This is a genomic window from Streptomyces vulcanius (assembly GCF_042653945.1).
Classification (GTDB): Bacteria; Actinomycetota; Actinomycetes; order Streptomycetales; family Streptomycetaceae; genus Streptomyces; species Streptomyces mangrovi.
This window is the reverse complement of the sequence record NZ_JBHSFK010000028.1, coordinates 110,527-159,216: the sequence shown is the minus strand read 5'-3', so window position 1 is coordinate 159,216 and position 48,690 is coordinate 110,527. Positions and strand designations below refer to the sequence as shown.

Sequence of the window (48,690 nt, the reverse complement as noted above, 5' to 3'; positions counted from 1 at the left end):
CTGCCCGCCGCGGAGATCCACCTGCTCGATGGCGGCCACTTCGTCATGGACACCTGCGCCGACGAGACCGCCCAGCGGGTCCGGGCCTTCCTGACGACCGAGGCGAATGGTGTTTGAACCCATACGTCCTGACAGCGTTCAGGAACGGGTTGCAGGGCGTGGCGCACGATGTGGCGACCTGGGTCTTTACCCGGTGAAGACTCAAGCCGCTATTTTGCCGTTGTAGCGTGACGTATGACCGCAGTCTAGACGGGTCGACCGCGACGAGAGCGGGCAGCCGTGGCGCATCCGGAGCAGAGCTCGGGACAGGGGAAGAGGGTCGGGCTGCTCGGGCGCGGATCGGAGCGTGCTCTCCTCGATCGGATGATCGCGGCCGTCCGCACGGGTGAGAGCCATGCTCTTGTGGTGCACGGCGCGCCGGGAGTCGGAAAGTCGGCGCTGCTCGAGTACGCGGAGACCGCGGCGGCGGGCATACGGGTGCTGCGTGCGGCAGGTGTCGAATCCGAGAGGGAGTTGGCTTTCGCCACCCTGCATCAGTTGTGTGTGCCGCTGCTGGATCGGCTGACGGATCTTCCCGCGCCGCAGCGCGACGCGCTCGAGACGGTGTTCGGGATGCAGGCGGGAACCCCGCCGGAGCGCTTCCTGGTCGGGCTGGCGGTGCTGAGCCTGTTGTCGGACACCTCCGAGGGGCGTCCCCTGCTCTGTATGGTCGACGACGCGCAGTGGATGGACCGGGCCTCTGCGCAGGTCCTCGGATTCGTCGCCCGGCGGCTGCTGGCGGAGTCGGTCGCCTTCCTCTTCGGCACCCGCCGGCCGGGCCCGGAACTGCACGGGCTCCCCGAGCTGGAGGTCACCGGGCTCGGTGATGCCGACGCGCACGCCCTGCTGAACTCGGTCACGCATGCCCGGCTCGACCAGCACATCCGCGACCGGATCGTCGCGGAGACCAAAGGCAACCCCCTCGCCCTGCTGGAACTGCCCCGCGGGCTGACCGTCACCCAGATGGCCGGCGGGTTCGGCCTCCTGCACGCCGACACCGACACACTGCCGGGCCGGATCGAGCAGAGCTTCCTGACCCGGATCGAGAACCTTCCCGAGCAGACCCGGCTGCTCCTGCTGATCGCCTCCGCCGAGCCGACCGGCGATCCCGGCTTGGTATGGCGTGCTGCCGGACAGCTCGGCGTCACGCCGGCGACGGCCCTCGCCAAGGGGACGGACGGACTGCTGTCGTTCGACGTACGCGTGATCTTCCGCCACCCGCTGGTGCGGTCGGCCGTGTACCGGTCGGCGACGGAAGAGAACCGCCGGGCGGCGCATCTGGCGTTGGCGGAGGTAACCGACCCCCAGGTCGACCCGGACCGTCGTGCCTGGCACCTCGCGTCCGCGGCGACCGCACCCGATGAGGCGGTCGCCGCGGAACTCGAGCGGTCCGCCGACCGCGCGCAGGCACGCGGTGGACCAGCCGCCGCAGCCGCGTTCCTGCAACGGTCCCTGGCACTGACCGGCGACACCTCACGGCGGTCCGAACGCGCCCTCGCGGCCGCGGACGCCAGTTTCCGGGCAGGTGACCTCGATGCCGCGCGGGAACTCGCCGGCATAGCCTCCCGGGACGCCCGGAGCGAGTTCCAGCGCGTGCGTGCCCAACTGGTGAGCAGTCACGTCACGTTGGCGGCCGGCTTCAACGACGAGGCCCCGCCCAGGCTGCTGACGGCCGCGCAGCGCCTGGAGCCCTTCGACACGCAACTCGCGCGGGAAACCTACCTCGTCGCCTGGGCTGCGGCGACATTCGCCGCAGCCGACGCCGACAGCCTCATGGAGATCTCCCGGGCGATAAGGAAACTTCCCCCTCCGGAAGACGGTCCACGTACCCTCGACCTCGTACTCGAGGGCTACGCACTCCTCGTCACCGACGGCAGGAGCGCCGCGGCCCCCACGCTGCGAAGGGTGACTGCCGCGCTCGCCGACTATCCCGCGCAGGACCTGCTGAAATGGGGCTGGGCGGCATGTGGCGTGAGCTGTGCCGTGTGGGACGACCGAGCCATGTGCGAGACGTATGCCAGGGCGGTCGAGGTGGTGCGCACGGCCGGCGCCCTGACCGAACTCCCGATCTACCTCGCTTCCTTGGGGATAGCGACCTGCCTCACTGGCGCGTTCTCAGCCGCGTCCGCGATCGTGGCCGAATCCGAGACGGTCGCCGCTGCGACGGGCATGCCCATCGTGCAGCACACCAGGCTTCTTCTGACGGCGATGCAGGGCAAGGAGGCCGAGGCCTCGACGCTGATCGCCGACACGATCGAATGGGCCGGGACACACGGCCAGTTGAATGGCGTCACGTGTGCCCACTGGGCAGCCGCGGTCCTCTGTAACGGTCTCGCCCGTCACGAGGAGGCGCTGGTGGCGGCCCAGGCCAGCACCCGGATCGCCCAGGTGTTCGTCTCCGTATGGGTGCTGCCCGAACTCGTCGAATCAGCGGTGCGCATCGGCCGGGACGCGGTCGCCCATCGTGCGATGGAAGATCTGGCGGACGCGGCGGAGCCGTACGACACCGACTGGGCGCAGGGGATCCTGGCTCGTTGCCGGGCACTGCTCAGCGACGGCACTACCGCGGACGACCTCTACCGTGAGGCGGTCGAGCGGTTGGGCCGGACGCGGCTGCGTCCCGAACTCGCGCGTGCCCACCTGCTGTACGGCGAGTGGCTGCGCCGGGAGGGTGACCGGGTCGAGGCGCGTGACCAGCTGCGCAGGGCGTACGAGATCTTCGTGTCGATCGGGATGGGAGCGTTCGCCGAGCGGGCCCGTCGTGAGCTTCTCACCACAGGCGAGGCCCTCCGCAAGCGCAAGTCCGAGGCATCGTCGAGTGACGAGTTGACGCCGCAGGAGAAGCAGATCGCGCTGCTCGTGCGGGACGGCCTTTCCAACCCGGAGGTCGGAGCCCGGCTCTTCCTGAGTCCCCGGACGGTCGAATGGCACCTGCGCAAGATCTTCACCAAGCTCGGGATCGGCTCCCGAAAGCAACTCCGAGACTCCCTGACCCGCACCGAGCAGGCGACGGTACCGGAATGACCGGGCTCGACCGGCAAATCAACCGCATCAAAGGCTTGGAACCATGGATCAACAGCATCATGGCCCAGGGCCAGGGGAGTGTGCCGGGCTGCTCGGGCGGGGAACGGAGTGCGCCCGCATCGACGAGGCGATCGCCGCGGCACGAGCCGGTGAAAGCCGCGTGCTCGTGGTGTGGGGCCCTCCCGGTGCCGGGAAGTCGGCACTCCTGGAGTACGCGGAGGCCTCGATGGCGAGCATGCGCGTGCTGCGTGCGACGGGGGTCGAGTCCGAGATGGAGCTGCCGTATGCCACGCTGCACCAGCTCTGTTCTCCCTTGTTCGAACGGCTGAGAAGGCTCCCTGCGCCGCAGCGCGACGTGCTTGAGACGGTGTTCGGGATGCAGGCGGGGACCCGGCCGGACCGTTTCCTGGTGGGGCTGGCGGTGCTGAGCCTGTTGTCGGACGCTTCCGAGGGGCGTCCCCTGCTCTGTGTGGTCGATGACGCGCAGTGGATGGACCTGGCCTCTGCGCAGGTCCTCGGATTCGTCGCCCGGCGGCTGCTGGCGGAGTCGATCGTTCTCCTTTTCGGCACCCGCCGGCCGGGCCCGGAACTGCTCGGGCTCCCGGAGCTGGAGGTCACCGGGCTCGGTGAGGCCGACGCGCACGCCCTGCTGAACTCGGTCACGCATGCCCGGCTCGACCAGCACATCCGCGATCGGATCGTCGCGGAGAGCAGGGGCAACCCCCTCGCCCTGCTCGAGTTGCCCCGAGGGCTCACCGTCACCCGAATGGCCGGCGGGCTCGGCCTCCTGCATGCGGAGGCGCTGCCCGGTCAGATCGAGCAGAGCTTCCTGAACCGGATCCAGGAGCTGCCGGAGCAGACCCGGCTGTTGCTGCTGATCGCCGCCGCGGAACCGGTCGGCGATCCGGATGTGGTGCGCCGTGCCGGCGAACGGCTCGGTGTCCCGCTCGCGACGGCCCTCGCAGGCGGCACGGACGGACTGCTGGCGATCGGCGGGCGCGTGACCTTCCGGCACCCGCTGGTACGGTCGGCCGTGTACCGGTCGGCGACGGAAGAGGACCGCCGGGCGGTACATCTGGCACTCGCGGAGGTCACCGACCCTCTGGGCGCACCGGATCGTCGTGCCTGGCACCTCGCGTCCGCCGCCGCCGGCCCGGACGAGGCCGTCGCCGCCGAGCTCGAGCGGTCCGCCGACCGTGCGCAGGCACGCGGCGGGGTGGCCGCTGCAGCCGCGTTCCTCCAGCGGTCCGCCACGCTGACCGACGATCCTTTGCGCCGGGCCGACCGGATGCTGGCGGCCGCGGAGGCCGGCCTTCAGACCGGCGAGCTGGACGACGTACGCAGGTTGCTGAGCGCTGTCAGCGCCGGATCGCTCGATGGCTTCCAGCAGGGCCGGGCCGGTGTGCTGCGAGGGCACGTCGCTTTCGCCTCCGGAGGCGGCAGCGACGCGGTCGTACTGCTGGTGGACGCCGCCGGGCGGCTCCAGTCCGCGGACCCGCGGCTCTCGCGCGAGACCTACCTGACCGCATGGGGTATGGCCGTCAGCGTCGCCGACCAGGACACCCTCATGGCGGTCTCGCGGGCCGTCCGGAACCTCCCGTCGCCGAGCAGTCCAGGCCCTCTGGATCTCCTTCTCGACGGTTTCGCCCTCCTCGTCACGGACGGTCGTGCGGCCGCGGCCCCGACGCTGCGGCGGGCCGCGAAGGTCCTCATCGACATCCCCGCGCCGGATGTGCTGAGGTGGGGATGGGTCGCGACAGGCGTGAGCTCCGCCGTCTGGGACGACGAGGACATGCGGGCGATCTACGCACGGCAGGTCCAGGTGGTGCGCGATGCCGGCGCGCTCCGGGAACTGCCGTACCACCTGTCCTCGTTGAGTTACGCCCTCTCCTGGGCCGGCGACTTCGAGGGTGCGGCCGCCGCCATCGCGGAGAGCGACACCGTCGCAACCGCGACCGGAAACCCGCTGCCGCCCTATCCCGCATTGCGGCTCCTGTCCCTTCAGGGCCGGGAGACCGAGACCGCCGAACTCATCGCCGCCACACTCCAGGGCGCGGCTGCCAGCGGTTTCGGCATGGGCACGTCGGCCGCGCAATGGGCTGCCGCAGTCCTGTACAACGGCCTTGGCCGGTATACGGAAGTGACGCAAGCGGCCCGATCCGCGGCGCGCGTCTCGGAGCCGTGGATCTCCACCTGGCTGCTGCCCGAACTCGTCGAGGCGGCCACCCGCTCCAACGAGCCCGACCTCGCGCGCGACGCCCTCGATCGGCTGGTCGAGGCGACACAGCCGTTCAGCACGGACTTCGCCGGGGGCATCGAGGCGCGCACCCGCGCACTGGTCGCCGACGGTACGGGTGCAGACGACCTCTACCGTGAGGCGGTCGAGCGGTTGGGCCGGACGCGGCTGCGTCCCGAACTCGCGCGTGCCCACCTGCTGTACGGCGAGTGGCTGCGCCGGAAGCGCAAGCGGGGCGAGGCGCGTAATCACCTGCGCAGGGCGTACGAGATGTTCGAGTCGATCGGAATGGAGGCGTTCGCCGAGCGGGCCCGTCGTGAGCTTCTGGCCACGGGTGAAACCGTCCGCAAGCGCAAGTCCGAGGCGTCGTCGAGTGACGAGTTGACGCCGCAGGAGAAGCAGATCGCGCTGCTCGTGCGGGACGGCCTTTCCAACCCGGAGGTCGGGGCCCGGCTCTTCCTGAGTCCCCGGACGGTCGAATGGCACCTGCGCAAGATCTTCACCAAGCTGTCGATCACCTCCCGCCGGCAGTTGAGGGATGGGCTGCCCGGCGACGAGTCCAGGTCGACGCCGGGGTAGCCGGGGTAAGAGTTCAGGTTCCTGGTCGACAAGACGAGCGACCCTGGCACCTGGCACCTGGCACCGCGACAGAGGGCCACGCGGGGTCAGTGGCCCGCGCTCTGGCCCCCGTCGACGTGGAGGACTTCGCCGGTGACGAAGGGGGCGTTCTCGAGGTAGAGGACCGCGTCGACGACGTCACTGACCTCGCCCATCCGCCCGAGCGGGTGGAGGCCGGCGAGCGACTCGTGGTGCGCCTCCGGGTGCATCGGGGTCTTGATGATGCCCAGGGAGACCGCGTTGCTGCGTACGCCGCGCGCGGCGTACTCGATCGCCAGGGCCTTGGTGGCGGACTGCAGGCCGCCCTTGGTCAGGGAGGCGAGCACCGAGGTGACCGTGGAGCTGGCATGGTCGACCAGGCTGGTGGTGATCTGGACGACGTGGCCGTCGCCCTGGCGGAGCATCTGTTCCACGGCAAGCTGGGAGATGCGGAAGAAGCCGCTCAGGTTGACTCCGACGGCCGCGTCGTACTCCTCCCGCGTGTAGTCGGTGAACGGCTTGGCGATGAAGATGCCGGCGTTGTTGACGAGTGCGTCGATGCGGCCGAACCGCTCGATCGCGGCAGCGGCGACGCGTTCGGCGGTGGCGGGGTCGGCGATGTCTCCGGGGACGGTGAGGACGTCCGGGTCCTGAGAGGGGGCGATAGCGCGCGAGGTCGCGACGACGGCGTAGCCGAGCTTGCGGTACCCCTCGACCAAGCCGGCGCCGATGCCCTGCGACGCACCGGTGATCACGGCGACCTTCTGACCAGTAGTGTTCATGACGACCTTCTTCGGGGTGGTTGTTCGAACAGGGTTTTGATGGCCGGTCACTGACGACCTGCCGTCTGCGCGTCAAGCTCACGCCTGTGGTGCAAGCCCCCGCCCACCGGGCGGGAGGACAAGTCATGGCGAGGCCTCTCGGAGCGGCGCTGACGCGGGGCCGTGACGTCCGGGCCCGGGCGTCACCGTGCTCCTGGGCGAGGCAGGGCCGGGAGGGGCGGTCGCCGTCTGCCGGCCGCCCTGCGGGCCGAGCGGACACGGGCGGGATCAGGGGGCCGGCGCCTCGGTACCGGGTACGGCGAGGACTTCCTCGGCCTGGTTTCCGGCCGCCTGTGAGACGACGGCCGCGCCGCAACTACCATGTCTGGTCGGCGGCGCGGACCAGCATTTCGTTGACGGCGACCCGTCGTTCTCGCGTGACGATGTAGCCGATCGCGTCGGCGATGTCCTCGGGCCGCAGCGCTTCGATCCGGTCGGCCTGCCGGCGAGCCGCCTGACGGGTGGTGTCACTGAGGCGGCTCAGCAATTCGGTGTCGACGGTGCCGGGCTCGACCACGCTGACGCGGACGTGCTCGGCGAGCAGTTCCTGTCGCAGCGACTCGGTGAATCCGTTCAGGCCGAACTTGGTCAGGCTGTAGACGCTGCTTCCCGGCCGGGCGATCCGGCCGGCGGTCGAGCTGACGTTCACCAGGTCGGCTACCTTCCGCGGGGACGTCGACGCCGCGTAGATCAGGTGCGGTACGGCGGCGTGGGTCATGTGCAGCAGCGCCGCCACGTTGAGTGAGACCATCCGGTCCCACTCCTCGATGGTGGTGTGCAAGGCCGAGTTCAGCAGCATGATCCCGGCGTTGTTGACCAGGATGTCGAGCCGCCCGAGGCGGTCCAGCGTGCCCTGCACCGCTTCCTCGGCGCGTTCGGGCTCGGTGATGTCGGCCTCGATGGCGACCGCGAGGCCGCCCGTACTCGCGATGTCGTCCGCGACGCGATCCAGACGGTCGCGCCGGCGGGCGACCAGGACGACCGCCGCGCCCTCGCGGGCGAGACAGCGCGCGGTCGCGGCACCGATGCCGCTGCTGGCACCGGTGACGAGCGCCACGCTTCCGTGAAGCGGCTGGTCGGACATGACTACCTCGATTCGCCGGGTCGATGACGACGCTGAAGCGGGCGTCACCGGAGATCATGCGCTGGTGCGCTGTGAGGCGCCTCGCCGAGTGGGAACACCGCGTCGCAGGAGCGGGCGCCGCGTGGGTTGTTGTCGTACCCGGGGATGCCGGCGGAGGAGTTGGCCGACCTGGCGGTCCGGGGCCTCCACGCTCGTGCGGGTTTCACGCTCGCCGTGCGCGGACGGCGCGGGCGATCCCAAGGCCGGAGGCCGGGGCGAACACGGTGACCGATGTCTCGGCTCTCCCGGAAGCCGGGCGGTGACCTCGCTGCTCCGGTCAGCGGCAATGACTGGTACCACGGTGATGGTCGGCTTCATGTCCATGACTCAAGCCTCCGGCCCTCGCACGAAAATGCCGATGTCACCACATTGGCCGGGGTGGCCGCCGGATCGCACCGGGGAAGCGCACTGGTCCGCCGTGGCCAGGGACGGCCACGGCCCCGACCGGCCGCCCGTCAGTCTGATCGTGGGGACCGACGACTGCGGAGCTGAACAGCGGGGCTGCTTGCGATGGTCCCGTTCGCCTCCTTCACCTGGTGAATGGCGGGGGCGCTCCAAGCTGATGCGGCTGGCGCCCAGTTTGGGCGAGTCCACTGCCGGCCGCCTCAGGTGGTGGGCCACAGCGGCGCTGAGTCCGACCGGCCCACCGTCCTCGGCGTCTGCTGTTCCGCGTTCCCGGGCATCCGTGCGCAGGCAGCCGACACCTGAGAGTTTTGCTCGTGAAGGCGGGCTCTGTCACGAAGGAGGGCCGCTTCGCGTTCCCGCTCGGTCAGCCCGCCCCACACTCCGTACGCTTCGCCGGCGCGCAGTGCGGTACGGGCGCAGTCCTCATGGACCGGGCAGCGCGCGCAGATGGCCAGCGCCTTCTCTTCCCTGGCTCGTCGGGCCTGACCTCGCTCACCCTGAGGGGAGAAGAACACCGAGCTGTCCATGCCGCGGCAGAGTGCGTGCCGTTGCCAGTCCCAGTGATCGACGAGCGGACGGTGTCTGGCGATCATGTCTCGTTCTCCTTTCACTGCTGGGCCGGGACCGAGGCTCTGGACTCGTGTCGGCCCGCTGCTCGCTCCTTCGCGGTCTCTGCGCCTCGGCAAGTCACCGGACGGCACTACGACGGGCGCGGTGTTGTCGTCCGGGACGCGTGCGGTGGGCAGCCCCGCGCGGATGAGCAGGTCGCGTGTCTCCTCGGTCAGTCCGCCCCAGATGCCAAGGTGTTCCCCGTGTCTCAGATCATGCCGCCGGCAGGGAAGCCGCACAGGGCACTGCCGAGAAGGGCACGGAGGAGCAGAGCGCGCTGATCGCGAAGAGCAAGGCGGCGAGGTGCATCACCCGCGGACGGCCGATGCGGTCGGCGAGACGCCCCGCGACGGCTGCTCCGAACGCGGAACCGAGCAGGGCGGAGGCGACGATGGTGCCGGTCTCGCTGGAGGTGACATCGAATCGGTGCTGGATCCCGGTGAGGGCCCCGTTGATGACGGCGCTGTCGTAGCCGAACAGGAAACCGCCGATCGACGCGGCCGCCGCGATGTAGGTGATGCGCCGGAGGTTGGTTGGGCGGAGTGCGGCAGTGGACTGGGCCGGCCCCGCTGGAGTGGTGTTCGCGGTCATGGACAAGGACTCCTTCACAAGACCGGGTTCGTGGACGTGCAGGCGGGGATTCCCGGCAGGCGGGCCACCGGTCGTCGAGGGCGCGGAGCGGGATGACGGCGGCCTGGTGCCTTGGGGCTGTCTGCCGGACACGGCCGAAGCAGGGGTCGTCGGCGATTGACAGCGCGAGGACCGCTGTCAGCGGACGACCACCGGGGAGAAGATCAGTTCGTGGAGACGGGCGAGGTTCGCCGCGCCGATGAGACCGGCGTCCGGTCCGACGGTGGCGGTGCGGACCTCGGCGTAGACCCGGTGCCTGCCGCCGCCGAGGGCCCGGCGGTAGGCGACCTCCGCCGGACGCCGGATCAGCTCGCCGGTGTCGCCGAGGCCCCCGCCGATGACCAGGAGGGATGGGTCGAGGACGGAGCCGAGGTCGGCCAGGGCCTGGCCCAGCCAGCGGCCTGATCGTGCGAACACCTCGAGACAGAAGGGGTCGCCGCCCAGAGCGGCCTCGGTCACATGACGTCCTTGCAGGCCGGAGGGGGTGCCGTCGCCCAGCGCGAGCACCGTCGCGGCCCGCCGCGGATCGCCGGCCGCCATCTCGCGCGCGCGGCGGGTGTGGGCCGCTCCGCTCGCGTACTGCTCCATGCAGCCATGCTGGCCGCATGGGCACCCGAGCCCATCGGGGACCGCCCGGTAGTGACCGATCTCGCCCGCCATGCCGAACCGGCCGCGGAAGAGCCGGCCCCTGCTGATGACGCCGCCGCCCAGGCCGGCGCCCGCCATGACCATCAGCATGTCCTCGTGTCCGGCACCGGCCCCGTGGATGAACTCGCCCCAGGCCGCGGCGTTCGCGTCGTTCTCGACGACGACCGGCAGCCGGGTCGCTTCCTGGACGATGTCCCCGATCGCCTTGTCGCGCCAGCCCGGGTTGGGCGCGAAACGCACCGTCGAGCGGTCCGCGTCCACGTATCCGGCGGCTCCGACACCGACCGCCCGGACATCGTCCCAGCTCTTACGGACCCGCTGGACCGCCTCGGCGATCGTGTCGGCGATCCGGTCCGGGTCGTGCGGCGTCGGTATGCGCACACGGGAGACGACCTTCCCGGCGGGGTCGACCGTTGCGGCGGTGATCTTCGTGCCACCGAGGTCGACGCCGACGGTCAGACCGCCGGTCTCTACGCTCATCGGGCCCCACTCACGCTCTCGAAGGAAGGTACGGATGCTCGTACGTTCGTGACGGAGCGCGCCGTATCCGGCAGCTCCCGGCCCTCGGCGCGGGTCGACGGGTTCGCGTGCTCGATGCCGGTGCGGACCATCGTCGCGCGGTGGACGCCCGCGCCGAACTCTCCTGCGGCTACCGAGCCCGCACCGACCGCGGGCCTGAGCGCGTAGGGACCGCAGTAGTTGCACCGCGGCACCGTCACCGCTTCCGCCTGCTCGTCGTTTCTCGGCAGCACGTCCTGGAGGCCGAGGAGCATGATGAGACGCCAGGCCTGCGCGGACGGACGGATCACCCACATCCGCCCACCCTCGAGCCGTGCCCTGCGCGCGGTCGCGAGGAGCATGCTGACACCCGAGCGGTCCAGGAACGTCACTCCCCGGAGATCCGCGCCGATCGCGGGTCCGTGACGCCGGATGGCCACCACGAGCATCTCGCGGAGCCATGCGGCGGACGCGAGGTCGATCTCCTCGCTGATCTCGGCAACGGCCGGGACTCCCGGGTGGATTTCCACGTGCAGAACGGGTGCGTCGCCGCTGGTGGAGGCGGGCGGCCGTGCCAGCGGGCGGGTCGGTGTCATGGTCGGGTTCCTTTCCGTCGGGGTCGGGCGCTCCGCCGGCCCGGGGCTGTGCCTCGGGCTTGGCGGCGGACGCCTCCTCGCACCCCAGGTCCTGGGCACGATCGGCCGCCTGGAGTGCGTGTCGTCATGGGGTTTGCCGCCTGCACGTCCGGTGACGATGTCGGTGGCGGTCCGGTGTCGGCAGATAAGGCCTGCCTGCCTGTTGGGAGTCCGCGAGGCTTCGGTGGCGGGTGATGTCCCCGGACGGCAACGGAGGGACGCAGGCGTGGCAGACGCCGGTGCGGCAGCCGCAGGGATGGGCACGGCAGCCGTCGGCGAGGTCGAGCACACTGCGGCGGCAGTTGGTCAGGGGTGCGGTGATGCTGTCGCGGGTGGAGGTGCCGAGCGGCGCCGGGCCCGCAGGCCTGGAGAGTGGCAGGGCTGCCGGTCCCGGTGGTCCCTTGGCGGACGGGGCAGTGACCCGAACGACCCGTGTGGATCGCCGCCTGGCCGAGGCTGATCGCGGTCAAGGCCTTCCGCATCGGCCATCATCGGCCATGAGGAGTCCGGGGGCGACTTGTGCCCCGCGGCGCTCGGCGGAGGAGGACGCGCCGCGGAACTTGCGCTCGTGGGCACGGGGCAGCGAGGCCGGCAGAGCATACGCATCGGCCGCGAAAAGGCCCTCGCACGGCCCGCGTCGCCCTGCGGCCACCAGACGTCTCGCCGGCTGCGCCGCGCCGTACGCTGGTGCGCCGTGGACAGGATCGGCGTAACGCCGATGTCGGCGGAGGTGAGTGGGACCTGGCCGATCACTCCATCCAGACACACGTCGCCGACCGCGCCTGACGACTCGTTCATATGCACGCTCGCTCCTCGGGGATGACGGCCAGGGACCAGGCGCAACCAGCGTCCTGCCCGGCCTTGCCCCACCGCACCAGTGAAGGTCCCTGGGGGGCGTCCCTGGCGTGACTGGTCAGACTGCTCGCGCGGCTCCTCGTTCAGGCGGCAGCGGACATCTCGGACGCACAGTGTCGCGCTCGTCGCCGCCGCGCCCGTCTTCGGTGCGCCGCCGACGACGACAAGGGTGACCGCGACGTGTTCCTGGTGGCTCAGCGCACGGACCGGTGGGGAACGCGCTCGGCCTTACCGCCTGGTCGACGCGTCAGTGTGCGGCGCCGACGGCCCGGTCCTGAACGTGGATCAAGGCCGGCACAGCGTCGATGTCGGCTCTGTTCCACGAGAAAGGTGTCACCAGGCCGCCCACGGTGGTGAACACGACCGTGGCCCCGGCAGCGCGCCGGCGGCCTTCACCGCGCGTCTCTCATGGGCCCGGATTTCGAGACGGCCGTGGTCCTCGGCGAATCAGGTGCCGATGGACTTGGTGGCGGGGCTCCGGACTGCGCCCTCCGCCACCCGTTCTCAGCGTCCGGGGCGGTACCGTCGCCCCTGTAGCGGTTGGTGTGGTCCACGAGTTGGTGCCTGTTCACGACCTCCACTCCACCTGACGACGCCACCTGATCTGCTGCTGAAACCGCAGTACCGCCCAGCACCCGGATACGGCTGACGTGATGTGCGAACCGGCCGCGGAGCCCCCATGTCTCCTGACCGTGTGACGCACGCCATGGGAACCTGCCCCGCCGCTTGGACAAGGCTTGACGTGGACTACTCAATGCACACCCGTATACGGGAAGGCGACCCCGAGGCGTTCCGCGAGCTCTTCCGTGACCACGCCCGGCTGGTCCACCGGCACGCGGTGCGCGTGACCGGGGACTGGACCGGCGCCGAGGACATCGTCTCGCTGACCTTCCTGGAGGCGTGGCGGTTGCGCGCCAAGCTGCGGGACGAGGGCGACAGCCCGCGCCCCTGGCTGATGGGCATCGCCGTGAACGTACTGCGCAACACCACCCGCGCCGCGCGCCGCCACCAGCGGGCCTTGCAGCGCCTGCCCGCCGAGGAAAAGGTCCCGGACTTCGCAGACGAACTCGTCGGCCGCATAGCCGATGCCGACGAACTGGCCGCCGCCCAGCGGGCGCTGAAGAAGCTGCGCCGGAGTGAGCGCGAGGTCTTCACGCTCTGCGTGTGGTCCGGGCTCGGCTACGCGGAGGCGGCGGCCGTGCTCGGCGTCCCGGTCGGCACCGTGCGCTCCCGCCTGTCCCGCGCCCGCACACGGCTGAGCAAACTGGCAGAGGAAGAACTGAGAAAACGCAGGGAACCGCTGCCGCGCAACGGACAAGAACAGGGCGGCCGCACTTCTGCGGCCCGGTCACACGAGTCGTACGAGGAGAGGTCCGAATGATCCGCAAGAAGTCACGGCGTGAGGAGTCGCTGGACCACGCGGAGCTGGCCCGTCTGCTGCCGGCGCCCGGAGACCCGCACCTGTCGCTCGACCGTCACCTGCTTCTCGAGGAACACCTGATGAACGAGATCCAGCCCACCGCGCCCGCGCCGTCCCGCCGCCCGGCGCGCCGCGTCCTGCTGATCGGTGTCCCGGTGACCGCCGCCGCCCTGGCCGGCGTGTTCGCCTTCGCCGCGCTGACCAATTCCGGGGGCATCGACCCGGCCGCGGCCACCCCGCCCCCGGTCGAAGCACCGGTCGTCCGCATCGAGCCCGGCAGCACCGTCCAACTCGCCTCCACCGTCGAGCACATCGCCGCCGCCGCGGCGGCCAGCAAGACGCCCGAACCCGGCCCGGGCCAGTACATCTACATCAAGAGCAAGGTCTCCTACCTCGCCGTCTCGCACACCGACGCAGACGAGTCCAAGACCTGGGTCGAGCCCTTGCACCTCCGTGAGGTCTGGAGTTCCCCCGACGGCAAGCAGGGCTGGCTGAACGAGCCCGGCTACCGGCCCAAGGGCGGTGTCACCCTCGACAGCGACGTCGAGCCCAGCTTGGGCGCCCCCTCCTATGACTACCTCAAGACGCTGCCCACCGACCCGGACGCCCTGCTGAAGAAGATCTACAAGGAGACCAAGGGCCAGGGAAACTCCCCGGACCAGCAGGCATTCACCACGGTCGGCGACCTGCTCCTCGAGGAACTCGTGCCGGCGAAGCTGAGCGCGGCGCTGTACCGGACCGCGGCCAAGATCCCCGGGGTCGTGGTGGTGGAGCAGGCCGAGGATGCCGCAGGCCGCGAGGGCATCGCCCTGGCCCACGTCGATCAGCAGAGCGGCGATCGCACCGAGTGGATCTTCGACTCCAAGACGTACGCCTACCTCGGCAGCCGCGTTGTCCAGATCAAGTCGGCCGACGGTATCAAGCCCGGCACGGTCATCAACTTGACCGCCGTGCTGGAGCGGGCCGTCGTCGACTCCCAGAAGCAGCGCCCCGGCGCACAAGGCACCCGTGCCTGAGAACGCGATCGCCCCGCCTGGCAGTGCGCCTGCTGCCAGGCGGTCAGGAGCGGCGCGTCGGGCGGCACTCCCGTCGTCGAGGGTGAGCTGCGAGTCTCATAGAGTCTGGGGGTAGTCGAGTGTGCTGGTGGAGACGTTCTTCGCTGCACCAGGTTATTCACTGGAAGACCGCCCGCTCGACATGCTCGGCATCCTTCCAGGGTCCCCCACCATCTCGATCAGCTCGGCTTTGACGGTGGCGAGAACTGGTGGTCAGGTGTTGGCGCCTCGCGCCGCAACAGGCCAGTGATCGATCACTTCACCGCCACGCACGACCACCAGTTCGTCGGCGAGATTCACCGGAGTGCAGACGTGGTTGGGGACGACAGCGATCACCGACCCGAGCCGGGGCCCCCGCACTCCGTCCGGAAGGCCGACCACGGCATGGTGCTCCCACAACCCACTGACCATCGCCTGGGGGAAGCCGGGCAGATAGCCGTGGCCCGTCACCCATGGCGATCGATCGGACCCCAGGGTTTTGCTGCCGACATCCAGCACGAAGCGGTCGGCGGCGGGTGTACTGATCACGGTTGCCGCTGCGGCCAGGGCGAGATCGTCCGGGCTGCAGACTCCCATGGCCAGCTGGGTGGCGTCGTTGAAGACGTAGACGCCGGGCCGCAGCTCATTGACCGCGCCCTGCCGCCACTGACCGACCGTCGGAGTCGACCCACCGCTGATGACGCGCATGTTGAATCCGAGACTCCGCAGCTCTTGGGCGGCTTCCGCCAGCACGCGCTCCTCATCACGCGCCGCGCGTTCACGCGCCTGCGTGTCGTGCCCGTATCCGTGCCCGGGGAACGTGAACACACCGACAACGTCCAGTCCGGCATCGGCAACAGTCTTCCCCACCAGGGCGGCGGCGTGAGGTCGCACCCCCGTCCGGTGGGCTCCACTGTCTATCTCGATGAGCACCTCGACCGGCCGTGCGCTGCCCCGCAGGGCCTCCCCCAGCCGTTGGGCGCCCTCGATGGACTCGACACCCACTCGCAGGGAGACCTCGTCCGCCAGCCGGCGTATCCGTTGCACCTTCCCGGCGTCCAGCCACAACGGATATGCGATGAATAGATCGTCCACCCCATTCCGGGCAAATACCTCTGCCTCGCCGATCGTGGCGACCGAAAGCCCGAACGCACCCACTTGCAGTTGGCGGTCTGCGATCTGTATGCATTTGTGCGTCTTGGCGTGCGGGCGCAAGGCGAAACCGCCTGATCGCGACCGCTCCGCCATCCGCGATATATTCCTGTCCAAGACGTCTGAATCGACCACGAGCGCCGGCGTGTCCAATCCGCCTGGCAGCTGTATCGCCATTTCTTGCCTCCCGCCATGAATGCCTCAAGAGGATATGGCAGGGGCGCGGCGGGGCTGACTGTCCGGTCATGGCCGGATGTCCTGGCCCGTTGGTCCGCCTCATTGGATCTCACATGGACGGGGCCGTTGACCTGCGGGGGGACAGGTTGGGGTGGGGCACGGAAGGGTCTCTTGGCCGGTTATTGCGATGTAGATCACGGCTTGAGGTCGAGCGTGAATCAGCGGACCAAATGCCCATTAAGGCCAGGAACACGACTTCATATGTCGGCTCGGAGGCGCAGAGGGCCAGATGGGACTCATGAGAGGAACGTCGACCATGGCTGCAGCAGAGCCGGGGGCTGTCCTCACCGGCCGCGGGCCCGTCCTCTGTACCGAGGACCGTGTTCACCGCGGTCATCAGCCGGGCTTCGGCCTTGCTCGCCGTGAGGTTCGGGCCGCGTGTGCCTGTCGTCACGGGCTGCCTGTGGCCACTGGTGGCGCCGATGGTCCCGGTCGCCGGGGGCTCGCTCGCGCTGCCCGGGGTGACCGCTCCGCTCCTGGACCGGGTTCCGGCCGAGCGGGCGGGCACCGCCGGTGGCGCACTGAACGACTCCCGGCGACTCGGCAGTGCCCTGGCCGTCGCCGCCTTGGCCACGGACACCCGCAGCTTCCACGACGGCCTGCGGACCAGCCTCCTGACGGCGGCCTTCCTCGTCCTGCCGGCGGCCCGCCGTACGGAACTGGCGCCCCGTTGAGCTACTCGGTTGCGCGTTGACCGAGAAACAGGAATCGTCACTTGAAGTGATGATCCGTGTGAGTGTCGGTGTGAACCCCGGACGCCGTCGAAGCGCACGCCGGATGGTGCGGCATCAGCCGGGATCGGCCGGGCCGTGCCGGTACCGCGGCCCGTGCGACCGCACGTGGCGCAGGCCATCGAATCCGGAGCCCTCACGCCGCCGACCGGCCCGCCCAGGCATGGTCCAGCACTTGGGTGAACCTTTCCTGCGACTGCACGCCGCTCGCCCCGTAACGCCGGTTCAGCACGAAGAAGGGCACGCCGGTGGTGCCCAGGTCGGCCGCCAGCCTCTCATCGGCCCGCACCTCCGCGGCGAACGCGTCCGGGGCGGCGAGCACCGCTCGAGCCTCCGCCTCATCAGCCCCGCTTCGACAGCGAGACCGACCTGAGTCTCCCGGTCGTAGACGATCGCGAACAGTCGGCACGAGCCGTTCAGCCGCCGGATCACAAGATCGTCGGCAGAACCCGAGTTCGCGATAGAGGGCGTCGCCGGTTCGCTGGCCCAGGAAGTCGCCGGATTCGGCATCCACGTGACCTCGCCGGCACTCGGCTCGTTCCGCACGGACTGGGCGGGCCGCTCCATGTTCCAGGTCCCGCGCTCCGTAGCCGACTACGACGACCGTGTTCGGCCCGATCCACGCCACCCGGCAGGCGAAGGACAGCAACCAGACGGGCAGCGCGATGCCCACGGCCTGGACGCCGAGCGCGGGGAGCAGGAGGTCCGGCCGGGACCAGCGGCTCCCCAGGCCGGCCCGGAAGGCGGCGGAGGGGATGGCCGCCGGCCCCACCAGCACCCGCGCGCCGCTGCCGATCCAGCCGGGCGACGTCTGGTTGATGGCCGCCACGAGGAAGGTGCCGGCGATGACGTAGCCGGCTCCCTCCAGCGTGCAGGACGCGAACAGGGCACCGAACCAGCAGTGGGTCCGCGGCCCGGTCGCCCCGGCCCGAGGTGCCGGTGCCGGGGTCGCCGACCGGGGAGGCGGCTCGGGACGCAGGCCCCAGGCGCCGCGTGGTGAGCACCGCGGCCCGCGCCGCCGGCGCCCACCACGCGGCCTGCCAGTTGCCGACCGTCCGCATGACGAGGACGAGCACGCCGGACAGCGTGATGCCCGCCCCGACTCCACCGAAGGCCCAGCCGGGCAGGTAGGCCGGGGGCTCGCGCGGATGGCTGAGCAGTGAACTCGCGGCGATCACGAAGATCATCGCGCTGAAGGCGCCCGCGCTGAGGCGCAGGAGCAGCCATCCGGTGGTGCTGTACGTGGAGGGCATTCCGGCCAGCGTGGCGACCAGTGCCGACAGAGAACCGCGCAGTACCGCCGGGAGCGCACCAGACGGGGACGAAGGTGCCGGCCAGGGCTCCGACCAGACAGCCCACGTAGTTCGCGGTCGCCAGGTTCGCTCCGGTTCCGGCCGACATCCCGGCCTGGGCGTGCATCAGCGGAAGGATGCGGGTGTGGACGAAGCGGCCGACACCCGTTCCCGTAGCCGGCGCGGGCCGCGCCCTTCAGGACGTGGACCCACGGTGACCGGGGCACGCCTCGTGTGGCGAAGGATGTGTCCGGCAGGGGTACGGTGGCCGGTTCGCTGTCGCCGCCGGGAACCGTGGAGCCGATGTTTCGCCTACTTGCCATGGAGCCAGGTCGCGCACGGCGGCCCGGCGGAATCCACGCCCCGGTTTCGCTGCCGCGAACCCCGGCCTCCCATCGGACACGGCCGCTGCCGAAAGGCCCGCGCAAAATAGTCGATCGGTCGTATACTTTGTGCATGGGACGGACCAGTGATGCCAAGAACAAGATCCTTACCGCTGCTCACTCACTGATCGAGCAGCGGGGTTACTCGGCTCTGGGTGTCGCCGAGATCTGCAAGACGGCCAACGTGCCCAAGGGCAGTTTCTACCACTTCTTCGAGTCGAAGGAGACCCTTGCGCTCGCCGTGCTCGACCAGCACTGGGCCGACGAGCGGCGCGAGTGGGAGTGCGTGCTGAACGGCGGCGCCGAGCCCTTGCAGCGGCTGCGGCGGCTCTTCGAGTCCATGGAGACGGAACAGCGGGCCGGCCAGGACGGCTGCGGATCGGTCCTCGGGTGCATGTTCGGGAATCTGTCCCTGGAGATGAGCAATCAGGTCGACACCGTGCGTCGGCGTCTGCAGGAGATCTTCGAGACCCAGGTGGAACTGGTCAGCGTGGTCGTCGCCGAGGCCCAGCAGCGGGGCGAGGTGACCGTGGCCGACGCCCGCGCTGTCGCCCGGACCATGGTCGCGCTGACCCAGGGACAGGTACTCTTCGCCAAACTGCACAACGACCCCGCTCGGCTCGGCACGCTCTGGCCGAACTGCCGCGCCCTGCTGGGCGTGCAGGATCAGCAGGTTCCGGCTCACGCCTGACTCGGCCACCGCAGCGGCCGGACACGGCGGTGAGCGCGCGGCGGTGACTTCGTCAGCCCCGTCAGTGAGGTGCCCGGGCTGTGTCATGCCGTCCCGGCGCTCCCGACGATCAGCGAGGTTCTGCCGCGCCCGCTCAGTCCCGGCCGGCCGCACACCCCGCGGTTCAGTCTGCCGCGGCGGCTGTGTGGACATGTGGTCAGCCTGCGCAGGTCCGCACGGAAGTCAGCGGAGAGCACCCCGGCAGGAGCGGGACCGGCAGGAAGTTGCCCGACCCCTGTGGACGGTGGCCACGAGGCGGCGGCGACCGACCAGTTCGGCCGGCGGTCCGAAGTAGAGGCAGGCCGCGGCGCCGCCAGACACAGCAGCCCGAGCCGGCCGGTCGCCCGGTGGACCAGCCCTTCCGCCGGGCTGAACCAGCGGACCCGACCGGATGGCTCAGCCCGGTCCATCGCTCCGGTCGGCACCACCGAGCCAGCCGTCGACCGCATAACCGCGCTCCTCCCGGAAACCGGGGATGACCTTGTCGGTCACCGTGGTACCGGACAGCCACTTGTCCGACTCGTAGAAGCGCATGGGCACCACGAAGAAGGGCACCGGTCCCCCGTGCTCGTGGGTGATGGGCTTGTCCTGCATGGTGAGTGCCACCAGGACGTCCGAGCGGCGCGCCTGTCCGGGAGTGAGGCTCTCGGTGCAGGCGCCGTCGAAACAGGTGAACCGGAGGGCCGCGCCCTCGGAACGTCCGGCACCGACGTCGAGGAGGTCCGCCAGCCGCATGCCTTCGGAGGGCGTGTCGTCCACCCGCCGACGCATGGCGCCGGTGACGGTCTCGCACGGCAGCCGAGGACGGTGGCCCCTGGTCACTGGGACGTCGCCGCCGGCGACGGGCTGTCGCGGCACGCGGGGCCCGGACGTCCGCGCCGGGAGTGTGCCGTCCGGCACCGGCCCGGCCGGCCGGGCCCCCCGATCCGAACCGTTCAATCAGTCGCCTGTCCAAGAGGTGCCGATGGCGGCATGGCTTCGCGAAGGGTGTCGACGTGCCGACCGTACGCACCGACGACGGAACGAGGGCGGTCCGGCCATGCCGGGCCACGTATGAACTGAACTGCGGCACATGCCGCCGCCGAGAATCACCCGCCGAAACGGTGACGTGAGTTGCGGGCATGCTGTCGTCTGCGGCAATCCGGCCCTCGACTTCGCCGCAGCTCTGCGTGCCCGGCGCACGGTGAGCTTCGAGATGCTCGCCACACCGGACCGGCTGGACGCCTGGTTCATCGAGTCCGGGCTCGTCGACACGATCGCGCCCGCCGACGAGGCCGACGTCGAACAGGCCAGGCGGGGGCGGGAGGCGATCTGCACACTGGTGACCGCACGCCGTCGCGGGCAGGAGTACGACGAGGAAGCGCTGAGCCGGCTGAACGGGGCCGCAGGCAGGCCTCCGGTGACGCCGCAGCTCACCCGGACCGGGCGCCGGACCAGGGCGACCGCGGAACAGACGCTGTTCCACCGTCGCCCGGCACGCCGTCGAGGTGCTCAGCGGCCCGGACGCACCCGTGATGAAGGAGTGCGGCACCCAGGGTGCACCCGCATCTACATCGACCGCTCCCGGGGGACGCACCGTCAGCGGTGCGGCATGGAGTCCTGCGGCAACAAGTTCAAGGCCACCTGCCGCGCCCGCAAGAGGAGCACGCTCCGGGCCGCCGCCGGCTGAACGGCGGCAGCACCGAGGGGCAGCGCGAACCACGCCGGTGGACCGGGCACGCAGCCGGGCAGCAACACACCTTGTACGTCAGCGAGTTGGTGAGATCAGGCAGGACCCCTCCGGGTCGCCACACAGGCGATGCCACATGCGCATGCCGACTCAAGGAAGTACACCGGAGTGCGGATACGTATCGCAAACGGCCGGCCCTGACAGTCCGCCACAACAGAACAAATGAGACGAGCGAGAGATCGCGACCGCGCATTCGGAAAATCGGACCCGGTGTGCGCACGAGAAACACACCGGGTCAGCCGTTCACATGTCTCCCGTAGCGATCGCGTCAGTCGCGCCGGGACACTTGGTAGTGAGCGATGTACCACTCACCGTCCACTCGCCGGAGAACCACCGTGAGGGTGACCGGAATGGCGGGCCGGTCGGAGAAGGAGAAGTCGACGCTCAGATATCCGAGCAGGGTCTCCTCGGCGAGTGACCGGACCTCGAGCACCTCGTAGTCCGCCACCAGCCCGAGCGGCTGGGAGTCGTAGTACTGCTCGACCCCGGGACGCCCGACGCTGTAGGGGCGCAGTCCCTGGAAGATCGCGTCCTCGGTGAAACACGCGGCCACCTGCTGCGGTTCGTGCGCATCGACCGCGGCCTTCCACCGACCCATGACCTCGTACAGGACGGTCCGGTGCGCTTCCGTGCTCTCGGTCAACTGTTCCTCCCCTTTGGTATCAACGCCGCGACTCAGCTCGCGCGGCCCGGGTCGTTGGGGTGCGACTGCAGGGGGGTGACCACCGCGGTCATCCAGGGCCACAGGGGCAGGCTCCCAAGAACCTTCTCACGCAGTTCCGTCTCGTCGTCCGCACACCACACCCCGATGCTCCGCAGCTCTCCGACCGGACGCCACAGTCGGAACAGGTGCCCCTGCGCGGCGAGTTCCCCGGCCCGTACCGCTTCGGCGGCCCGGATCCGGTCGACCTCGGCCTGATCGGTGCCCTCGGGTACGGTGGTGGTGATCTCGACCAGGAATTCCTTCATGACCTCTGCTCCCTCTCGGACCGGTCCTGGGGGCGAACGCCTCGCCCGGCCCCAGGAAACCGTCGCCGTGTCCCGGGGCCGGTTCCGGCCCCGGGACCTACATGATCGGCTCGTCATCGCCGGACGGCGAGCCGCCGCGGGTGCCGGGCGCCCCGCGCGGACGCCGGCCGGCACAGGCCCGTCCGTCAGGCGGCGGCGGCCTTCAGGATCCCCGCGATCCGGACGACTCGCTCGGCCTGGATGCGCGCGGCTGCACGCGTGACGTCGCCCACCGGGTTGCTGCCCTGTGCATCGACGTGGGAGGTGCCGTAGGGGTTGCCGTCCACGAACTTCTGCGGGTCGGTGAAGCCGGGGGTGACCGTGATGCCACCGAAGTGGTGGATGGAGGTGTACAGGGAGAGCAGGGTCGCCTCCTGGCCGGCGTGCGCCGTCGCGGAGGACACGAAACCGCTGTAGACCTTGTCCACAAGCTTGCCCTCGGCCCACACGCCGCCCAGGGTGTCGATGAACTGCTTCAGCTGCGCGGAGACGTTGCCGAACCGGGTCGGCGTGCCGAACAGCACCGCGTCGGCCCACTCGACGTCCGCGACGGTGGCCTCGGGGATGTCGGCGATGACCGCCTGGTGGGCGGCCCAGGCCGGGTTGGACTCGATCGCCGCCTGCGGGGCGAGCTCGGCGACCTTCAGCAGGCGTACCTCGGCACCAGCCTTGACGGCCGCGTCGTGCAGCTCCTTGGCGATCTCCGTGATCGTGCCGGTGGACGAGTAGTGAATGATCGCGAGCTGGACAGGAGTGGTCACGGTGGGTTCCGTTCGCTGGGAGAGCTTTGAGCAGTCTATTTAGGCGACCGGTCGTCTAGTACAGGCGGCCGGTCGTTAAAACTAGACGACCGGTCGCCTCATGTCAAAGCCAGGCACCCGGTCTCCGCCCCAACTGTGCCAAGTCACACGCCCTTCCTGATGTGTGCCTGGGTGCGAGGGCGATACGTGGGTGGAGACTCGGACTCAGGACGACCGGACATTCTGTGGTCATCCAGCCGGAAAGACGACCCCTCCGTCGACCCACAGCGCAACAGCCGCTTGGGCCCTTTCTGTCGGGGCGGGACCCCGGCGCACGCCGCTCGTACGACGGCCCTTCGTGCGCCCACCTTTCCGAGGAGTGAGGACAACCGTGAGTCGACTCACGCCCGCGATCCCCTCGAGACCGCGATCCTCTAGCGCGACATCCACGACCTGGCCCAGCTCGATCCGAACCTCGCGGCCAAGCCCGTCTGTCAGTTTCTGCGCATCCGCGGCCTACTCGTCTAGGATCCGGAGCTTCACCGGGACGTCGATCAGGCATGGATCGAGACCACCCTTGCCGCCCTGCCGGAGCCCATCGCGACCGAGGTCCGCACGTGGGTGGCCGTCCTGCACGGCCAAGGCCGCCGCCAAGGTGAAGCCCGCGGCTACGACGGCATCCGTCGCTACCTCGTCGCCCTCCAGCCGACCCTCGCCGCGTGGACGGCGGCCAACCTGACCACACTGCGGGAGATCTCCCAGGACCAAGTTGAAAAGGCCGTCGATGGCCTGTCCGGACACGCCCGCAGACAGCTCGCCATCTGCCTGCGCAGCCTGTTCAGAGCCCTGAGACAGGAACGAGTGATCTTCCGCGACCCTACCCGGCACCTGCCCGTCGGTGACTTGAAGGGAGTGCCACAGTCCGTTCCCAGAGACATGCTCGCCGGCCTGCTCGACCAGGTCACCACTCCACTCGGGCGCCTCGCCATCGCCCTGGTCGCCGTCCATGCAGTGCCGGGCAACGACATCCGTACGGTCCTGACCACCGACCTGAGCCTCGCCCGCGGCACTCTCGAAATCCGCCGCGGGCTACTGCGCCACACCGTCTATCTGGAGGAGTTCACCCACCAGCTCGCCTCCGAGTGGCTGACCTACCGCCACCGCCGATGGCCCGCTTCCACCAACCCCCACCTGCTGGTCAGTCAGAAAAGCGCACTCGACCCCGACCAGCCGGCCGTCAGCATCGGCCTGCTCCAAGGCGTCCTCCCCAAAGGGCTGACACTGGAAGGCCTACGCCAGGACCGGATCCTCAACGAGGCGTTCGAGACCGCCGATCCCCTCAAGCTCATGCCACACTTCCAGAAGGGCATCCGCTAGGTCGGCCAGGCTCCGGTACAGCGCGGCGCGTACCGCATCGGCGTGGTGTCGGCCCCAGTGGCACGGGGTCCGTTCGGCGATCTCCTCCGCGAGGGTGTGCGCGGCGAGTTCGTCCAGAAGGTCTCCGTTCACGAGGCGTCCCTCCGCCAGGGTTGCGGCAGCGCCCCACGTGAGATCGTCCCGGGTAAGGGCAGTGCCGCGGGCCAGCTCCCACAGGTCGGATGATCCGAGGTCGTCGACCGTGCGGCGGATGCAGAGGGCGGCCCTATCGGCCTGGGGCGGGACTTGGACGTTCAAGAGGCCCGCGTGCACGTCCGTGGCCGCGCTCACATCGCCTGGCTGAGCGCGCCCAGCGGCGAGGACCCCACTGCTTGGAGCACCTGCCGGTAAACGCGACGTACGGGATGAGGCCCCCAGGAGGACGCCGGTCGTCCGGCGAGTGCGCACAGGGCGTCCAGCAGTTGCGCCGGCGGAACCCTCAGGCTGGTGCACGCCCTCGTCAGACGACCGGCCACCCTGATCAGTCGTCCAGCACTGCCAGGGCATCGACCTCCACGAGCAGCCCCGGCGGAAGCTGCATGTAGACGGTGGTGCGGGCGGGGAAGGGTTCACCGACGGCCGCCGCGTACGCCCCGTTCATCTCGGCCAGGTGGGCGGGATCGGTGAGGTACACACGGAGCATCACGACGTCCTCCAGGCCCGCACCGCCCGCCTTGAGTACGGCGGTGACATTGCGCAGGGTCTGCTCGGTCTGCTCGGCGACCGTGGTCCCGACGACGTCGCCCGTGTCCGGATCGAGCGGGAGCTGCCCGGAGACCTGCAGGACGGGGCCCTTGCGGATGCCTTGGGACAGCGGGGCTGCGAGGGCGGGTGCGTTCTCGGTGGTGATGACGGTTCTGGTCATGGTGTGTCCTTGGGAATGGTGGCCGGAGGGTCAGCGCCAGGCCTGTCGTTCCTGGCTGCGGGGATCGTCGACCTGGGTCCACTCGGCGTCGATGCGCATCGTGGCCCGGCGCTCGTCGTCGTACGGGTCCCAGCCGGGGTTGCCGGTCCTGGCGAACCGGACCCATGTCTCGTGCATACGGGCGGCGAGATCCGCGGGGGGCTTGTCAGGGCCGAGCAGGGAGGCGGATCCGTGCAGCTGCGGAAGGTGGGCGACATCGAAGACGAAGGGCAGCTCGACCGCGTGGGTGGCGCCGAGCTCTCCGTCCAAGGCGTGGGAGCGCCAGGCGAACTCGTAGGCGTAGGTGGCGGATTCGAGGTGGGCGGCATGCGCGCCGGTCAAGGCCCAGCTACCCGCGCCGAACAGCGCGTCGCCCATGAGGGCGGAGCGCAGCTCACCGAAGGACGCCTCGGGGCGTGCCTTCCGGTACGTCTCGACGAGTCGCGCCGGTTTCGGGTGTGCGCGCGCCGCCGCATCGTCGACGTCACCGGTGGTCGAGGTGGCGTACTTGCCCACCGGGACTAGATAGAGGTGTCCCTCTTCGGTGTTGGTCCCGATGAGCAGGTGGATGGCGCTGCTGAGGCCGGCGGCGACGGATTCGGCGGGCTGCGTGTCGAGGACCAGGCTGAAGGGGCTGAGTCCGATCAGCGGGTCGTGGTGCGTCTCGGTCTGCAGGTCGATGCCCGCGAGCCGGGAGCCAGCCTCGACCAAGCGGTCGTCGGAGATGTCTGCGAAGGCGTCGACCTGGGGCTCGATGCCCAGGGCCTCGGCTGCTGCCCTGGTGACGCGGGCGGCCTGCTCGGTGGTGAACGCCCCCAGGCCGCTGCCGCTCTGGACGATCGCCCGGCGGAAGAGGCCAGCGGCTTCCGGGGCGGCGAGGACGCCGCCGACGATGGTGGCCCCGGCCGACTGGCCGAAGAGGGTGACGTTGTGCGGGTCACCGCCGAAGGCGGCGATGTTCTCCCGCACCCAGCGCAGCGCGGCGACGACGTCTAGCAGGCCGCGGTTGGCTGGCGCGCCGGGGATGTCGAGGAACCCTGCGATGCCGAGCCGGTAGTTGAGGGTGACGAGGACGACGCCGTCGCGGGCGAAGGCGGAGCCGTCGTACAGCGCGGACCGCGTCGATCCGGCGACGAATCCGCCGCCGTGGACGAACACCATGACGGGCAGGTCGCCGTTCGCGGCGGCGGGCGTCCAGACGTTGGCGGTGAGGTAGTCCTCGCCGCGACTCCAGCCGGTGCCGAAGTAGGGGGACATGTCCACGCTGCCGAGCCGGCGTTCCGACTGCGGCGCGTTGGGCCCCGGCACGGTGGCGTCCCGTACGCCGTCCCACGGCTCGTGCGGCTGCGGCGGCTCGAACCGGCCGGCGCCGCGGGGCGGGGCGGCGTAGGGGATGTTCAGGAAAGCGGCGGTGTCGCCCTGGCGCAGGCCGCGGACGGCTCCCTGCGCCGTGGTCACGATGGGCTCGGTGTGGTGGCTCATGTCTCGTGCCTTTCCGCAGGACTCAGGCCTGCTCGGTGTACGGGGCGAAGGGGGCCCAGCCCTTGATGGCGAACTTGTCTCCCTCTCGTGCCACTTCGGCGGCGCCGTGGCCGCCCAGGTGCGCGGGGATCACGAGTGCGTTGTTGTCGGCCGCCCAGCCCAGCACCTTGCGGCGGGTGGCGCGGGCGCCCGCGGGGTCCTCGCAGAAGCAGCTGTTGGAGTCGGGCTCGATGATCTGTACGGGGCTGTGCAGCATGTCGCCGACGAACACCGCGCGGTCCGTCCCCGAGGTGAGAGTCAGTACGGAGGAGCCGGGGGTGTGTCCGGGAGCCGCGTCCAGGCGGAGGCCGGTGTCGATCTGGTGGCTGTTCTCCCACAGCAGCGTCTGGCCGGCCTGGTGCACCGGGGCCACGCTGTCCTCGAAGACGTTCTGGTTGCCACGGCCGAGCAGCGGCTTGTGGCCGTTCTCGGGATTCCAGAAGTCGAAGTCGTCCTTCGGCATCAGGTAGGTGGCGTTGGGGAAGGTGGGTACCCACTGCCGGCCGTCCAGGTACGTGTTCCAGCCGACGTGATCGATGTGGAGATGTGTGTTGATCACGATGTCCACGTCCTCGGGCGCGACGCCGACGCGCGCGAGATTGGCCAGGAAGCCTGTTTCGAGGCGGTTCCAGACCGGCGCGTACGGGCGGTCCTTGTGGTTGCCCACGCCGGTGTCGACGAGGATGGTCTTGCCTCCGCTGCGCAGCAGCCAGGTCTGGATCGCGGAATTCACGATATTGGTCTCGGAATCCAGGAAATGCGGGGTCAGCCAGGGCGCGCCGTCGTCCCACACTTCCTTCGGACTTTCCGGGAAGAAGGTGTCGGGCGTCATTTCGACGGAGCCGAAGTACTCCCATACCCGGGTGATGGAGACGTCGCCCAGCGTGATTTGTTCCATGAGAAATCCTTGGGAATGTGGAGGTTTTCCTGGAACCGTACGAGCGGCCTCGGCGCGCGCGGTATCCGTAACGTGACTGCACCTGCGCGCATGGCCCGGGCACTGGGCCCGGCCGCTTGTAGCCTGGATGGGCCAGGGCAAGGCGACCCCGATCGAAAGCCGCAATTCCGGGAGACTCCGTGGACGAGCACACTGGCGACCGCGGTGCGGTCATGGGACCGGAGCTGGATCCGGGGGAGCTGATCGTCGGCCGGGACGCGGAATTGGCACGCCTCTTTCGTGCGGTGGACTCGGTGTCGGCCGATCCGGTGCTGATGCTGGTCGGTGACGTGGGCACGGGGAAGAGCGCGCTGCTGGAGCACGCGGTGCGCCGGGCTGAAGCCGGCGGTGCTCGCATACTGCGTGCCGAGGGGAGCGAGTCGGAGTCGAGCCTGGCCTTCTCCGCACTGCATCAGTTGCTGCGGCCGGTGCCGGCCGAGGTGGACGGACTGCCAGGGAGGCAGCGCGCTGCGATGCAGGACGCCTTCGGCGAGGGGTCGGCCACGTCGGGACCCGATCTCATGCTGGTCGGGGTAGCCGTCCTGAGCCTGTTGTCAGGCCTGGGCGACCACCATCCCGTGCTCGTGGTGCTGGACGATGTGCAGTGGTTCGATCGTGCTTCCCTGGATGCGCTGTCCTTCGCTGCCAGACGGTTGGAAGGTGAACCGGTCACGATGCTGATCGGGGCCCGTGACGGCGATCACCTTCCGGGACTCGACCGTCATGTGCCGATGCTCACCCTGGGACCGCTCGACAACGCTGCGGCCAATCAGCTGCTGGACCTGCAGCCGAAGAGCCCCACTGGCCACACCAGGTCGCGGATCCTCGACCAAGCAGGCGGCAACCCGCTGGCGCTGGTGGAACTGACGAGGACAGCATCGGCACACGACACGGCTGCGGGGCTGCCGTCCGCAGGTCCGCTTCCGCTCACCGATCACCTGGAGCGGATCTTCGCCGCCCGCCTGCACAGCCTCCCCGCCTCCACCACGCGGGCCCTGCTGCTCCTGGCCGCCATGGACAGCGCCGACTCCGCGATCGCCGCCTCGGCGGGACTGGCGCGCGCCGAGGACGCGGCCTGGCTGCCGGCCGGGCAGGCCGGGCTGGTCCGGCGGACCGGCCGGGACGTCCGGTTCCGCCACCCACTGGTCCGGTCCGCCGTGTATCACGCCGCGTCCTTGGCTGCCCAGCGCGAGGCACACCTCGCGCTCGCCGAACTGCTGCGGGACGAACCGGACCGGCGTGCCTGGCACCTGGCCGCCGCCAGCCCGCACCCGGACGCGGCCGTGTCGGCGGAGCTGGAGCGGACCGCCGGCCGGGCCCGCCGACGCGGCGGCCATGCAGCGGCGGCCCAGGCCCTGCAGCGCGCCGCGGAACTCGCACCGCGGCGCGAGGACAGCGCCCAGCTGCTGGTCGAAGCCGCCGCGGCGGCCGTGTTCACTGGAGACATCGCCTGGGTCGAGGAACTGGTCGCCGCGGCACACGCGCGCACGGATGACGCAACCCTGCTGGCCTCCGCCGCTGTGCAAGCCGGACGGCTGGCGGTTTTGACCGGACGCCACACTATGGTCTTCTCCCGACTGGCCGACGCTGCCGAGGAGTTGACGGTCTCCCAGCCCGCCGCCGCGCTGGACCTCGTGGCCGGCGCCGCCGTGGTCCGCTTCTACTCCGGAGAGGACACCCAGCGCCACCGCATCCAGGACATCCTGCGGCGCCTTCCCGAGAACGCCTCACACGCAGGCTTGCGCACCTGGGTGAGAGCCGTCTCGGACCCCTTCGACGACCGGGCCCAACTCGTCTCTCTGCTGCCGCAGTTGGCCGCCGAGGCGGAAGCCCGGCCGGAGCGGCTCACCACCGTCGGGATCATGGCGTGGCTCCTGGACGAGACCCCACAGGCCGTCCGCGCCTTCGACGAGGCCTTCGACCGCTGGGAGCTGCAGGGAGCGCTGCCCGAGGGTCTGGGCGGCGCAGTCGCCTGGGCCTACGTGGAGCGAGGAAGGTGGGAACAGGCCCGTGAGGCCTGCACCCGCACCACCGCGGTCGGCCGGGCGGCCGGCCTCGACCACGCCGTGGCCTGTGCGGCTACCGTGGACGCCACCGTGCTGGCCTTCCAGGGCGATGCGTCCTCGGCCCGAACCCGGGCCGAGGACGCGCTCGCTCTCATCGATCCGCTGGAAAGCCGCTCAGTCTCCGTCTATGCCCGTCGTGCGCTCGGTGCCGCGGCAGCCGCGGAAGGCGCCTACAAGACCGCGTACGACCAACTCCGCATGGTCTTCACGGCCGACGGCGCGCCCGTGCACTACCACGCCGCCTACCCGGCCCTCGCGGATCTGGCCGCCGCCGCTGTGCGCTGCGGCCGCCATGAGGAGGCTGTCGCGATCGTCGAGCGCTCGGCATCTGCGCTGGCGGACAACGCTTCACCTCGTCTGCGTGCGCTGATCAGCCGAGCCCGTGGCCTGCTGGCGGACCCCGAGGACGCCGAACCGCACTTCCGGGCGGCTCTGGCGGATCCGGTACTGGAGTACTGGCCCTTCGAACGCGCACAGACCCTACTCGACCTCGCCGAGTGGCTGCGGCGCCGTCGGCGCATCGCAGAGGCGCGGGGGCCGCTCACCGAGGCCCTGGAGATCTTCCGTCGCCTGGGCGCGCACCCGTGGATCGAGCGAGCCCGGGCCGAATCGCGCGCCGCCGGCCTCGACGTCACGGATGCGGCCCCCGACGCGCTCGCCGAACTCTCCCCGCAACAGCAGCAGATCATCCGGCTTGCCGCCCGCGGGCTGACCAACCGTGAGATCGGCGAGAAGCTCTTCCTCTCCCCGCGCACGGTCAGCTCGCACCTCTACCGCAGCTTCCCCAAGCTGGGCATCACCGCCCGTTCCCAGCTGCGCGACCTCATCGAGGGCACCCTCGCGACGGCGGCCCACCAGGAATAGGGGCACGCCCGGCCATGGAAGCAGTCACCTGACGTATACCGCACGCCATCCCGCCGGACCAGACTGGCCACAAGGGCGTGGCAGCAGTAACCCGCCAGGTGGCCCCTTCGCCCTGGTATCCCGATGCCCCCGCTTGTCCCCAAGGCCTTGCGAAAACGCAGGCCCGAGGCCAGTGGGCCGGGCTGAACTCGGCCTCGCTCGTCGTGGCGGGACGGGGACGGCCAACCACGACGAAGGAACGGAAATCCACGGTGGCTGCGAAGACAGCGTCGCTATGGGACCGGTTTGCCGCAGCCGACCCGGGGCTCCTGCGTCTGGCCGCCGGGCTGCGTGCCGTCCTCGGCCTCACTCTCACCCTGGCCGCGCTGACGGTACGGAATCAGTCCTCTGTCGTGCTTCTGGCTGGCGGCTTCACGGCGGTGGTCACTTCGTTGGCGATCAGCGACCTGCACCCCCGCAACCAGTTCCGCACTCTGCTCGCCGGGGCGCCCGTGGCCCTTGCCGCCTTGTCAGCCGGGGGCCTGCTGGCGCCTTTCCCCTTCGCGTCCCACCTGGCCTTCCTGCTGCTGATCTTCACCGCGGTCTATGCGCGCCGCTTCGGACGACGGGGCCTGGACCTCGGGATCTTCGCCTTCATGGCCTACTTCCTGTCCCAGTTCGCCAGGATCCAGCCCCACCAACTCCCGCAACTGACTGGGGCGTTGGCCATCGCCTTCGCGGCAGCCGCAATCACTCGCTTCTGTCTGATGCCCACGACGTCCTGCGGCATCCTGAGGCGCCTGAGGGCGGCATTCAACAGACGGCTTCGTGATGCGCAGCAGGCCACGTCAGATCTACTCGAAGACGGCGGAGCCGGCGTCCGCAGAGTCGAACGACGTCTCGACCGGCTGCACACCTCCGCGCTGCTGCTTCAGGAATTCCTGTACGAGGCTCCCGTCGGGCTGCTCCGCGACACGACGGCGGAGCTGGAGCGGACGGCACGTGCGGACACGGCCGCGCAGAGCCTCGGCATGCTCGCGATCCGCGCGTCGAAGGATTCGACGGCGTACTCCGTAAACACCATGAGGGAGGCGGAGACGATGGACCCGACGGATCGAACAGAGCGCGACCGTGTGGCACTGCGTCCAGGGGCAGCACAGCCTTCACGCCCGTGGCGGCACACGACGCGGCAGGCGTTCCAGGTGACCGCCGCAGCCGCGCTCGCCGTACTCGGCGGACATCTTCTCTCCCCGCACCTGTGGTACTGGGCCGTGGCCACGGCATGGGTCGTCTTCATCAATGCCGAGCACACCGGGGACATCCTGCTGCAGAGCGGCCGGCGGCTGATCGGCACCGTCGTCGGGGTGCCGTTCGGATACGGCCTGGCCGTCCTGGCCGCCGGGCACACCACCTTGGCCCTGGCCTTTCTCCTCGCTTGCATCTTCGGGATGTTCTACACCCCCTCCGGCAGCTACTGGGCGGTGACCTTCTTCATCACCGGCTCGCTCAGCATGGTGCTCGCACTGCTGCATACGCTCTCCCCGGAGCTGCTCGCCCTACGCATCCAGGAGACCGTTCTGGGGGCCGGGTGCGGGATTCTGGCAGCCGCGCTGGTCGTTCCCACGAGTGTCCACACGGTCGCCGAAATGCGTCTGACGGAGTTGCTTGTCATTCTCGACCACCTCGCGCACTGCGCGCCGAAGGCCGGTGCCCCGAAGCCCGCACCCGATGCACCTGATCTCGATCAGGCGCTGGAAGCCTTCCGCAAGGCCTGCCGCCCTCTGGTGCACCCGCTCAATCCCCGACGCGCCGACCGCGCCCGGGTCCGCCGCGTACTCGAACGCGTGGAAGCCACCTCCTTCCACGCGCGAAGCCTCGTCACCGAGACCGGACGTGCACGAGACGCAGCAGCGTGGCCCGCGCCTCAGCACTCGTCAACAACTCGGCAGGACCGAACGAACCAAGCCATCTTGCCCCCGCGGCCCTGTACTCCCTGCCCATGCACCGCCCGACCTGACAGCTGATAGCAGCCACAACCCGTGCGCGTAGCCCTACCTGTCCGGGCATTCGCGTACGGGTTCCCCCGCGCCGCCGCTCAGGATTTTGCGAACCTGTGCGCTTCCAACCGCTCCAAGTCCGACCAGGACCCGGCCACCTGGCAGCCCCCGGCGGCCGGCTACCGCTGCACCCGGCCTGGACGTAGATCCTGCTCCCTCGGCCGACGACCCGTCGGCGGCCGGGGGCAGAGCCATCGGGCAGGGTGAGTAGGCCGGCGTCCGTTGGCTCGACGGATGTTTCGGTGAGTTCTGCGTGGGCGAGTCGGTCGCGCTCCTCGCCGTAGCCGCCGTAGAAGGCCACCCGGTCGCCGTGGACGGCCACTGCGTGGGCGCCCCTTATGCGGTTCGACCAGACCCTCACGGGCTGGTCGGGGCGGATCTAGCCGGTGTTAATGTCGTTCCGGGCCGCGGCCACCGCCTCGTTGTCACCGATGTGGTGTTCCGCGCGGCGCAGGATGCCGACCAGGGTGGTGGCGCTGTCATCCTCCTTGTCGAAGTCGTCCGCGCCCTGGGCGCGCATGGCCGGGTAGCCGGCGAGGATCTGCGACAGCCGCGATCCCCGGCCGGAGCGCAGTTCGGCCTCGGCATCCCGCAACGGGCGCAGGCAGGTGGCCTTCAGCAGTTCACGGGCGGCACCGTCCAGAGCGGGTCCCTGCCCGTCGCGTCCAGAGCGAGTGGTTACCGAGACCCTGTGGGGAGGCAGCGGCTCCATCAGCTCCGCTTTGACGGTGACATAGAGGGCGACGTTGCCGTCGTCGTCGGTGGTGAGCAGTTCCAGGAAGACCGCTTGTTCTTCTGTCGTCAGGTTCTTGAAGCCACAGGTGATCTTGAACGTGCCTGCTCGGCCGCCCGGTCCGACGTGGAAGTCGTCGCGCGTGATGCGGTAGAAGTCAGCCGCGGTCGTCAGCAGGCAGAGGCGGATCGCATCGATGATGGCTGTCTTGCCGCTGTCGTTCTCGCCGACGAGGACGTTCGTGGCGGGACCGAAGTCCAGGCACAGACTGGCGTCGTTGTCACCGTCCTTCTGCGGCGCCGCGCCGAAGATCCGGAAGTTCTCCGCGTACAGGCAGGCAAGGTACAACGACATCCCCCGAGCGGTGAGGCCCGGGCCCCGGATGGCCCAGGCGGCTGCCAACGCCTCAAGTGCCCTACTCGTGTGCGGTTCTGACGCATCATACGATTCATCACAACACTTGGGCCTCGTTAGGAGAATCCGCTCCCAAAGCTGGAAATAGACACCTCAGATCGTCGACTCCAGCAGCAGGGCGAGATCGTCATTGCGGCACGGCCTGCAAGGGAGACGGTGCGCCTGCCGAAAAACTCATCCGTCCTGGTGGGGGCTGGTGTACGGGTGGTGTCGAGCGCGGGCGCTTGGGCGGGTGCTCTGGGCACCTGGTGAGTGCCCCGGCAGGATGATCTGTCGTGCTGCTTCGACTTGCCTATCTGGGTGTGGCGAACGTGTTCGCCCTGCTGCGGCTGCTGCCGGTGAGCAACCAGGACAAGGACGCGGAGATCCTCGCGCTGCGTCATCAGATCACCGCGCTGGAACGCCAGGTCGGCCGGGATCGGGTGCGGTTCGCCCCGAGTGACCGGGTGTTCCTGGCCGCGCTGCTGCACCGGCTCCCGCGCGGTGTGCTGCGCCGGGCACGGCTGCTGGTGCGCCCCGACACTGCGCTGCACCGGTACCGTGACCTGGTCTCGCGCCGCCACGCGGCCCGTTCCCGGCCGGGGCGTGCGGGTCGGCCGCGTACCGTGCGCTCGATCCGCGTTCTTGCATCAGGAGTCGTATCAGGGGCCAGCCAGGAGGCGGCCGAGCTCGACTCTGCGCTCTTTGGGGAGTTCCGGCCAGCTCGCGACGAGCTGAAGATCCGCGAGTCGAACCTGCAGCCGCCGGCCATGCCGGTCATCGCTTCCCGCCCCGATGAGCAGGTAGGGAAACAGGCCAAAGACGACCTCAATGCATTGGCCGCGAAACTACGAAGACGCACCGGTGAGCCGGGGCGTACTCGTGTGTGCGCTCAGGTCAGCGCAGGCCGTCCGCGTCGTCGTGCTCTTCGCCGACTGGGAGTGAACGACGGTCGTCCCCCGGGTCCTCGCTGTAGATGACCGCGGAGACCGCGCTGTCGTAGGCATCGTCGAGGCCGTTGCCGCTTGTGCCGAGCATGTTCTCCCAGTCGATTCCCATGCCGGCTGCGTCGTCCCACCCGGCCGGTGATCTTCTACTCGGATCGCGGCTGTCAGGGCAGTACACCAGTCAGCAATTCGCCGCCTTGGCAACGGAGTTCGGCGTCCGTCTGTCCGTGGGCCGAACCGGACAGTGTGGGTTGTGAGGATCGCGCTCCTGCACATGAGGGATCTCTGTGCAGTTGGTCAGGCGAAGAGCGGGACGACCGGCACAGCGATGCTCACCGACTCGCACCCGTCGGCCGAGGCCGCGATGGAGACATGGCCGGTCTCGTGTCCCGCTCGCACCACGGCGAGAGCTCGCCCCTGGAACGTGCGGTGGCGGTTGGCAGCGAACTCCTCTGTGGCGATGGCCTCGCCGGTTCCGAAACCCAGGAGCGATCCGGCGCCCGTGACCGTCAGGGTGACCTCCCTGTCGGCGAGCGGGCGAATTGTCCCCCGCTCATCGGCGAGTTCGATAGGAACGTAGAGCAGGTCGGCACCGTCGGCGCGCAGCTCGTCCGTCTCCGGCCGCATCATCAGTCGCAGGCTGGTGGACGACGCACTCGTCAGGACGTCTCGCCCGATCTCCTTGCCTGCCTGGTCGAACGCGATGGCCACGAGTGAGCCGGGCTCATACGGCACCCTGAACTCGGCCAGGAACTGGGTCGATTCATCTGCGCGCTTTGAGCCGACGGTCCGGCCGTTGAGCACGAGTTCCACACGCGGCGCGTCGGCCCAGATCTCCACTGTCGCCCGGAGGCCCTCGCATCCTTCCCAGCTCCAGGAGGCAACGGAATTGGTGCGGCGCCAGCCGGTCTTCGCCTGTCGCTCGCCGGAGCGGTTGACGGGCTGGACGGCAAGATACGGGCGGGTCCGCTGACGCCAGATGATCTGGTTGACGATGGCTTGTGTCTGCACGATCCCGTTCAGCACACAGGGGCCGGAGGTCAGCAATGGCCTCCGGCCACGTCTCGCTCGCGTTTCCCGCCTCCCGGCCCGATCAGGCGGGAAACTGGGAAACCGATGGGAAAACGATCATGCAAATCTCTGCGCCGTACTACATGAAGACGCAGCGAACTACCCGAACACGCATGCTGCGTTGCAGGTCAGGGGATCGGCGCCGCTCTGACCTGCCGTATCCCAGCTCAGCGGATTCTTCTGCGGTATCAATCCCGGGCTGATGACGGCCGCGACCGGCCACCACTTCGCCCGCCCGGGCAACCGCTTCTGGCCCGTGCTCCACCTGTCCGGCTTCACTCCGCGGCTGATGAAGCCCGCGGAGCAGGGGGAACTGCCGTCCTACGGGCTCGGCATCACCAACGTGGTGGCCCGGGCCACCGCGCGGGCCGACGAGCTGAGCGTCGAGGAGTACCGCGAGGGCGGGCGGCTGCTGGCGGAGAAGGTGACCCGGCTCGCGCCCCGCTGGCTGGCGGTGGTCGGCGTGACCGCCTACCGGGCGGCCTTCGAGGAGCCGAAGGCGGCGGTGGGACCGCAGGAGCGGGTCATCGGGGACACGCGGGTGTGGGTGCTGCCGAATCCCAGCGGTCTGAACGCGCACTGGACTGCGGCGACGATGGCCGACGAGTTCGCCCTGCTGCGGGCCGCGGCAGCCGGGTAGGCGTGGCTGAGGCGATCGCCGGCGCCCTGTCAGGCGTCCCGGTGTCCGATCGCAGGAGGCCTGTCAGGCGTCCCGGTGTCGTAGTCGCCAGGCGCCCGCGGCCAGCGCCGTCGCTGTCCAGAGGGCGGTCGCGGCGAGCCCCGTCCAGGGGCCGAGAGTGCCGTCCCATGTGCTGTGCAGGGCCACTTGGCCGGCCCGGTCGGGCAGGAAGTCCGCCGCGTTCCCGGACATGTCACCGACCACGAAGGACACGCTCAGGAGGAAGGGGATGAGGATGCTCAGGGCTGCCACTCCGCTGCGCAGGAAGGCCGTGAGACCTGCGGCGAGGAGGGCCATCAGCGTCAGGTAGACGGCACATCCCGCGGCTCCGCGCAGTCCCTCGACCGTGCTCGGCTCTTGGAGCACCGCGCTGCCCACCGCCCATGTCACCAGCCCGGTGACCAGGCCGACGGCCAGCATCGGCAGCGCGATCGCCGTCAGCTTGGCGGCGAACCAGCGGCCCCGGTGCGGCACGGCCGCCAGCGACACGCGCAGGGCGCCGCCCTGGAACTCGGCGGCGACGGCCGTCACACCGAAGGCGACCGCAGCGATCTGCCCGAAACTCACGCCGAAGAAGACGGAGAACAGGGCGTCGTGGTCGACGGGGCCGTCGTCGGCGAAGGCGGCGAAGAGGACGGTCGCGAGCAGCACCGCGCACAGGGTGCCGAGCAGCGACCGCAGCGTGCGGATCTTGATCCATTCGCCGTGCAGCGCGGAAGTGAACTCCTTGGTCATGCCGTCGCCTCCTGGGACGGTGCCGCGAACTCGGTGTCGGCGGCCGTCAGGTCGAGGTAGGCCTCCTCCAGCGTGCCTGCCTCCGTGGTCAGTTCGAGCAGGGGGACACCGGCGGTGGAGAGAAGGGGGCCGATGTCGTCCACGCGCGTGTGGTGCACCGTCCAGTGGCCGTCGGGGTGTTCGACGGCGTGGTGGCCGTGCCGGGCGAGGGTGCCGACGAGGGCGGTGGGGTCGGTGGTACGGATGCGGACGCGGGGGCGTACGCGCGAGTCGACGAAGTCCCGCAGCGGGGTGTCGGCCAGCAGACGGCCCCGGCCGAGGACGACGAGGTGGTCGGCGAAGGACGCGGTCTCGTTCATGAGGTGGCTGGAGACGAGGACCGTGCGGCCCTCGGCGGCGAGCCGGCGCAGCAGGCCGCGGATCCAGACGATGCCTTCGGGGTCGAGGCCGTTGGACGGCTCGTCGAGGAGGATCACCTCGGGGTCGCCGAGCAGGGCGGCGGCGATGCCGAGCCGCTGGCGCATGCCGAGGGAGTACGTCTTCACCCGGTGGCGGGCGGCGCGCGCCAGGCCGGTCTCCTCCAGAACCTCGTCGGCCCGGCGGGCGGGGATGCGGTTGCTCGCCGCCAGGGCGAGGAGGTGGTCACGGCCGGTGCGCGAGCCGTGCGCGGCCTGTGCGTCGAGCAGGGCGCCTACGTGGCGCAGGGGGTCGCGGAGGGTGGGGTAGGGCCGGCCGCCGATCGTGGCGGTGCCGGAGGTGGGCCGGTCGAGGCCGAGTGCGAGGCGCAGGGTGGTGGACTTGCCGGCGCCGTTGGGGCCGAGGAAGCCGGTGACGCGGCCGGGGAGGACGCGGAAGGTGAGGTGGTCCACGGCGCGCCGGGGGCCGTACGCCTTGGTGAGGTCGTGGACGTCGATGCTGGTCATGGCCATGACTCTGGCCGAGGGCAGCGGCGTCGGGCCTCCCCCGGGCGGGGAGGGTGTCTCCCCCGCTCGGGGGAGGTCCGTTGTCAGTGGGGCCTGGCAGGCTTGTCCGCATGGGCCGCTTGCTGCGCCCGCTGCTGCGGGGGACGACGTACACACGACTGCTGCACCTGTGGGTGCCGATGCTCGTCGTGAGCGTGTGGATGTTCATCGATCCGTCGCGTCCGTGGGTGCCGGCGCTACTGCTCGTGCCGGTCGGGTTGATTCCCGCCGTGCGGGTGGGCGAGGGGGTGCAGGCCCGGCTGCTGCTTCTGCCCGGGGTGGCCGACCCCGGCTTCTCGGTGGCGCCTGCGGCGACCTGGCGGGACCGCGCGCGGACAGTGGTGTGGCTGGAGGCCCGGATGGCTCTGGGCGCGGCGGCGATGTTCGCGTGCGTGTGGCTGCCCGCTGTCGCGTACGACCTGGCCGTCGGCGCGGGCGGGCAGTCGACGGGGGGAATATCCGTCTTCTCGGAGACGGTGCCGCGGTGGTGGTTCGCCCTGCTCGTGCCGGTTCCGCTGCTCGCGCTCTACGGCGTCGTCGTCGGCCTCGGTGAGCTGGTGACCGGTGTCGCCCGCAGGCTGCTCGGCCCGTCGGCGGCCGAGCGGCTGGCCGCGTTGGAGGAGCGGACGGAGCAGTTGCTGGAGCGCAACCGGATCGCCCGCGAGCTGCACGACTCGATCGGGCACGCGCTGACGGTGGCGGTGGTGCAGGCGGGCGCGGCGCGGGCGGCCGGCGATCCGGAGTTCACCGACCGGGCCCTGGCTGCCATCGAGGACACCGGCCGGTCGGCGCTCGCGGATCTGGAGCGGGTGCTCGGTGTACTGCGGGAGGCGGAGCGGCCGGTGAGCGGGAGACCGACGCTCGCCGAGGCCGACCGGCTGCTGGAGTCCGCTCGGGCGTCCGGCGCGAAGGTCGACGCGGAGGTCACAGGCCCGCTGGAGACGGTGCCGGGGCCGGTGTCCCGGGAGGGGTACCGCATTCTCCAGGAGGCGCTGACCAATGTGCTGCGGCACGCGGGGGCCGTGCCGGTCAGGGTGCGGGTCGGGGTCGTTCCGGACGAGGGGCTGCTGCGCCTGGAGGTGCGCAATCCGCTGACCGCCCGGATACCCGGCCCCGGGCGGGGCAACGGGCTGCGCGGCATACGCGAGCGGGCCGCGCTGCTCGGCGGGCGGGCCTCGACCGGGCCGGACGCGGGCGACTGGCAGGTGCGGGCCGAGCTGCCGATGCGTTGATCTAGGCTGGCCGGATGCCGGTCACCGTACTGCTGGTCGACGACGAACCCCTGGTCCGCGCGGGTCTGCGGGCCGTGTTGGAGGCGCAGCCCGACATCGAGGTCGTCGGGGAGGCGGCGGACGGGGCGGCGGTGATCCCGTTGGTGCGGCAGCTGCGGCCCGACGTGGTCGCCATGGACGTACGGATGCCGTTGATGGACGGCATCGAGGCCACGCGTGCGGTGCTGCGGACGGTGGACGGGCCGCCGAAGATCCTGGTCGTGACCACCTTCGAGAACGACGAGTACGTGTACGAGGCGCTGCGCGCGGGTGCGGACGGGTTCCTGCTGAAGCGGGCCCGGCCCGCCGAGATCGTGCACGCGGTGCGGCTGGTCGCCGAGGGAGAGTCGCTGCTGTTCCCGGCGTCGGTGCGGCGGCTGGCCGCCGAGTACGGCGACGCGGGCGGCAATCGGGCCGCCCGGGACACGCTGGAGCGGGCCCGGCTGACCGAGCGGGAGGCGGAGGTGCTGCGGCTGATGGCGCGGGGGCTGTCCAACGCGGAGATCGCGGCGCGACTGGTGGTGGGGACGGAGACGGTCAAGTCCCATGTCAGCGCGGTGCTGGCGAAACTCGGCGCGCGGGACCGCACCCAGGCGGTGATCACGGCGTACGAGTCGGGGTTCGTGGCACCGGGGTGAGACACCCGGTGCGGGTACGGCTGACGGCCGGATGGCGTGCCGACGACGCCGGGGCCCCGCGCCGGCGTCGGTCGGGGCCCTTGCCGACGGCGGTCGGGGCCCGTGGTGGCGGCAGTCGGCGCGCGTGCCGTGGCGGTCGGCGCGCGTGCCGTGGCGGTCGGCGCGCGTGCCGTGGCGGTCGGCGCGCGTGCCGACGCCAGCCAGCCAGCACCGTGCCGTGGCGGCGGAGCCCGCACCGGCCGTGGCCGGGCTCGCACCGGCCGTGGCCGGGCTCGCACCGCCGGCCGGGGCGCGTGGTGGCGGTGGGCGGCTGGGGTGGGGGGTGGGCGGCTTGGGTGGGGGTGTCGTACACCGGTACGGAATCGTCACTCGCCGGGTGCCTCCCGCCGAGTACGATCCGCCCAACACGCGCACGAGCTGGGAGGACGGACGTTGGGGCAGCTGACCGGCGGGGATCCCTCGCTGCTGCGAAGGATCAACTCCGCGGTGGTGCTGCACGCGCTGCGTGCCGCCGACTGCGCGACGCTCACGGAGATCACCCGGGTGACGGGGCTGTCCCGGCCGACCGTCGAAGGGGTGGTGGAGGATCTCATCTCGGCCGGGCTCGTGGTCGAGGTGGCCGCCGACGAGAGTGCCGCGCGGCGCCAGGGGCGTCCGGCGCGGCGGTTCCGGTTCCGGGCGGAGGCCGGGCATCTGCTGGGTGTGGAGATCGGCTCGCACGGGGTGGCGGTGCTGCTGGCCGACCTGGACGGGCGGGTACTGGGCTCGCAGGTCAAGGACGTCGACGAGACGGCCTCGGCGGACGAGCGGCTGGAGCGGCTGCGCACCGCCGTCGCCGAGCTGCTGCGCCGGGCCGGCGTGCCGCGCAGTTCCCTGCGGGCGGTGGGCGTCGCCACGCCCGGGATCGTCGAGGCGGACGGGACGATACGGCTGGGTACGGCGCTGCCCGAGTGGACGGGACTGCGGCTGGGCGAGCGGCTGAGCCGCTCCTTCAAGTGCCCGGTGCTGGTGGAGAACGACGCGAACGCGGCGGCCGTGGCCGAGCACTGGAAGGGCGCGGCCACCGAGTCGGACGACATGGTGTTCGTACTGGCCGGGCTGAGCCCGGGGGCCGGGTCGCTGATCGGCGGGCGGCTGCACCGGGGGTACGGCGGGGCGGCCGGCGAGATCGGCGCGCTGCATCTGCTGGGCCGGGGTGTGACCCCGGAAAGGCTGCTGTCCACGACCGACAAACCGCTGCACCCGCTGGACGAGCCGGCGGTGGCCAAGGTGTTCACGCAGGCCCGCGAGGGCGACCAGCGGGCGCGCGCCGCGGTGGACCGGTTCCTCCAGCGGCTGGTCCACGACGTGGCCGCGCTGGTGCTGGCCCTCGACCCGGAACTCGTCGTGATCGGCGGCTGGGCGGCCGGGATCGACGGCGTACTGGAGCCGCTGCGGCGGGAGTTGGCGCGCTACTGCCTGCGGCCGCCGAAGGTGGCGCTGTCGCTGCTGGGCGAGGCGGCGGTGGCAACGGGGGCGCTGCGGCTGGCTCTTGACCATGTGGAAGAGCAACTGTTCGCGGTGGAGGGCACAGTGACGGCCCGTCGGTGACCGCCCCGTTTCGGTGACGGGCGCCGCCGCCGGTGACGAGGTGTCACCGGCGGCGGCGTCGGACGTCGGAGTTCGTACGGGTTCAGGAAGCCCGTCGCTCCGGACCGTGGTGTATTTCCACGCCGCCCGCCGCGCCGAACGTCAGGCGGCACGTGTCAGCGCGATACGTGGCCACCGAGAGCGCGGCCGTGCGGCCCTCCGCGAAGAAGCGGGTGGTGACGACGAGGACGGGGGCGCCGGGGAGCCGGTCGAGCTCCTTGGCGTCGTCCGCGCGGGCCGAGCCGAGCTCCACGGCCCGGTCCTGGCCCTCCAGTTCCAGGCGCTGCAGCTCGCGCAGCACCGCACGCGCGCGTGCCGCCTCGGACGGGGCGTCGATCGCGGTCAGGTCGGGCACCGACGACTGCGGTACGTAGAGCAGTTCCGCGGCGACCGGCTGACCGTGCGAGACGCGGGAGCGGCGCACGGTGTACACGGCGTGTCCGCGCGGGATCACCAGGGCGGTGGCGACGGCCGCGGGCGGCACCGCGAGGGTGCAGTCGACGCTCTGCCAGGAGTCGTCCCCGCCGCCGCCCGGCCAGGCCTGCCCGTCGGCGCCGACGGCGACGCCCATGCGGGGCGGCGCGACGGTCGTACCGACCCCGCGCCGGCGATGCAGCCGGCCCTCCAGCTCCAGCTGCTCCAGTGCCTGACGGAGCGTCGCCCGGGCGACACCGAAGCGGGCTGCCAGATCGCGCTCGTTGGGCAGGATCTCCCCCACCGCGAACTCGGAGTCCAATGCCTCACTGAGCACGGTCCTTAGATGCCAGTACTTCGGTTCCGGTACCGCTTCCAGCTGCTGGGTCCCCACCCTGTCCTCCGCAATCGCCGTGGTCCTGCGGCGTTTTCGCGCCCTTGTTTATTAAAGGTTGTTGCACTTATCTGCGACCATAAGGCGGCCCCCACCCTTGGTCAATACCAATCCTCGTTCCCTCGGACGGCCGATGGGCACGCGGAGAGAAAGCGTTCACTACGCGTTCGTACTGGGCCGTTTTCGTGACGCTCCGGCAACGTTCCCGTCGTGGGAGGGGGAGAAGTGACGCCGGGCGGAAGCCGGGGTGCCGGTGCAGAATGATCCTCGACGGGCTGACGGACCGACGGACCGGCAACGGAGGTCGCCATGCGTTACGCGGTGCTGGGCACGGGGGTGGTCGGTCGCACCCTGGGCGGAAAGCTGGTGGAACTCGGTCACGAGGTGACCTTGGGCTCGCGCACCGCCGACAACCCGGCGGCCCTGGCGTGGGCGGCGGACACGGGCGGGGGCACCGGCACGTTCGCGACGGCGGCCGGATCCGCCGAGGTGGTGGTGAACGCGGTGGGCGGACAGGTGGCGCTCGCCGCGCTGTCGGCGGCCGGGGCGGACAACCTCGACGGCAAGGTCGTGGTCGACGTGTCCAATCCGCTGGCGTTCGAGGACGGCGAGGCACGGCTGTCGCCCGTGGAGTCGGACAGCGTCGGCGAGCAGATCCAGCGGGCGTTCCCGCACGCGCGTGTGGTGAAGACGCTGAACACCGTCAACTGCGAGGTGATGGTGGATCCGGCGCGGGTGCCGGGCGGGCACCAGGTCTTCGTGTGCGGGGCGGATGCCGGGGCCAAGGAGCAGGTCACCGCGCTGCTCGGCGAGTTCGGCTGGCCCGCGGAGCGGGTGCTGGACCTCGGCGGCATCCGGGCGTCGCGGAGCGTGGAGATGTGGCTGCCGCTGTGGCTGAACCTCATGCGCCGCTTCGGGCACGCGGAGTTCAACCTGGAACTGCGCAGCGCACGCTGATACCCCCGATCGAAGCACGGGGCTACCCGCCAGTAGCAATTGCTGACAAGATGTCTACGGCGTTCGACGGCCGTCCAGACGAGGAGCTTTCCCATGCCAGCCACCGTCTCGTTCCCGGTCCCCACCCCGAGTGGGCCGCAGTCCGTCACCGTGTCCTACGCGCGCGTGGGCAGCGGCGAACCGCTGCTCCTGCTGCACGGCATCGGCCACCACCGGCAGGCCTGGGACCCGGTGGTGGACATCCTCGCCACCGAGCGCGACGTGATCGCCGTGGACCTCCCCGGCTTCGGCGTCTCCCCCGCCCTGCCGGACGGGCTCGCCTACGACCTGCCCACCACGACGACCGTGTTCGCCTCCTTCTGCGAGGCCCTGGGGCTCGAACGTCCGCACGTGGCGGGCAACTCCCTCGGCGGGCTGCTGGCCCTGGAACTCGGCAGGGAGAAGCTCGTACGGTCCGTCACCGCGCTGTCCCCCGCCGGGTTCTGGTCGGAGGCCGAGCGGCGGTACGCGTTCGGCGTCCTGCTGACGATGCGGCACATCTCCCGCCGTATGCCGCTGCCGCTCGTCGAACGGCTGGCCCGCACCTCGGCCGGCCGTACCGCGCTCACCAGCACCATCTACGCCCGTCCGGGCCGCCGCACGCCCGAGGCCGTGGTCGCCGAGACCCTCGCGCTCGCCCAGGCCACCGGTTTCGACCAGACCCTGCGGGCCGGCACGACCATCCAGTTCACCGAGGACATCCCCGGCATCCCCGTCACCGTCGGCTGGGGCACCCGCGACTGGCTCCTCGTGCGCCGCCAGGGCATCCGCGCCAAGCAGATCATCCCCGCCGCCCGCCTCGTCCGACTCCCCGGCTGCGGCCACTGCCCGATGAACGACGACCCGGCCCTGGTCGCCCGAGTACTCCTCGACGGCAGCCGCTGAGCCGTCCGGGCGATCCCGGAAACGAAACCGTCACCGGTACACACACCTGACAACCGTCGGCTGCGGCCCCACGGCTCGGGCAGCTCACCCCCCAGAAGCAATGCCGCAGGCGAGAGGCCCCGGGGCCGCTCACCCCCAGGAAGCCATAGCGCATACGGCAGAACTCGGGCCGCTCACACCCAGCAAAGGGTGCCGCACACAGCAAGCCTCGGGCTGCTCACCCCCAGGAAGCGGCGCCGCATACCGCAAGGCTCGAAACGCCCCGCAACGGGGAGGCTGCGCCCCCGACGGCACGGCCCGTCACCGGCGACGCCTTGCGGGGTCTCCGCGCCGGGTGCCCCGCGCCGGGTACGCCGCCCGAGACAACACCCCCGACCCGACCGCGTACGGGGCCCACAGCCATGCCTGAGGGAACCCGCCGCGCGTCCCCGCGCGGCGGGTTCCCTTCTGGGCGGCGGCAGTTGTTCACTCGTGGTTTCCGTGTGCGCTGCGGTGCCCCCGTAGTTGTGGCTGTGCACACCGGCCGCTTCACGCCTCTGGAGGCCCCCCATGTCACACCGTCCGCTCCCCGGGCGCCGCAGCGTTCTGCGCGGTTCGCTCGCCGCGTCCGCCGCTCTGACCCTGCCGGTCGCGGCCGGCGCCGCGCCCGCGCTGGCGCTTTCCGGGCGGCCCCGCGCCGACTGGGGCGTGCAGACGGGAGACGTGACGTCCGGCTCCGGGCTGGTGTGGGTGCGTTCGGACCGCCCGGCGCGGATGGTCGTCGAGACCGCCGCCACGGAGTCGTTCCGCCATGCGCGCCGCTGGTACGGGCCGCTGCTCGGCTCGGGCACCGACTTCACCGGCACCACCCGGCTGCACGGGCTGCCGGCCGGCGAGCAGATCCACTACCGCGTGCTGCTGGCCGACCCGGACGACCCGCGTCGTACCGGAAAACCCGTGGAGGGCACCTTCCGCACGGTGCCGACGGGCCGCCGGCGCGACGTGCGCTTCCTGTGGTCCGGTGACCTCGCGGGCCAGGGCTGGGGCATCAACCCCGACCTCGGCGGCTACCGCATCTACGACGCGATGTCCAGGCTCGACCCCGACTTCTTCCTCTGCAGCGGCGACAACATCTACGCCGACGGCCCGATCACCGCGACCCAGGCACTGCCCGACGGCACCCTCTGGCGGAACGTCACCACCGAGGAGAAGTCCAAGGTGGCCGAGACCCTCGCGGAGTTCCGCGGCAACTTCCGCTACAACCTGCTCGACGACAACCTGCGCCGCTTCAACGCCCAGGTGCCGTCGATCATCCAGTGGGACGACCACGAGGTCCGCAACAACTGGTACCCGGGGGAAGTGATCACGGACTCCGATCCCCGGTACACCGAGAAGAGCGTCGACGTGCTCGCGGTCCGCGCCCGGCGGGCGTTCAGCGAGTACTTCCCGATCTCGACGCTGCGGCCGGGCGCCAAGGACGGCCGTGTCCACCGGGTCATGCGGCACGGCCCGCTGCTCGACGTGTTCGTCCTGGACATGCGGACGTACCGCAACGCCAACTCCCCCGACGACCAGACCGTGGACCCGCAGGGCATCCTCGGCCGTGAGCAGCTGGAGTGGCTCAAGCGGGAGCTGGCGCGCTCGCGGGCGGTGTGGAAGGTGATCGCCTCCGACATGCCGATCGGGCTCGTCGTGCCGGACGCCACCGAGGGCAGGCCGAACATCGAGGCCGTCGCGCAGGGCGACCCGGGCGCGCCGCTCGGCCGTGAGCTGCAGATCGCGGAGCTGCTCCGGTTCGTCAAGCACCGGCGGATCACCGGCACGGTGTGGCTGACGGCCGACGTGCACCACACCTCGGCGCAGCACTACCAGCCCTCGCGGGCCGCGTTCACCGACTTCGAGCCGTTCTGGGAGTTCGTCTCCGGTCCGCTGAACGCGGGCGCCTTCCCGGCGAGCGCGCTCGACAACACCTTCGGCCCGGAGCGGGTGTTCGTGAAGGCGCCGACCGCGTCCAACGTCTCGCCCGCCGGTGGCTACCAGTTCTTCGGCGAGGTCGACATCGACGGCCACAGCGGGGAGCTCACGGTCCGGCTGCGCGAGCAGGACGGCACGGTGCTCTTCACCCAGGTGCTCCAGCCGGGCAAAGTCGGGCAGTAATCGGTCAGTAAGGGTAGGGCAGTAGTCGTAGAACGATTAACAAAACGGGCATTCGCGGCCTTTACCCGTCAGTCACAGGCTGTTCGTGATCACGCAACACCGTTCCTTCACAGTGGCCGCATGACTCGAAACATGGCTGACGGAAAAGCTGGCGGAAAAGCTGACGAAAGAGGCGCCGACGGGAAGATCTCCGCGCTCCTCAGGGCCGTCCGGTGGCCACGCCGCCACGAGGACCCGCCGCCCACGAGTGATACCGGTGCCCGGCCGTCCTCCTCGGAGGAGCAGGCCGGGCCGTCGGTCGGTGTGGGTGAGGAGAGCACCCTGTGGCGGATGCGGACCACCGTCAAGGACGCCCCCGGGTCCCTGGCCGCGCTGTGCGTGGCCCTGGCCGGGCACCGGGTGGACATCCTGAGCCTCCAGACGCACCCGCTGGGTGTGGACACGGTGGACGAGTTCCTGCTGCGCGCCCCGGCGCCCCTCGCGGCGGCCGACATCGCCCAGGCCGTGTCCGACGCGGGCGGCACCGGCACCTGGATCGAGCGGGCGGACGCCCACGACCTGGTGGACGCGCCGACCCGGGTACTCGGCCTCGCCACCCGCACCGCCCTCGACGCCGCCGAACTGCCGCTCACTCTGCGGCAGTTGCTCGGCCGGTGCACGATCCGCTCGCTGCCCGCAACGCCCGCGAACAGCCGGCGCGAGGGCAGCGTGCCGGTCGAGGGCGTGCTGGAGGACACCGTGATGCGCCTGCGGGCGCCGGAAGGCGGAGTGATCACCGTGGAGCGGCCGTATCTGCCGTTCACCCCGACCGAGTTCGCACGCGCGCGTGCCCTGGTGGAACTGGACGCCCGGCTCGGCCCCCGCGTCCCGCGCGGCCAGGACGTGCTGACGCTGCCCGAGGGCAACGACATCACCGTACGACGGGCCGACACCGGTGACCTGGAGGCGGCCAGGGCGATGCACGAGCGGTGCTCGACGCGCACTCTCGGGCTGCGGTACCACGGGCCGGTCGGCGACGCGGACCGCTACCTCAACCATCTGCTCAGCCCCCGCTTCGGCCGCACCCTCGCCGTGCAGACGCCGTCCGGGCGCATCGTCGGCCTCGGCCATCTGCTCTGGGACGGCGACGAGACGGAGGTCGCGCTGCTCGTCGAGGACCAGTGGCAGCGGCGCGGCATAGGCGCCGAACTCCTCGGCCGGCTGGTCGCGATGGCCGTCGAGGCGGGGTGCGCGAGCGTGTACGCCGTGACGCAGTCCGCCAACACCGGGATGGTCGCCGCGATGCGCGGCCTGGGCCTGCCCCTCGACTACCAGATCGAGGAGGGAACCCTCGTGATCACCGCGCGCCTGGAGCAGGAGGCGGCGGAAGAGGTGGCCGAGCGGTACGGGGAGCGCGTCACGCGCGACTGAGGCACGGGCGCGGGCGCCTGGCGTACGAAACCGCCGGGCTCCCGCCGCCGGATCCCCACGCGGGATGCCCACGCTCAAACGCCCTTGTGACGCCCTACGCCATCAGCTCAAACGCCGTGACGTGCGCCGTCCTCTCGTACGAGGATGGTGGGCATGTCACAGACCAACAGCTCGCTTCCCCGTGAGGTCGCCGACGCCTACGTCGACGACCTCATCGCCCTCGACCCGGTGACCGGTACCTACCTAGGCGTGTCGGAGAGTTCGAGTCTGCTGCCCGACCTCTCGCCGGCGGGCCAGGAGGCCCTCGCGCAGCTCACGCGGGACACGCTGGCGAAGCTCGACGAGGCGGAGCGGCGGCCCGGCGCGGACAGTGACATCGAGCGCCGGTGCGCACGCCTGCTGCGCGAGCGCCTCACCGCGCACCTCGCCGTGCTGGAGGCTGACGAAAGCCTGCGCGCGGTCGGCAATCTGGGTATGCCCGTGCACCAGGTGCGCGAGGTGTTCACCGTGACTCCCACGCAGACCGACGCGGACTGGGCGGCGATCGCCGAGCGGCTGCGCGCGGTCCCGGCGGCCCTGGCGGGCTACCGGGAGTCCCTGGCGCTCGGTCTGGAGCGCAAGCTGTACGCGGCCCCGCGCCCGACGGCCACCTTCGTCGAGCAACTCACCGAGTGGTCGGACACGGACGGCAACGGCCGCGGCTGGTTCGAGGACTTCGCCGCCGCCGGTCCGGACGCGCTCCGCGCCGAGCTGGACGAGGCCGCCCGTACGGCGTCCGCGGCGGTCGTCGAGCTGCGGGACTGGATGCGCGACGTGTACGCGCCGACCGTGGCGGGCGCGCCGAACACCGTGGGCCGGGAGCGGTACGCCCGCTGGTCGCGCTACTACAACGGCACCGACCTCGATGTGGACGAGGCGTACGCGTACGGCTGGGCGGAGTACCACCGGCTCCTCGCGGAGATGAAGAAGGAGGCCGAGAAGATCCTCCCGGGCGCCGCGACGCCGTGGGTGGCGCTCGCCCACCTCGACGAGCACGGCAAGCACATCGAGGGCGTCGACGAGGTCCGCGACTGGCTG

At 70.7% G+C, this 48,690-nt stretch carries 37 protein-coding genes and 4 pseudogenes (1 of these 41 only partly in view); 20 read left to right on the top strand and 21 right to left on the bottom strand.

What is annotated here, in order from left to right; translation table 11 throughout:
• Positions 1 to 279: 279 nt before the first annotated feature.
• On the top strand, positions 280 to 3,063 hold the full coding sequence (locus tag ACFPIH_RS35755) for an ATP-binding protein (RefSeq protein ID WP_381181516.1): 2,784 nt from the start codon (positions 280 to 282) through the stop codon (positions 3,061 to 3,063).
• 43 nt (positions 3,064 to 3,106) lie between these two features.
• Complete coding sequence (locus ACFPIH_RS35750; protein ID WP_381181518.1) at positions 3,107 to 5,878, top strand: ATP-binding protein; 2,772 nt, start codon at positions 3,107 to 3,109, stop codon at positions 5,876 to 5,878.
• A gap of 86 nt (positions 5,879 to 5,964) precedes the next feature.
• Here ACFPIH_RS35750 and ACFPIH_RS35745 read toward each other — a convergent pair whose 3' ends face one another.
• The 6 genes from ACFPIH_RS35745 to ACFPIH_RS35720 all read right to left on the bottom strand — a co-directional run bounded on the left by ACFPIH_RS35745 (position 5,965) and on the right by ACFPIH_RS35720 (position 11,226).
• Positions 5,965 to 6,678, bottom strand: coding sequence for an SDR family NAD(P)-dependent oxidoreductase (locus tag ACFPIH_RS35745; protein WP_381181520.1), 714 nt, complete (start codon positions 6,676 to 6,678; stop codon positions 5,965 to 5,967).
• Positions 6,679 to 7,033: 355 nt separating this feature from the next.
• The gene (locus ACFPIH_RS35740; protein WP_381181522.1) at positions 7,034 to 7,801 is read right to left on the bottom strand and encodes an SDR family NAD(P)-dependent oxidoreductase; all 768 of its coding nucleotides are present in this window, start codon (positions 7,799 to 7,801) and stop codon (positions 7,034 to 7,036) included.
• A 644-nt stretch (positions 7,802 to 8,445) separates the two neighbouring features.
• Positions 8,446 to 8,838 carry a WhiB family transcriptional regulator gene (locus ACFPIH_RS35735; RefSeq protein WP_381181778.1) on the bottom strand — a complete coding sequence of 131 codons (393 nt, stop codon included), beginning with the start codon at positions 8,836 to 8,838 and terminating at the stop codon, positions 8,446 to 8,448.
• 229 nt (positions 8,839 to 9,067) lie between these two features.
• A complete protein-coding gene (locus ACFPIH_RS35730) occupies positions 9,068 to 9,445 on the bottom strand; it encodes an MFS transporter (protein ID WP_381181524.1) in 378 nt (125 codons plus the stop codon).
• A 177-nt stretch (positions 9,446 to 9,622) separates the two neighbouring features.
• Positions 9,623 to 10,612, bottom strand: coding sequence for an ROK family glucokinase (locus ACFPIH_RS35725; RefSeq protein ID WP_381181526.1), 990 nt, complete (start codon positions 10,610 to 10,612; stop codon positions 9,623 to 9,625).
• Positions 10,609 to 11,226, bottom strand: a complete 618-nt coding sequence (locus tag ACFPIH_RS35720; protein ID WP_381181528.1) for an STAS domain-containing protein — start codon at positions 11,224 to 11,226, stop codon at positions 10,609 to 10,611. Before ACFPIH_RS35720 ends, ACFPIH_RS35725 begins: the two co-directional genes overlap by 4 nt.
• Positions 11,227 to 12,874: 1,648 nt before the next feature.
• Between ACFPIH_RS35720 and ACFPIH_RS35715 the strand changes: the two genes are divergently transcribed.
• Both ACFPIH_RS35715 and ACFPIH_RS35710 read left to right on the top strand, forming a co-directional pair.
• Positions 12,875 to 13,501 carry an RNA polymerase sigma factor gene (locus ACFPIH_RS35715; protein ID WP_381181530.1) on the top strand — a complete coding sequence of 209 codons (627 nt, stop codon included), beginning with the start codon at positions 12,875 to 12,877 and terminating at the stop codon, positions 13,499 to 13,501.
• A complete protein-coding gene (locus ACFPIH_RS35710) occupies positions 13,498 to 14,556 on the top strand; it encodes a CU044_5270 family protein (protein ID WP_381181532.1) in 1,059 nt (352 codons plus the stop codon). Before ACFPIH_RS35715 ends, ACFPIH_RS35710 begins: the two co-directional genes overlap by 4 nt.
• Before the next feature lie 252 nt (positions 14,557 to 14,808).
• Here ACFPIH_RS35710 and ACFPIH_RS35705 read toward each other — a convergent pair whose 3' ends face one another.
• Positions 14,809 to 15,903 (bottom strand): alanine racemase, encoded by a 1,095-nt coding sequence (locus ACFPIH_RS35705; RefSeq protein WP_381181534.1) that lies wholly within the window; start codon positions 15,901 to 15,903, stop codon positions 14,809 to 14,811.
• Positions 15,904 to 16,343: 440 nt separating this feature from the next.
• On the opposite strand from ACFPIH_RS35705, the gene ACFPIH_RS35700 reads away from it, so the two are divergent.
• Positions 16,344 to 16,637 carry a hypothetical protein gene (locus ACFPIH_RS35700; protein WP_381181536.1) on the top strand — a complete coding sequence of 98 codons (294 nt, stop codon included), beginning with the start codon at positions 16,344 to 16,346 and terminating at the stop codon, positions 16,635 to 16,637.
• A gap of 193 nt (positions 16,638 to 16,830) precedes the next feature.
• Here ACFPIH_RS35700 and ACFPIH_RS35695 read toward each other — a convergent pair whose 3' ends face one another.
• Both ACFPIH_RS35695 and ACFPIH_RS35690 read right to left on the bottom strand, forming a co-directional pair.
• Positions 16,831 to 17,802, bottom strand: coding sequence for a YbfB/YjiJ family MFS transporter (locus tag ACFPIH_RS35695; RefSeq protein WP_381181538.1), 972 nt, complete (start codon positions 17,800 to 17,802; stop codon positions 16,831 to 16,833).
• Positions 17,747 to 17,947 (bottom strand): annotated as a pseudogene (locus ACFPIH_RS35690) (YbfB/YjiJ family MFS transporter); the annotation flags it as partial. The gene ACFPIH_RS35695 and the pseudogene ACFPIH_RS35690, both read right to left, overlap by 56 nt.
• A gap of 495 nt (positions 17,948 to 18,442) precedes the next feature.
• Between ACFPIH_RS35690 and ACFPIH_RS35685 the strand changes: the two are divergent.
• Entirely contained in the window at positions 18,443 to 19,060 is a 618-nt protein-coding gene (locus ACFPIH_RS35685) for a TetR/AcrR family transcriptional regulator (protein WP_381181540.1), read from the top strand.
• 435 nt (positions 19,061 to 19,495) lie between these two features.
• On the opposite strand, the pseudogene ACFPIH_RS35680 reads toward ACFPIH_RS35685, so the two are convergent.
• A pseudogene (locus tag ACFPIH_RS35680) lies at positions 19,496 to 19,861 on the bottom strand (molybdopterin-dependent oxidoreductase); the annotation flags it as partial.
• A gap of 346 nt (positions 19,862 to 20,207) precedes the next feature.
• On the opposite strand from ACFPIH_RS35680, the pseudogene ACFPIH_RS35675 reads away from it, so the two are divergent.
• Positions 20,208 to 20,768 (top strand): annotated as a pseudogene (locus ACFPIH_RS35675) (CGNR zinc finger domain-containing protein).
• Positions 20,769 to 21,096: 328 nt separating this feature from the next.
• Here ACFPIH_RS35675 and ACFPIH_RS35670 read toward each other — a convergent pair.
• The 3 genes from ACFPIH_RS35670 to wrbA form a co-directional block, all read right to left on the bottom strand.
• Positions 21,097 to 21,426: a YybH family protein gene (locus ACFPIH_RS35670; protein WP_381181779.1), complete on the bottom strand. Its 330-nt coding sequence runs from the start codon at positions 21,424 to 21,426 to the stop codon at positions 21,097 to 21,099.
• A 77-nt stretch (positions 21,427 to 21,503) separates the two neighbouring features.
• Positions 21,504 to 21,797 (bottom strand): muconolactone Delta-isomerase family protein, encoded by a 294-nt coding sequence (locus ACFPIH_RS35665; protein WP_381181542.1) that lies wholly within the window; start codon positions 21,795 to 21,797, stop codon positions 21,504 to 21,506.
• Between the two features lie 185 nt (positions 21,798 to 21,982).
• Entirely contained in the window at positions 21,983 to 22,597 is a 615-nt protein-coding gene (wrbA, locus tag ACFPIH_RS35660; RefSeq protein ID WP_381181544.1) for an NAD(P)H:quinone oxidoreductase, read from the bottom strand.
• Between the two features lie 600 nt (positions 22,598 to 23,197).
• On the opposite strand from wrbA, the gene ACFPIH_RS35655 reads away from it, so the two are divergent.
• Complete coding sequence (locus ACFPIH_RS35655) at positions 23,198 to 23,953, top strand: hypothetical protein (RefSeq protein WP_381181545.1); 756 nt, start codon at positions 23,198 to 23,200, stop codon at positions 23,951 to 23,953.
• 520 nt (positions 23,954 to 24,473) lie between these two features.
• Here ACFPIH_RS35655 and ACFPIH_RS35650 read toward each other — a convergent pair.
• Genes ACFPIH_RS35650 through ACFPIH_RS35640 form a run of 3 tightly spaced genes read right to left on the bottom strand, consistent with a single transcriptional unit; the run spans position 24,474 to position 27,315 of the window.
• The gene (locus tag ACFPIH_RS35650) at positions 24,474 to 24,857 is read right to left on the bottom strand and encodes a RidA family protein (RefSeq protein WP_381181547.1); all 384 of its coding nucleotides are present in this window, start codon (positions 24,855 to 24,857) and stop codon (positions 24,474 to 24,476) included.
• A 30-nt stretch (positions 24,858 to 24,887) separates the two neighbouring features.
• A complete protein-coding gene (locus tag ACFPIH_RS35645; protein ID WP_381181549.1) occupies positions 24,888 to 26,378 on the bottom strand; it encodes a carboxylesterase/lipase family protein in 1,491 nt (496 codons plus the stop codon).
• 22 nt (positions 26,379 to 26,400) lie between these two features.
• The gene (locus tag ACFPIH_RS35640; RefSeq protein WP_381181551.1) at positions 26,401 to 27,315 is read right to left on the bottom strand and encodes an MBL fold metallo-hydrolase; all 915 of its coding nucleotides are present in this window, start codon (positions 27,313 to 27,315) and stop codon (positions 26,401 to 26,403) included.
• 179 nt (positions 27,316 to 27,494) lie between these two features.
• On the opposite strand from ACFPIH_RS35640, the gene ACFPIH_RS35635 reads away from it, so the two are divergent.
• Both ACFPIH_RS35635 and ACFPIH_RS35630 read left to right on the top strand, forming a co-directional pair.
• Positions 27,495 to 30,284, top strand: a complete 2,790-nt coding sequence (locus ACFPIH_RS35635; RefSeq protein WP_381181553.1) for a helix-turn-helix transcriptional regulator — start codon at positions 27,495 to 27,497, stop codon at positions 30,282 to 30,284.
• A 251-nt stretch (positions 30,285 to 30,535) separates the two neighbouring features.
• The gene (locus ACFPIH_RS35630) at positions 30,536 to 32,287 is read left to right on the top strand and encodes an FUSC family protein (RefSeq protein ID WP_381181555.1); all 1,752 of its coding nucleotides are present in this window, start codon (positions 30,536 to 30,538) and stop codon (positions 32,285 to 32,287) included.
• A gap of 412 nt (positions 32,288 to 32,699) precedes the next feature.
• Here ACFPIH_RS35630 and ACFPIH_RS35625 read toward each other — a convergent pair whose 3' ends face one another.
• The gene (locus ACFPIH_RS35625) at positions 32,700 to 33,407 is read right to left on the bottom strand and encodes an AAA family ATPase (RefSeq protein WP_381181557.1); all 708 of its coding nucleotides are present in this window, start codon (positions 33,405 to 33,407) and stop codon (positions 32,700 to 32,702) included.
• Positions 33,408 to 33,769: 362 nt separating this feature from the next.
• Here ACFPIH_RS35625 and ACFPIH_RS35620 point away from each other — a divergent pair, with 362 nt between their 5' ends.
• Positions 33,770 to 34,426, top strand: coding sequence for a hypothetical protein (locus ACFPIH_RS35620; protein ID WP_381181559.1), 657 nt, complete (start codon positions 33,770 to 33,772; stop codon positions 34,424 to 34,426).
• Between the two features lie 264 nt (positions 34,427 to 34,690).
• Here the strand turns inward: ACFPIH_RS35620 and ACFPIH_RS35615 are convergent, their stop codons facing one another.
• Positions 34,691 to 35,404 (bottom strand): DUF4982 domain-containing protein, encoded by a 714-nt coding sequence (locus ACFPIH_RS35615; RefSeq protein WP_381181561.1) that lies wholly within the window; start codon positions 35,402 to 35,404, stop codon positions 34,691 to 34,693.
• A gap of 232 nt (positions 35,405 to 35,636) precedes the next feature.
• Here ACFPIH_RS35615 and mug point away from each other — a divergent pair.
• A pseudogene (mug, locus tag ACFPIH_RS35610) lies at positions 35,637 to 36,104 on the top strand (G/U mismatch-specific DNA glycosylase); the annotation flags it as partial.
• Positions 36,105 to 36,167: 63 nt separating this feature from the next.
• Here mug and ACFPIH_RS35605 read toward each other — a convergent pair.
• Together ACFPIH_RS35605 and ACFPIH_RS35600 are read right to left on the bottom strand one after the other, a co-directional pair.
• On the bottom strand, positions 36,168 to 36,878 hold the full coding sequence (locus ACFPIH_RS35605) for an ABC transporter permease (protein WP_381181563.1): 711 nt from the start codon (positions 36,876 to 36,878) through the stop codon (positions 36,168 to 36,170).
• Positions 36,875 to 37,801 (bottom strand): ABC transporter ATP-binding protein, encoded by a 927-nt coding sequence (locus ACFPIH_RS35600; RefSeq protein ID WP_381181565.1) that lies wholly within the window; start codon positions 37,799 to 37,801, stop codon positions 36,875 to 36,877. Before ACFPIH_RS35600 ends, ACFPIH_RS35605 begins: the two co-directional genes overlap by 4 nt.
• A gap of 110 nt (positions 37,802 to 37,911) precedes the next feature.
• Here ACFPIH_RS35600 and ACFPIH_RS35595 point away from each other — a divergent pair, with 110 nt between their 5' ends.
• From ACFPIH_RS35595 to ACFPIH_RS35585, 3 genes are all read left to right on the top strand, one after another.
• Positions 37,912 to 39,072 (top strand): sensor histidine kinase, encoded by a 1,161-nt coding sequence (locus ACFPIH_RS35595; RefSeq protein ID WP_381181567.1) that lies wholly within the window; start codon positions 37,912 to 37,914, stop codon positions 39,070 to 39,072.
• A 14-nt stretch (positions 39,073 to 39,086) separates the two neighbouring features.
• A complete protein-coding gene (locus tag ACFPIH_RS35590; RefSeq protein WP_381181569.1) occupies positions 39,087 to 39,749 on the top strand; it encodes a response regulator transcription factor in 663 nt (220 codons plus the stop codon).
• A 432-nt stretch (positions 39,750 to 40,181) separates the two neighbouring features.
• Entirely contained in the window at positions 40,182 to 41,339 is a 1,158-nt protein-coding gene (locus ACFPIH_RS35585) for an ROK family transcriptional regulator (protein ID WP_381181571.1), read from the top strand.
• 82 nt (positions 41,340 to 41,421) lie between these two features.
• Here the strand turns inward: ACFPIH_RS35585 and ACFPIH_RS35580 are convergent, their stop codons facing one another.
• Entirely contained in the window at positions 41,422 to 42,186 is a 765-nt protein-coding gene (locus ACFPIH_RS35580; protein ID WP_381181573.1) for a GntR family transcriptional regulator, read from the bottom strand.
• Positions 42,187 to 42,495: 309 nt separating this feature from the next.
• Here ACFPIH_RS35580 and ACFPIH_RS35575 point away from each other — a divergent pair, with 309 nt between their 5' ends.
• From ACFPIH_RS35575 to ACFPIH_RS35555, 5 genes are all read left to right on the top strand, one after another.
• Positions 42,496 to 43,143 (top strand): NADPH-dependent F420 reductase, encoded by a 648-nt coding sequence (locus tag ACFPIH_RS35575; protein ID WP_381181575.1) that lies wholly within the window; start codon positions 42,496 to 42,498, stop codon positions 43,141 to 43,143.
• A gap of 93 nt (positions 43,144 to 43,236) precedes the next feature.
• The gene (locus ACFPIH_RS35570) at positions 43,237 to 44,067 is read left to right on the top strand and encodes an alpha/beta fold hydrolase (protein WP_381181577.1); all 831 of its coding nucleotides are present in this window, start codon (positions 43,237 to 43,239) and stop codon (positions 44,065 to 44,067) included.
• Between the two features lie 549 nt (positions 44,068 to 44,616).
• Positions 44,617 to 46,203: an alkaline phosphatase D family protein gene (locus ACFPIH_RS35565; protein ID WP_381181579.1), complete on the top strand. Its 1,587-nt coding sequence runs from the start codon at positions 44,617 to 44,619 to the stop codon at positions 46,201 to 46,203.
• 120 nt (positions 46,204 to 46,323) lie between these two features.
• Entirely contained in the window at positions 46,324 to 47,613 is a 1,290-nt protein-coding gene (locus ACFPIH_RS35560; RefSeq protein WP_381181581.1) for a GNAT family N-acetyltransferase, read from the top strand.
• 153 nt (positions 47,614 to 47,766) lie between these two features.
• On the top strand, positions 47,767 to 48,690 hold the 5' portion of the coding sequence (locus ACFPIH_RS35555) for a DUF885 domain-containing protein (RefSeq protein ID WP_381181583.1). Its footprint extends 768 nt past the window's final position; only the first 924 of its 1,692 coding nucleotides appear in the window; its start codon is at positions 47,767 to 47,769; its stop codon lies beyond the right edge, outside the window.

Coding starts and splice junctions, on each gene's coding strand:
- ACFPIH_RS35750 (WP_381181518.1), top strand. CDS start 3,107: ATGGATCAACAGCATCATGGCCCAGGGCCAGGGGAGTGTGCCGGGCTG.
- ACFPIH_RS35745 (WP_381181520.1), bottom strand. CDS start 6,678: ATGAACACTACTGGTCAGAAGGTCGCCGTGATCACCGGTGCGTCGCAG.
- ACFPIH_RS35740 (WP_381181522.1), bottom strand. CDS start 7,801: ATGTCCGACCAGCCGCTTCACGGAAGCGTGGCGCTCGTCACCGGTGCC.
- ACFPIH_RS35735 (WP_381181778.1), bottom strand. CDS start 8,838: ATGATCGCCAGACACCGTCCGCTCGTCGATCACTGGGACTGGCAACGG.
- ACFPIH_RS35730 (WP_381181524.1), bottom strand. CDS start 9,445: ATGACCGCGAACACCACTCCAGCGGGGCCGGCCCAGTCCACTGCCGCA.
- ACFPIH_RS35725 (WP_381181526.1), bottom strand. CDS start 10,612: ATGAGCGTAGAGACCGGCGGTCTGACCGTCGGCGTCGACCTCGGTGGC.
- ACFPIH_RS35720 (WP_381181528.1), bottom strand. CDS start 11,226: ATGACACCGACCCGCCCGCTGGCACGGCCGCCCGCCTCCACCAGCGGC.
- ACFPIH_RS35715 (WP_381181530.1), top strand. CDS start 12,875: ATGCACACCCGTATACGGGAAGGCGACCCCGAGGCGTTCCGCGAGCTC.
- ACFPIH_RS35710 (WP_381181532.1), top strand. CDS start 13,498: ATGATCCGCAAGAAGTCACGGCGTGAGGAGTCGCTGGACCACGCGGAG.
- ACFPIH_RS35705 (WP_381181534.1), bottom strand. CDS start 15,903: ATGGCGATACAGCTGCCAGGCGGATTGGACACGCCGGCGCTCGTGGTC.
- ACFPIH_RS35685 (WP_381181540.1), top strand. CDS start 18,443: ATGGGACGGACCAGTGATGCCAAGAACAAGATCCTTACCGCTGCTCAC.
- ACFPIH_RS35670 (WP_381181779.1), bottom strand. CDS start 21,426: ATGGGTCGGTGGAAGGCCGCGGTCGATGCGCACGAACCGCAGCAGGTG.
- ACFPIH_RS35665 (WP_381181542.1), bottom strand. CDS start 21,797: ATGAAGGAATTCCTGGTCGAGATCACCACCACCGTACCCGAGGGCACC.
- ACFPIH_RS35650 (WP_381181547.1), bottom strand. CDS start 24,857: ATGACCAGAACCGTCATCACCACCGAGAACGCACCCGCCCTCGCAGCC.
- ACFPIH_RS35645 (WP_381181549.1), bottom strand. CDS start 26,378: ATGAGCCACCACACCGAGCCCATCGTGACCACGGCGCAGGGAGCCGTC.
- ACFPIH_RS35640 (WP_381181551.1), bottom strand. CDS start 27,315: ATGGAACAAATCACGCTGGGCGACGTCTCCATCACCCGGGTATGGGAG.
- ACFPIH_RS35625 (WP_381181557.1), bottom strand. CDS start 33,407: ATGTCGTTGTACCTTGCCTGCCTGTACGCGGAGAACTTCCGGATCTTC.
- ACFPIH_RS35605 (WP_381181563.1), bottom strand. CDS start 36,878: ATGACCAAGGAGTTCACTTCCGCGCTGCACGGCGAATGGATCAAGATC.
- ACFPIH_RS35600 (WP_381181565.1), bottom strand. CDS start 37,801: ATGACCAGCATCGACGTCCACGACCTCACCAAGGCGTACGGCCCCCGG.
- ACFPIH_RS35595 (WP_381181567.1), top strand. CDS start 37,912: ATGGGCCGCTTGCTGCGCCCGCTGCTGCGGGGGACGACGTACACACGA.
- ACFPIH_RS35590 (WP_381181569.1), top strand. CDS start 39,087: ATGCCGGTCACCGTACTGCTGGTCGACGACGAACCCCTGGTCCGCGCG.
- ACFPIH_RS35575 (WP_381181575.1), top strand. CDS start 42,496: ATGCGTTACGCGGTGCTGGGCACGGGGGTGGTCGGTCGCACCCTGGGC.
- ACFPIH_RS35570 (WP_381181577.1), top strand. CDS start 43,237: ATGCCAGCCACCGTCTCGTTCCCGGTCCCCACCCCGAGTGGGCCGCAG.
- ACFPIH_RS35565 (WP_381181579.1), top strand. CDS start 44,617: ATGTCACACCGTCCGCTCCCCGGGCGCCGCAGCGTTCTGCGCGGTTCG.
- ACFPIH_RS35560 (WP_381181581.1), top strand. CDS start 46,324: ATGACTCGAAACATGGCTGACGGAAAAGCTGGCGGAAAAGCTGACGAA.